This window comes from Spirochaeta thermophila DSM 6578 (assembly GCF_000184345.1).
Lineage (GTDB): Bacteria > Spirochaetota > Spirochaetia > Winmispirales > Winmispiraceae > Winmispira > Winmispira thermophila.
Genome location: NC_017583.1, coordinates 919692 through 977362, shown reverse-complemented (window position 1 = coordinate 977362; position 57671 = coordinate 919692). Strand labels below are relative to the sequence as shown.

Genomic DNA, 57671 nt, shown 5'->3' with positions numbered 1-57671 from the left:
CCCAACAAGAGCATCGCAGGATTCATAGGCGGATTTCTTACCTCCCCACTCGTCCTCCTCGTCTCCCGCGCGCTCGTTCCCGACGTATTCCCCGGACCAGCGTGGAAGGCCCTCCTCTTCGGAAGCCTCGTCGGCATCGCCGCCATCCTGGGGGATCTCGCCGAGTCGGCCATCAAACGGGCGTGCAGGACCAAGGACTCCGGCGCCATCATCCCCGGACGTGGGGGCATCCTGGACTCGGTGGACTCCCCCGTGTTCGCAGCACCGGTCTTCTATTACCTCTACCTCATCCTCTTCACCTAGGTCGAGGGACGCTGCCTATGAAGAAACGGATCATCGTCCTCGGATGCACGGGAAGCATCGGAAGGAACGCCCTGGAAGTGGTGCGGGCCTATCCCGAGCGCCTCGAGGTGGTGGGTCTCTCGGCGCATACCAGGGATCGGGAGCTCCTCGCGGCCGCCCGGGAGTTCGGCGTGGAACGCCTGGCGCTCACAGGAAAACGAGGCGGAGGGGTCCCTTACGAGGGCGAGGAAGGTCTCCTCCACCTCATAGAGGAGACCGAAGCCGACATCGTGGTGAACGGTATCGCGGGGACGAGAGGCTTGCTCCCCTCCCTCAAGGCCCTCGAGACCGGCAAGGATCTCGCCCTCGCCAACAAAGAGAGCCTCGTGGTGGCGGGAGAACTCCTCCTCGAGACAGCCACCAGGAACGGGCGGCACATCCTTCCCGTGGATTCCGAACACGCAGCCATCTTCTCTCTGCTCCGGAATGTTCCTCCGGATGCAGTGAAGGCCCTCTATCTCACTGCCTCCGGGGGAGCACTGCGGGACATCCCCCTCTCACGACTCGAGGAGATCACCCCCGAAGAGGCGCTCAGACATCCCACCTGGGAGATGGGCCCCAAGATCACCATCGACTCGGCCACCCTCGCGAACAAAGGACTCGAGGTGATCGAGGCCGCGGTCCTCTTCGGTGTGCCTCCCGAATCCGTACGGGTGGTCATCCACCCCCAGAGCGTGGTACACGGTCTCATCCTGCTCCGTGACGGGTCGTGGCACGCTCAGATGAGCACCCCGGACATGCGGCTCCCCATCCAGCAGGCCCTGTTCCATCCCGAGGTCCCACCCCAGGCCCCCGCTCCGCTTCTCCTGGAGGAGGGACTCGACCTCAGCTTCAGGCCGGTGGACGGGCGGCGGTACCCCATGCTCGGGCTCGCCTACCAGGCTCTCGCTTCACAGGGGAAGCGCATCGCCTTCAATGCGGCGAACGAAGAGGCCGTCCGGGCCTTCCTCGAGCGCAGGATCTCCTTCCCCCGGATCGCCGAGGTGGTGGAATCCGTACTCGCCAGGGAATGGCCTTCCCCTCGGGGAGGGATCTCCCCTATACTGGCACTGGATGCCGAAGTGCGCAGGGTTACGGAAGGTATCCTGAAAGAGAGGAGTGATCATGCTTCTTAAGATAGCCCTGGGACTCGTGGGACTCGGCGTCGTGGTCTTCTTCCACGAACTGGGCCACTACCTCGCGGCCAGGATCGTGGGGATCCACGTCGAGGCCTTTTCCATAGGATTCGGCCGCCCCCTGCTCCGATTCAGCAGGAAAGACACCGTCTATCAACTGGGATGGATCCCCTTCGGAGGCTTCTGTCGTCTCAAGGGCGAACACGCCCTCCAAGAAGCCCTCGCCAAGGGACTCCCCGAGATCCCCAAGGAACCTCATTCATTCTTCGCGGCCCCGCCTCTCGCACGCATCTTCGTGAGCCTGGCGGGTCCACTCGGAAACCTGGTCTTCGCCATCCTGGTGGTGGGGATGCTCTGGACCGTGGGCTTCCCGGTCCGCTCTCCAGGCACCACCATCGTCCTGGAATCCGACTATCCCCTCGTCACCGCTGAGGACTACGCCTATCCCGCCACCGAAGCCGGCCTCAGGACAGGGGACACGATCCTCGCCGTCAACGGCTCCCGGATCCGCACCTTCAGCGAGCTCTCCGAGCTCATCCTCCTGGAGGGGAACGAACCCCTCGTCGTGGAAGTGGACCGGAACGGGACGAGACTCACCTTTACCGTCACTCCCGCGATCAACCCCGAGACGGGACTTCCCCGCATCGGAGTGTACGCATGGATCGACCCGGTAGTGGAACGCGTACAGGAAGGGAGCAGCGCCGCGATCGCCGGCATCAGGCCCGGAGACAGGATACTCGCCGTCGACGGCGTCCCCGTTCCCCACACCATCGCCCTCCACACCTACCTCTCATCCCGTAATCCCCGGAAGGTCTCCCTCTCGGTGATGAGGGGAGGCGCTCCCATCTCCGTGGACCTCATCCCCCACTACGAGAACGGGGCACCGGTCCTCGGGATCCAGTTCGCGGTCCCGATGGTCACCCTCAAGGCCCCCCCTCTCGAGGCTCTCGTCCGCTCGTGGAACCAGATCACCCTGGTGGTGAGGGAGACTCTCCGGGGGCTCGCCGACATGGTGAGAGGGAGAACCGCAGGGGAGGTGATGGGGCCCTTGCGGATCAGCTACGCCGTAGGTGACGTGATCACCCAGGGCGTCTCCTCGGGAGGTGCGGCAGGCATCGTCCCTGCCGTCCAGTTCCTCGCCTTCATCAGCATCGCGCTCGCGGTCTTCAACCTCCTCCCCCTTCCCGTACTCGACGGCGGACACATCCTCATCTACTCGATAGAGTTCCTGAGCAGGAGGGCGCTCCCACCTCGAGTCCTCTACCGCTACCAGATGATAGGAGGGATGATCATCATGGCCCTCGCCGTGGTGATCCTCTTCATGGACATATTCTCGCTCGCCGGCTGGCACTAGAGACACGCTTCGAGGAGTAAGGATATGAAACGCATCATGTGCATCTTCTTCATCCTCGGATTCTGTGGACTCACACTCCCCGGTTTCCACTCTTCGGTGGTGGTCCAGACGCCCCACAGTGATACCATCCTCGACATCGACGGCCATCCTTCGATGCCCCTCCTCTTTTCCGCCGGTGCAGACGGCTGCGTCCTGGTCTACGACACCGAGCGGAATCTCGTCATCCGCCGGCTCCAGGTCTCACCCTACTCACTGGAAAGGATCGCCGTCCATCCCGACGGGGAGGAAATCGCGGTGCTCGTCCACACCGGAGACGACGCCTATCTGCTCGAGGGGTACGAGTGGCGTTCCGGCAAGCGATTGTTCTCCCGACGCCTCCAGGAGAGACCCCTCTCCCTCTCGTACTCCCCGAAAGGTACCTACATAGGACTCACCTTCCCGACCTGGCGGAGCTTCTCCCCCTACTCCTCGAAAGGCACTCCCATCTCCTTCTTCAGCCAGGGATTCGGTATCGTCTCGTTCTTCTTTTTCTCATCCACCGAGTCCACCCTGGTCACCTACACCCCCGCATCCTCCCTCCTCATCTACTGGGACACGAAGACGAGAAGGGAAAAAGCCCGCGTGAGCCTCCAGGAGAAGGTCGAAGATCCCGTGCTCTACAGTCCCCGTCTCCTCGTGGGGAAGACCCAGGAGCGGCTCGTGGTGCTCGATATGGTGACCGGGAAGGTGTTCGCGGACGTCCCCCTCAGGGAGATCAGGGACATCCTGGTCGACCCGGAGAAAGAGATCGTGGTGGTCCAGGGCTCCTCGTTCCCCTCCCTCATCCGGTACAGGCTCCAGGGACAGAGCCTCGTGGAGGAGGAGAGGATACCCCTCGCAGGCATCCTCTCCTCGGCGGTCTCCCTCGCACTGAAGGACGGTACGCTCTACGCCGGTATGAACGACGGAAGCGTACGAAGCTTCTCGATGACGACGAAGTCCGAGACCGCGATCACCACCCACCTCGAGACATCGATCACCGATCTCGCGGTCCATGCGGATCGGATCTTCTGCAGCACCAGGGATTTCGTGGTCGAGTGGGACGCCGCTTCCATAGGGAGTCGTACCGAACAGCTCGTGACCTCCCGACGGCTGGCCCTCCCCTTCCAGAGGAACACCGCCCTCTCCATAGCGGGAGACACCCTCGCCGTGTGGACCACCGCCCCCCCCGATCCGCCCGTGGTCATGTTCTACGACCTCTCCTCCCGGTCGCTCAAGGGCCAGTACCGGGCCCTCTCCACCTACCCCTCCGGGGTGCTCCTCGACGAGGAACGCATCATCATACTCGAACGCAACACCTCCATCCGCGTCCTCGACCCCTTCACCCTCGGCGAGACCCTCCGGATACCCGGCAACGGCATACTCGACATGGCCATCTCGGACGAACTCCTCTTCGCAGGGAGGACCCAGACGTCCCTCACCCCCTACTCCCTTCTCAAGATCGATCTGCTCTTCGGGGAGACCCTCCCGCTCGAGAACCGGATGTCGGTGATCTACCGGCTCGTACTGGATCCTTCCCGGAACGTGCTCTACGGGCTCGGCCTCACCCAGGATCACGTCACGGCCATCGAGCGCTTCCGCATCTCGGGGGAACGGATCTCCTCGTCCCGGGTGTACACGAGCACGATCTTCGATCCGGAAGGGGACATCACCTTCGATCCCGACACGGGCTCCCTCTACACCACCGCAGGATACACCACCCCCCTCCTCCTGTCGGGATCGAGGCGGCTCCTGTTCGAAGCCACCAGTCACCTTCCCCGAAGGCTCTTCCTCTCGAGGGGAATCCTCTACGCCATCAACAGGGACGGGAGCGTCTCCATCTGGGACGCGAACACCCGCTCGCACCTCTACGACGTGCTGCTCTTCACCGACGGGGAGTGGCTCATCGAGGGGAGAGACGGCCTGCTCCTCTCCTCGTCGGAGCGGGTGAAGGAGAGGTTCCTTCCCCTCAGTGACTCACGAGTGACGCGTGAGGGATTCGAAACGGGTGTATTGAGGAAGGAAGGCCAGCTTCACCGTGCCGATCGGACCGTTACGCTGCTTCGCCACGATGAGCTCGGTCTCTATCTCGTGCGGATGCTCCTCGTCCGCACTCCTGTCCGTGGGTCGCTCCCTGTGGATGAAGATCACCACGTCGGCGTCCTGCTCGATTGAACCCGACTCTCGAATGTCCGCGAGCGTCGGACGCTTCCCCTCGGTCTCCCGCCTGAGCTGGGAGAGGGCCACCACCGGGATGTCGAGCTCGCGGGCCAGTGCCTTGAGCGAGCGGCTGATCTCGGCGATCTGTTCGTGCCGCGCGAGGGCCTGATTCTCGGCCGTGATGAGGGTGAGGTAGTCGATGAAGATGATCTCCACCCCGAACTGAAGCCTCATCCGTCTGGCCTGCGCCCGGAGATCGAGGAGCCGCAGGTTGGGTACGTCCACGATGTAGAGGGGGGCCTCGTAGATCTCGCCCGCAGCCTCCATGATCTTCTGGAAATCCGCGGGCTTGAGGAGCCCGGTCCGGATATGATGGAAATTGATCCTCGCCTCGCTCGCCACGAGCCTGAGCATGAGGGCCATGTCCGCCATCTCCAGGGTGAAAAAGCCGACCGGAACCTTCTTGCGGATGGCGATGTTGGCGGCCATGGAGAGGGCCAGGGCGGTCTTTCCGACCGAGGGCCGTGCGCCGATCACGATGAACTCAGAACGCTGGAATCCGGTGAGGAGGTTGTCGAGATCGGAGAATCCGGTGGGAATGCCGGTGTAGGTGTCCTTCGTCTTGTACCAGCGCTCGATGATATTGATGGTCTCGGTGAGGAGCTCCCTCGTGTGCTTCACCGTGGAGGTGGTACCCAGCTCGGTGAGCTCGAAGATCTGGCGCTCCGCCTCCTCTATGGTGAGCCGGATCTCCTTCCCCTCGTCGTAGGCGTCTGCGACCGCCTGCTGAGCCACCGTGATGAGCCGCCTGCGGATGCTCCTGTCCTGGACGATCCGGGCGTAGTACTCCACGTTTGCAGTGGTGGGCACCTCCGAGGTGAGAGAGGCGATGTACGCAGCCCCGCCGCTCTCCTTGAGGAGGTCCCTCGCCTTGAGTTCCTCGGTCACGGTGAGGATGTCGATGGCCTCGCCTCGATCGAAGAGGTCCAGCACGGCCTGATAGATGTTTCTGTGGGCGCGCCGGTAGAAGTCCTCCGGCCGGAGATAAGGGAGCACCACCGGGAGCGCCTCGGGATTGAGGAGGAGCGCCCCCAGCGTGGCCTTTTCCGCCGTCTCGTCATGAGGAGGCACGAACCCCTTCCCCACGGAGGGAAGGGCGCGATCTATGACAGGGTCACTGCTCATTCTGCCTGGGTGGAGACGGCTTCGCTCGAAGCCTCGGACGTCTCCTCTTCGGCGGCTTCCCCGCTCCCGCTCCCCTGCGCTTTTACCAGCACGGTGAGTGTGGCACGCTGGTCCTCGTAGATGTGCACCGGGACCTTGTAGGTACCCACCATCTTGATCCCGTGACCGGGGACCTCGACCCTCTTCCGCTCGATCTGTATACCCTTCTTCTGGAGGGCCTCCACGATCACCGCAGCCGTCACCGATCCGAAGAGCTTGCCCTTCTCACCGGCGGGCATCTCGAGTTCGAGGGGCTCGCTCTCGAGGAGCGCCTTCAGATCCATGGCCTTCTTCCGTTTCTCTTCCTTCCGCTTCTGGATCTGGTGTCGTCGGCTCTCGATGAGGGCGACGTTCGCCCTGTTCCAGAGAAGGGCGAGGCCCCGAGGAATGAGATAGTTCCGTGCATATCCAGGAGCGACGAGTTTCACGTCTCCTTCTTCTCCAAGGTTAGGCACGTCCTGAACGAGGATCACCTTCGTTGCTTTCATACTCACGACTCCTTCCGAGGTCTTAAGACTAACCAGTATTCGGCGATTCCAAGCCCGGGGAGCAGAACGCCCACCAGAAGGTTCATCCCGGGGATGAACAATGATACCACACAGAGGCCTATGAGGGCAACACTCCCCCCACGGGGGAAGAGACGGCGCAGGTGGAAAGAGAGCACTCCCACGCCCTGCACCCCGTAGATCACGAGGCCCATGGCGAACGCGTTCCGCACTGCGAACGCGAGCCCCAACGGAAGATCGACGAACCGCTCCAGGAGGAACCCTGCGAAGGACAGGAGGAACCACCAGAGGAACCATGCGGGTGCCCTGAAGCCTGCGAGGAGCGACATGCCCGGATGCGAGAGGAGCCAGCCGAAGTACCAGTTGCCGGCCAGGATCACCATGTACCACACGAAGAGGGAAGACCCAAGCGCCTGGACGAGAACGCTGAACGTCTCCATCCTCTCCTGTGAGGAGAGATCCTCCACGAAGACATCCCCACCCAGGAGGGTGAGCACCCTGTCCCACATCGTATAGGCGAGCTCGGCCAGGTTCCCCCATGCGAGCCCCACGGCCACCACGAGACCCGTGACGACCGCGGCCACAGCGGTGATCACGATGAGTCGGGTGAATCGAGGAAACGGAAGGACATCCTCCACGAGGAACACGAGGCCTCCCATCCAGAGGAAGAGAAGAAGGAGGTTCATCCCGACCAGGACTCCCCACGCCGGGTCCCACCCTTCCAGCCCCCAGAGCAAGAGGTGAAGGGCGAGCAAGCCTCCTCCCGCCGTCCCCAAGGCCGCATACCAGGATACACGTCTCGCTCGATAGAAGAGATAGACGAGAGGAACGAGGAAAAAGGGAAGGAGGAGTCCCGAAAGGTACGACACCATCGCGAGGACTCCTCCTCCCACGCCCATGAGCCAAAGACGCGATCTATTCTCCAGAGACTCCATCATCAACCCATGGGAAGGAGCGCCAGGATCCTGGCCTTCTTGATCTCCCGTACCAGCCTCCTCTGGTTCTTCGCAGACGTCCCGGTGATCCTCCTCGGGAGGATCTTGCCGTTCTCCGTGAGGAACTGGCGAAGCACCTCCGGCTTCTTGTAATCGATCTCGAGCTTGTAGAGAGCTATCTTGTCGACCTTTTTCCGGAAATAGGGGCGCCGCGGCTGGTCCTGAGGACCTCTCTGCGGCCGCTGTTCCCTTCGCTCCTCCCTGGAGCCATTCTCATTCTTCTCTTCGGTTCTCACATCGTCGGACATCATTCCTCTCCTCAGTCTTTTAGAACGGTATATCGTCTTCGAAATCAGGCTCACCAGAAGCTGGTGGGGTGGACGCCCCACCGCCGGACGGTGCAGGCCTGTCCTGCCCTCCACCCGTTCCTCCGCCTCCCAGGAGGCGGAGGTTGTTGGCCACGATCTCCACCCTGCTCACCGTCTGGCCTTCGCGCTCCCAGCGATCCTGTCTGAGCTCCCCCTGTACGGCGACCTGCTTCCCCTTCACCAGATACCGCGCCACCGCCTCACCGAGGCGTCCAAAGAGCACGATATCGAAGAAGTTGACCTCTTCCGACCAGGAATCGCCTTCCCGCTTGTCACGATTGACAGCGAGGGAGAACTTACACACAGGGGTCCCTGAGGGAGAGTATCTGAGCTCCGCATCTCTCACGACCCTTCCCACCAGGACCACACTGTTGATGTCTGCCATGGGAACACCTCACTTGGTGTCGACCCTGGTCACCAGGAAGCGCAACACCTCAGGGATGTACTTGAGATCATGTTCGAGTTTCGAGATGATCTCCGGCTTTGCATTGAACACCCACACATAGTAGTGACCGCGGGTCTGTTTTTTGATTTGATAGGCGAGCTGGCGCTCACCCATGTCCTCTTCTTTTTGAATCTGCGTCTCGTGCTTGTTCAGGACCTCTACCGTCTTCTGTTTCCCTTGGGTATAGAGCTCCTGCTCGCTACGAAACACACACACGAGTTCATACGTCCGCACCGTCTTCCTCCTCTTCTCGGCCTGGCGAACCATCTTCAACGAGATGGCTAAAGAGGTCATAAGAATCTATCACAAGGGAAAGAGAATGGTCAAGAGCAACACGGACGATTCCGATAGGTAAGTGATGGCTCGGATCACCACCTATGCCGAACACCTCTTCGCTCTCGAGACCCTCATGCAGGCCCTGAGGGACATCCTCCGCCTCCCCCTCGAACCCGAAGTCTTTCTCGATCACCTCATCGAAGAAGTCTTTTTTTTCGACAGGAGCCTCAACCTCCTCCAGCGCCAGATAGAACGTCATACCGAGCTCGCCGACTACAAATCCCTTCTCCACAGCGCAGGAAGGGCTCGTATCCACTTCGCTCGCCTCATAGAAGACATCCTCAAGAAGGGATCCGCCCTCAATCTGAAGGGCACCTCGGCGGAGAAGCGTCTCCGCGTGCTCCAGGAAGCCCAGGAACGCGAGGTGGAACGGCTGAAGAGTCTCATCTCCTCCCAGGAAGGAGAACGGGACGTGGTCTCACCCGAGGAAATAAGTAAACTCCTCTCCCCAGGGGAAGAGGATTGACCCCCCCTTGGAGTTCTCCCTCTCCATCGATACAATAAGATCGATATGGAACGGCAACTCGCTCTCCTAGAGAAAAAGGTGGGTGAGCTCTCACTCCTTTTCGAGGTGAGCCAGCTCCTCGCCCAGACCATTGACGTACGGGAAGTCCTCCAACCGGTACTCAGACTCATCGCCGAACAGTTGGGCATGAACCGGGGGACCATCACCCTCCTCAACCGTAACACAGGGGAGATCGTGATCGAGGAGGCCTACGGACTCTCCGAATCCCAGAAGCTGAGGGGGCGCTACCGGATAGGAGAGGGGGTGACGGGAAAAGTGGTGCAGAGCGGCAGACCCATCGTGATACCACGAATCTCGGAGAGCAGGGAGTTCCTGAACCGGACGGGATCACGCCAGAAGCCGCAGAGCGGGGACCTCTCCTTCTTCTGCGTTCCCATAAAGGTGGGAAACGAAGTGGTGGGGACATTGAGTGCGGACAGGGATTACGATCCCGACCTCAACCTCGACGACGAGGCACGCCTCCTCACCATCCTCGCCTCCCTCATCGCCCAGGCGGTGAAGCTCAAACAGGAGCTCGTGGAGGAACGGGAACGCCTCATGGAGGAGAACGCGCGGCTGCACGAGGAACTCAAGGAACACTTCCGTCCTGCGAACATCATCGGCACATCGAAGGCCATGCAGGACGTCTTCGACATGATCGCGCGGGTCTCGAGGAGTGAAGCGACCGTGCTCATCCGAGGGGAAAGCGGCACGGGCAAGGAACTCATCGCCCAGGCCATTCACTACAACAGCCTGCGGGCGGACAAGCCATTCATACGGGTCAACTGCGCGGCCCTGCCCGAGACCCTCATAGAGAGCGAGCTCTTCGGACACGAGAAAGGGGCCTTCACCGGGGCCCTCACGAGAAGGAAGGGACGGTTCGAACTCGCCCATGAAGGGACCATCTTCCTGGACGAGATAGGAGACCTCTCCCCCCAGGTACAGGTGAAACTCCTCCGGGTGCTCCAGGAGAAGGAGTTCGAGCGGGTGGGGGGAAGCGAGACAATCCGGGTGAACGTACGCGTGCTCGCCGCCACCAACAGGAACCTGGAAGAGCTCATGGCCCAGGGGAAGTTCAGGGAAGACCTCTACTACCGGCTCAACGTCTTCCCGATCCACGTTCCCCCGCTCAGGGAGAGACGGAGCGACATCCTCCTCCTCGCCGATCATTTCATAGAGAAATACGCGAAGCAGAACAACAAGCATATACATCGCATCTCGACGCCGGCCATCAATCTGCTCATGAGTTACCACTGGCCCGGGAACGTCAGGGAACTCGAGAACTGCATAGAACGTGCCGTCCTTCTCAGCACCGACGGAGTGATCCACAGCTACCACCTCCCCCCCACCCTCCAGAGCGCCGAATCCACGCAGACCGAGTTCAAGGGGACCCTCAAGGAGGCCTTGGAGAATCTGGAACGTGAACTCATCATCGACGCCCTCAAGACGTGCAGAGGGAACATGTCGAAAGCCGCCGAGATGCTGGGGATCACCGAGCGCATCATGGGACTCAGGGTGAGGAAGTACAGGATAAACCCCAAGGCCTTCAGGCCACGAACGAAGGTTTCCACAAAAATGTAGGTTATAGCGAATTTCTCTACAGAAATGTGAAATGTTTCGCCCCTCTCGACGAGACCGTAAGACAGACGGCCTGCTCAACACCAGGCTTAGCTCCTCATCCTCAATGAGTTAGCGCCTTCCGCCCCTGCGATCGTCACTCCTTGGCATGTTAGTTGCTTTCTCTTCTGCAACATCGCTTCACAGGAGGAACGTATGAGAAGAGCAGGCGTATTGATGCTGGTCCTCCTCCTCGCAGGAGGAACGCTGTGGGCCCAGGAGGGGGTGGAGGAGACCCTCACACTCCACGGGGCGGCCCTCGACATGATCTGGCTGGTGCTCACCGCAGCACTCGTCTTCCTCATGCAGGCCGGATTCGCCATGGTGGAGACGGGCCTCACCAGGGCGAAGAATGCGGCGAACATCCTCATGAAGAACCTCATGGACTTCTCGGTGGGGGCCCTCGCCTTCTGGGCCATAGGATGGGCCCTCATGTACGGCGCCCCTTCGCTGGGCGGTCTCATCGGGGGCAACGGGTTCTTCCTCTCCTATTCCCCCGAGGCGCTGGAGGCATACGGGGCCTCGTCCATGTACGATATCTTCCGTGACTGGATGTTCCAGGTGGTCTTCGCCGCCACCGCCGCCACCATCGTCTCCGGGGCCATGGCCGAGCGCACCAAGTTCACGGCCTACCTGACCTACTCGGTCTTCGTGAGCGCCCTCATCTATCCCACCTTCGGACACTGGGTCTGGGGCGGCGGGTGGCTCTCGGAACTCGGGTTCCACGATTTCGCGGGGAGTACGGTGGTCCACTCCATAGGCGGGTGGCTCGGACTCGCAGGGGCCATCGTCCTCGGCGCGAGGAAGGGCAAGTACGTCCGTGTGGGCAACGAGGTCACGGTAAAGGCCATCCCCGGTCACAACCTTCCACTCGCCGCACTGGGGGTATTCCTCCTCTGGTTCGGGTGGTACGGCTTCAACCCCGGATCGACGCTCTCGGGGAGCGATCTTTCCATAGGCCACGTGGCGGTCACCACCACCCTGGCCGCCGCCGCAGGGGCGGTCCTCTCCATGATCACGTCCTGGCTCCTCTACGGCAAGCCTGATCCTTCCATGTCGCTCAACGGAGCCCTCGCAGGATTGGTGGGCATCACCGCAGGCACCTGGGTGATCGGCCCTACAGGATCGGTCATCGTGGGTGCGATCGCGGGAATCATCGTGGTCTTCAGCGTGGAGTTCCTCGACAAGGTGCTCCACATCGACGATCCCGTGGGTGCGGTATCGGTCCACGGCACCTGCGGCGCCTGGGGGACCCTCGCGGTGGGGCTCTTCGCCAATGGGGTGAACGATCCCGGTATCGTGGGGCTCTTCTACGGCGGAGGATGGCACCAGCTCGGCGTACAGGCGGTGGGCGTGCTCGCAGGGTTCGCCTGGGCCTTTGTGACGGGACTCATCCTGTTCAACCTCATCAAGGCCACCATCGGCCTCAGGGTGAGCGAAGAGGAAGAACTCAAGGGTCTCGACCTGAGCGAACACGCAGTGGAGTCCTACAGCGGATTCCAGATCTTCAGCAACATGTGAGGAGGAACCGATGAAACTCATCATCGCCTACATACAGCCACACAGGCTGAACGCAGTAAAAGAAGAGCTCTACAAGAGGGAGATCTACAAGATGTCGGTCACCAATGCCCTGGGAGCCGGTCAGCAGAAGGGCTTCACCGAGCAGTACCGGGGGGTGATCACCGAGGTCAACCTTCTCAAGAAGGTGCGGCTCGAGATCGCGGTGAACGACGAGTACGTGGAGCCCACGATAGAGGGGATCATCGCCGGCGCACGGAGCGGGAAGATAGGAGATGGGAAAATATTCGTCTTGCCCTTGGAGGAGTGCATCAGGATACGGACCGGGGAACGGGGAAACACGGCGATAGGATAAGACCTTTACTGTTGAAGAGAGGGGAGGGAGGCTCCCTCCCCCTTTCTCCTTCTTTTTCTTTCTCTTTCGGAAGGAGATCTTTTCTCACATGGATCCAAGAGAACCCACCACAGAAAGCCCAAAGATGAGGGAAACCAGAAGTGCAAGAATGGCTTCGGCAATGAGCGTGAAAAACCACGCAACAAGCGTAGTACCAAGGGATTTGCCGTAAGTGGTTTTATACACTGCCCGTACCACCAACGCCTGAACCAGAACCCCTATTATGAAGCCGAGCACAGATCCCACAAAGTGAAGGGAGAAAAACACGAGCGAGAACACGAGCAACACTACCCATCCCACCAGAGTAGCAAGGATGGCCTTCACGTAGTTTTGCTGTTCAACGTCGATAGCCTTTGCACCCCAATTGAGAAACAGAGCACCGAGAAGAAGACCAATAAGGAACAAGATAATAATGGCTGCTACCATGCTTCACCTCCTTGTTAAGGTAGAATACAGTCCTGCGCACCCTCCACAGGACAGTTGTATTATATATCACTCCATGGCATAAGTCAAATTTTGACTATAATTTTTCTTTACAAGACTATTGGGACTGTAACATCGAGTGTTGAAAAAGGCGGGGAAAAAAGATAAGGGGTATCTCCCACCAACACACACTTACAGCTAAGGAGGAGATACCCCATGACACATGTACCTGCGACACACTCTACCCTTTCTCGCCTGATGAGGCAAGTGGAAGACCAGGTACGGGAGCACGTCCTCCAGACGTACAAGAGCTACCTGGAGCGCCTCCTTGAGGCACTCAGAGATGCGGTAGTGGGAAGAGACCGATATGCCAGAGGAGGTCCTGAGGACGTCTCCTACTACCGGTACGGCTACAGGAAGTGGAAGACCGTGCAGGTCCCATGGGGAACCCTTACTGAGGTACGCGTGCCGCGTATCCGTACCAGCTGCGGGAAAGAGGTGAGGCTGGTGACCTATGAGCACAGGCTCAAGGCCCTCACCGAGGAACTTCTGCTTGGGTATGTGGGAGGGATGAGTGCGCGGACGTGGACCATTCTCTTACGGGAGCTGGGGATAGGAGAGGCTCACCCGCAGACCCTGCTGAGGCTCATCAGACGTCTTCGCGAAGAGAAAGAGCGGTGGCGGAAGCGGCCCCTCAGCGGGGTGAAGGCCCTTGTGCTGGATGGGGTATGGGCCAAGAGGCGGGGGAGCGATCAGAAGAAGCTGGTGGTCTTAAGTGCCGTGGGGGTGAAGGAGGACGGGACACACGAGCTGCTTGACTGGATCGTTGCAGCGCGTGAGGACCGAGCGAGCTACGAGCGACTCCTTACCGGGCTCTACGAGCGGGGGCTTGAGGAGGTGGAGCTGGTGGTGGCCGATGAGGCAGAAGGCATCTGGCAGGCGGTGGAGACCGTGTATCCCGAGGCGAAAAAGCAGATATGTCTGTGGCACCTGCAGCGGACGCTTGAACAGAAGCTCCTGCAGGATATGGGGGAACGGAAGGGGAAGAACGCAGACCTCCAGAAGGAGAGGCGAGCTTTTCGAGCGGAGTACTGGAAGCTCTTTGAGGCAGGAGGGAAGGAGGAGGCAGAGGGTGCGTGTGAGGCATTCGTGAAGAAGTGGGCGCCGAAGGCTCCCCGGATGACGGCCGCCCTCCTGTGGCGGAAGGAGCGGCTCTTCTCCTATCTGGAGTTACCCTATGCGTGGAAGAAGAAGGTGAGGACGAGCAACCTTGCGGAGAACCTGGTTCGGCACATGAGGAGCTTTCTGCGACGGTATCCCGGGTATATGAGTCTTGCCCATGCGGATGAGGTGGTAGGCCTCTACGTGGTGGGCATGCAGGTGATACAAGAGGTGGGGAGACGCACCCCTTATCAGCTCCAGCGTAATTTCAACACTCCCCCTTGACAGTGCCAGACTATTTTTAGACTTGCATATTCTTGCTTTTTGTGTTAACCATATTTTCCATGATGTTAACCAAAGGTGAAGACCATCTGAAGCATACGCATCTCCTAGCAATCGATCGCGCCCACATTTGGCATCCCTATACCCAAATGAAGGACTACTCTCAGGAAGATCACCTTCTTATAGTACAAGGAGAAGGTCCCTATCTTTTTGATCATGAAGGCAACCGGTACTATGATATGACAGGGTCGTGGTGGACCACAGTGTGGGGGCACAACCATCCCTCTCTTATTGAGGCCATACATCACCAGCTCCACGAGCTCGACCATGTACTCTTCGCAGGATGTACCCATCCCCCTGCTACCCGCCTGGTCGAGAGTCTCACAAAAGTTCTCCATCCGTCACTCTCTCGATTCTTTTTCTCTGATGACGGCTCCACTGCAGTAGAAGTAGCCCTCAAGATGGCATACCAGTATCACAAAAATCGTGGTGATCGAGAGCGCGAACTGTTCATCCATCTCAAAGATTCGTACCACGGGGATACCAGTGGGTGTATGAGTGTAGGAGGAATAGACATCTATTTTTCCCACTACAGAGGCCTCATGGTAAAAACTATTGAAGTACTCCCACCGATCAGGAAGTACACTTCACAACCTCCCCCATTCACTGAGAGTGGAGGCGATGAGAGAGTCCTCACACAAGGACTGATCCGAATAGAGGAGACTATCCATGCCTTGTGGAAGAACCTAGCGGGAGTAATAGTGGAACCTCTCCTGATGGGCGCAGCGGGGATGCAGGTTTACTCACGCAAGTACCTCACTCGCCTCAGGGAACTCACGAAAGAGTACGGTATCCTTCTCATCTTCGATGAAGTGGTTACGGGATGCGGGAGAACAGGGCGCATGTGGGCATACGAGCATGCGGATATCGTTCCCGACATCCTTATAGCCGCAAAAGGAATTACTGGTGGCATGCTCCCTCTCGCTCTCACGATTACTACGGATGAGATCTACTATGCCTTCTATGATGATTATGCGAAAGGCAAGACCTTTTTCCATGGTCATAGTTATACAGCAAACCCCATAGCCTGCGCAGTGGCCCACGCAAACATTGAATTGCTCCTCCAGACACGCATTCTCGAAACCGCCCAAAAGACATGGGAAGCGTTTCATCAAGAACTCCTCTCCTGGGAAGGGATCCCCTGGGTAGGAGATGTACGTTTCATAGGATGCGTGGGAGCTGTGGATGTGGTGAGAGAAAAAAGAGATGAAGGAGAAGTCCTCTTCTCTCCTGAACTCAGGATAGGGCGTCGCATTGCCAAGAAGGCACGCCAGTATGGGCTTCTTCTCCGCCCTCTTGGAGACACGATTTACTGGCTCTTCCGACTGAATGCTACAGAGAAAGAGGTACGGGAAGTAGTCCACAAGACATTCCGCGCGATAGAAGAGACAGTGTGGGAGGTGCAACACACCGATGCTCTCTGATAAGTGGGAATCGATTCGAAGAGAACTCATTTCCTCCTCCCGATTCCGTACATGTGAATCCCTTCGGCAAGAGGGGAAATATGTGTTCTGGAATGGACAGAAGCTCCTTCATCTCTCTTCGAACGACTATCTGGGCATCGGTACAGATCTCGCCCTTCAACACCAGTTCCTCTCTGAACAGCTTAACAACGCAGAGAGTGCAGGACGATGTCTAGGGGAAGGGGGAAGCCGGCTCTTATGTGGGAATACTGCGTCAATCGAAAAAGCAGAGAAGACCTGGTGTGGATGGCTGGGCAAAGAGAAGGCACTCCTCTTCTCAAGTGGATACCACGCAAACGTGGCACTTTTCTCTGTATTAGGAGAGCTCAATGCCACCGTATTTCTCGACGAGGAGTGCCATGCGAGCATGTTCGATGGACTCAGGATAGGGCGGACACGATTTTATAGATTCAGACATAATGACCCTCATCATCTTGAGAACCTCCTCTCCCGCTACGGTCATAAAGGAGAACAGGCGGTCATCGCCACAGAGGGAATCTTCTCTATGGAAGGTGATACCCCTCCGCTCCCGGCCCTGTGTGAACTTAAGAATCGCTTTGGCGCCTTGCTGGTGGTGGACGAGGCTCACGCTCTGGGGGTTATAGGACCACAGGGAAGAGGCGCTGCTGCAGAAGAGAAACTGGATACATGGGTGGATGTGGTGATCGGGACAGGAGGAAAGGCTCTTGGAGCATCAGGGGGAGTGGTAGGTGGTCCTCAATGGCTCATTGAGGCCCTCATCAATCGGGGTCGTTCGTTGATATACACCACCGGTATCCCTCCTCTTCTCGCAGAATGGCACGCATGGATTATCCCCAAAATTCAAGCGATGGAAGAGCAACGGATACACGCAACACGGCTCACCTCATTACTACAAAGTGCTCTTCAGAGAAAAGGCATCCCGGTGAGAGGGGGCAAGGGATGTCTCCTCGCTGCGATAGCAGGCCCAGACCCAAAAGCTGTAGAATGGGCAAAGCACCTTCGAGCTTCTGGCTTCTTTGTCCATCCCATACGACCCCCCACTGTCCCTCCGGGAACCTCGCGAATCAGGTTTTCGATAACTGCTTTGATGTCCCAAAAAGATATCCTTCATTTAGCTGATGTCTGCGGAACACTTATGGAATTATAAAAGGCGGGACGCTTATGAAAGTCTATGCCATTAACCCTCATCGAGAGGAGATAATTGTGTGCTTTCTTGGGTGTGGGATGAATGAACAGGCAGTAGCTCCTCTAGGAGAAAGCACCTCTAAAGGAATTATAGTTCTTTACGACTACACCACACTCTCATTCCCCCCCGACCTAGAAGAGGATCTGAGAGGGAAAAAGGTATGGCTTATCGCGTGGTCGATGGGAGTATGGGCAGCGATTCACACCTGGTATCACACGGGTATCACACCCTTACAGGCAATAGCCTTAATGGGAACACCATTTGGTATTCATAAAAATTACGGTATCCCTCCTTCGTGGTTTCTCGCCACGCTTCGCACCTGTTCCGATCCGGTGAGGGAGGAGTTTCTCGTCCGAGCGGGGATAACAAACTCTGAAGCAATGCGTCCTACCGAAGAATGGAAACAGGAGTTAAAGGCCCTGTGGAACTACAGGGAGAAACCAAAACCTGAACTCGCCCTCTTCACACATGCAGTGATAGGTAAAAACGACATAATCTTCCCCCCAGAAGCTCAGGATCGGGCATGGTCTAAAGAGGGGATACCCTATGTGGTATGGGACCTTCCCCACTATCCTTTCAATTTTTTTACCTCATGGGAGGATATTCTCGATGTACCACATGAAAGGTAACGTTCCCCCTTCCGCCCTCATACGTCGACGCTTTCAAGATTCTTTTTCATCATATGAACAGCATGCAATAGTGCAAAAGAAAGTTGCCCATATGCTCTGCGAGCGGGTTGTCTCTTTTGCCCCTCCAGCACCTTATATCATGGAAATAGGATGCGGTACAGGATTCCTTACCCGTCTCCTTCTCAATAGATGTGCTCCTGCGCGCCTTATCACCAATGATCTCGTTCCAGAGGCACAGACCTATCTTCCTCCTCATCCTGCTGTTTATTTCATCGCTGGAGATGCGGAGAAGATCGACTACCCTGCTCCCCTTGACATCGTGATAGGAGGGGGAGTGCTGCAATGGATTCGTCATCCGGAACATGTATTCCAGAAAGCCTTGAAGGCATTACGAAAAGGTGGTCTGGTAGCTTTTTCTATCTTTGGTCCCCTTACTATGATCGAGGTCACGGTGTTAACTCATTGCAGGCTCCCTTTTCGCTCACTCTCGTGGTATGTACATACCCTGCGGAAAACAGGCTTCCTTCCTCTCATTGCAGAAGAATGCTTCTATACACTCTTCTTTTCATCTGCTCTCGAGGCGCTCTATCACATTAAACACACAGGAACTCATGCTCCAGGACATGGGTGGAAAGGCTCTATCTGTGAGATTGTGGCAACCTACGAGAAGACCTGGAAGCAGGGAAACACAGTTCCACTCACCTATCAGGTATTCTTGCTCATAGGGAGGAAACCATCCAATGGGACGGATAATAGGGATTACCGGGATTGATACAGGGATAGGTAAAACGTATGTGACTGGACTCCTTGCTCGTGTTCTGAACAACCGAGGAATCCGGGTGATCACGGCAAAGGCAGTACAGACAGGATCTTCTACACAAATCGCAGAGGATATACTCCAGCATAGAAGACTTATGGGAATCCCCCTTCAGAAAGAAGATGAAGCAGGCCTTACATGTCCATATTCCTACCGATTACCTGCATCACCTCAACTTGCAGCCAGAGAAGAAGGTGAGACGATAGATCCTTCAAAGATTGCCTCATGCCTCACTACTCTTGCTCACGCATGGGATATTGTACTGGTAGAAGGAGCAGGAGGGCTTCTCGTACCTCTCACTGATCGATACACCTTCCTCTCTTTTTTTCAGGAGTACCGGATCCCTGTGTGTCTCGTCACTTCCGCAAGGTTAGGAAGTATCAATCATACCTGGCTCACCATGGAAATGCTCCTTCAACACGATATAGAGGTACTGAGTATTTTTTATAACCTCTTTCCTCCTGCTTATCCCCCTATTACTGAAGATTCATACAACCTCTTTTCCTCTCTGTGGCCCACTATCCCTATCGTTCGGATACCGTATGGAGACGATCCCCGCCCCATTGAGGAGACACGTTTTGCCCCTGTGCTCCGTGCGATCACCTAGCTCTTCATGTACTTTCTGTACCCTCTCCCTCTGGTGTGATGAGGACAGGTTGTACTATACTCCTGAAGGAAATCCGCCATGGAAGAGAGAATTTCTCTTACTATAGACGAACTCATGCCTCCTCGATACAAGGAGAGCTTTACCCGAAAAGACAGGGAAGACCACCAGAAGGCCCTGGAAGTGCTCTCTGAGAAACGGCCCTACGTACTCCGCCTCTATCCTGTTTCAGAACGAATTGGGGAGGTTTGTATCATCAGTGTGGACATCCCCGGCATCTTCTCCCTCTACAGTGGGATTCTCGGTACCACGGGCTTCAACATCAGGGCGGGGTCGGTGTTCACCGGGACGAGACCGATGGAATCACCGCCTCCACTCAGGAGGAAGGGTTACGCCATCCACCGCCGGGACAGGATACGGTCTCGACGTCTGATCATCGACCGATTCACCGGGGTGCTCGAAGAGGGGAAGGACTTCTCATCCTGGAAGGCGGAATTCGAGACCAGGCTCTCCCGCGCCTATCGCTTCATCATGGAAGCCTCCACCCTGGAAGAGGGTCTGGAACGGGCACGCGAGGAACTCGCCCTGGAAGTGGCCCGCTACCTGCACACCCACAGGGAGATCCTCCCCCCGTACATGTATCCCGTCCTGGTGGTGCACGATCTCTCGATCGAGGAGTACACCCGTATCCGTGTCGCATCCATAGACACACCGTTCTTTCTCTACGCCCTCGGGACCGCACTCCACCTCAACAGGGCCTCCGTGGAAAACGTACAGATCGCCACGCTGGGCAACCAGGTGGAGGACACCTTCGACTTCGTCGACGTCTCTGGACATCCGATCACCGATCCCGATGCACTGAACAGACTCAAGCTCTCTCTCATGCTCACGAAGCACTTCACCTATTTCATCGCAGGAGCCCCCGACCCCTCACGGGCGCTCAAGCGGTTCGAACACCTCCTCGGAGAGGTGCTCTCCCGTCAGGAAGACGCTCCCGACGAGTTGCTCGCCGATCCGCATCTCCTCGACGAGCTCGCCGTGGTCCTGGGGGCGAGCGATTTCCTGTGGGAGGAATTCGTCCGACTCCAGTACGATCAGATACTCCCCCTCCTCAAGGCCCCCTCAACGAAGGGGTTCAGCACCCCACCGGAAGATCTCGAGCGATCCCTCGGAGAAGCCCTCGCACGAGCCCATACCCTGGAGGAAAAGAGACAGATCCTCAACGACTGGAAGAACCGGGAACTCTACCTCATCGACCTCGACCACCTGCTCGTGTGGAACCAGGACTTCCGCATGCTCAGCGAGCGGCTCACGATACTCGCCGAGGTGGTGGTGGGAAAGGCCATGGAGATCGCCTGGGAGGAACTGACACGACGACATGGTCTTCCCCGCACCGTGGCGGGCATGGAGGCCGAGTGGGCGGTCTTCGGACTGGGGAAACTGGGAGGGGCGGCCCTCGGCTACGCGTCGGATCTCGAACTCCTGTGTGTGTTCAGCGACCAGGGACGGACGGACGGGCCCGAAGCGATCGGTAACGCCGAATTCTTCGAACGCTTCTTCAGACAAGGAACTTCGCTCATCGAGGCGAAGAAGGAGGGGATCTTCCAGGTCGATCTGCGGCTCAGACCCCACGGCGACGCCGGACCACTCGCATGCAGTCTGGAATCCTTCGTGCGTTACTACGGAAAGGGAGGTGGGGCACACAGCGCGGAGCGCCTCGCCCTGGTGCGGATGAGACGGGTGGCGGGGAGCCCTGTCCTGGGAGATCGGGTGGAACGGCTCAGGGACGAGCTCGTCTACGAGGCCCGGAGCATCGACATGGAGGAGATCCGCTCCCTCCGGGCGAAGCAGATCGCACACAAGACCCGGCCGGGCACCTACAACGTGAAGTTCAGCCCCGGAGGGCTCGTGGACATAGAGTATGCGGTCCAGATCCTCCAGATCCGGTACGGCGCCGAGATTCCGGAGGTACGGACACCGAGGATACACGTAGCCCTGGAGGTACTGCACAGGAGAGGGATACTGAAGGCGGAGGAAGCGGACCATATCGTCGAGGCTTACTACTTCCTCCGGAAGGTCATCAACGGACTCAGGATGTTACGCGGCAACGCCCTCGATCTCGAACTCCCCGAGCGAGGGTCCCTGGAGTACGAACACCTCGCACGCAGGATCGGCTACCGTATGAAGGACCAGATATCCGCGGCCGACCAGCTCCGCTACGATATCGAAGCACACACCGCCTACGTACGCACGTTCGTGGAACGCCATCTGGGGGACGAGGCCCTCCCTCCCACCCCTTCCGCGAGCATCGCAGACCTGGTGCTGGGTGCACACCTCGCCCCCTCACGGGTCGAGGCCATCCTCTCCAGAGCGCATCTTGCCGACTCCGGGCGGGCCCTTCGGAACATCCACACACTCACCTCAGAGCACCCCACTCATGCGGCCTACGCCCTCCTCGTGGCATGGGACGTGCTCCGGGCACTCCCCGATCCCGACATGGCCCTCAACAACTGGGACCGATTCTACACGACCCTCCCTTCGGAGACATCCGAAGGCCTCTCCCGGCAGTCTCACTTCACCCAGATCCTCTCCCAGCCCGGACGTATCGACATCCTCCTCAAGACCTTCTCGGCGAGCCAATACCTCGCCGACACCCTCATAGGATCGCCGCAGCTCTTCGAGTGGCTCACGGATCCCAAGACGGTCCACACCACCCTCTCGGCGGATTCCCTCCTCTCGGATCTCCACGGGAGAGCCCCCCTCTCCCTCGAAGAGGAGGACTTCTCCGAGGCCCTCAGGCGTTTCAAACAACAACACCTCCTCCGGATAGGGGTGCGGGACATCTGTTTCCACTACCCTCTCGAGACGATCACCCGGGAACTCTCCCTCCTCGCCGAGTCCATCCTCACCCATACCCTCTCCTATGCACTCTCACGTACCGCCCCATCCCTGGAAGGGAGATCCCCTCTCGCATTCCTCGCCTTCGGCAAGCTGGGAGGAGGAGAACTCAACTACAGCTCAGACCTCGACCTGCTTCCGGTCGCTCCCCCCGAAGCACACGCACACAGGGAGGCCCTCAACGAGGCCCTCATCCTGTTCACCCGGATTATTACCGCCCACACCGACCGGGGCTTCCTCTACCGGGTGGACTACCGACTCCGGCCCTTTGGAGAGAAGGGGCTCCTCCTCTACGACACCGAGATGCTTAAGACCTACTACAGGGAGAGCGCCTCGCCATGGGAATACCAGGCCGCCCTCAAACTCAGAGGCGTGGCGGGCGACGAGCGCCTTTCCGAGGAGTTCGTCTCCTGGGTGAAGGCATACGTGCAATCCCGGATCCGATGGGACGAGGTGAAGGAGTGGAATCTCAGGCTCCGACACTCCGCACTCCAGCAGTACGGCAGGGGGCTGAAAAAGGGCATCAACATCAAGCAGCACGAGGGAGGGTTGCGCGACATCGAGTTCGGAGTCCAGGCACTCCAGCTCAAACACCTCCCTGACTCTCCCGAGCTTTGGTGCGGCAACACGCTCACCGCCCTCGACCTTCTCGTCCGTCACGGCATCCTCGATGAGGAAGAAGGTCGTACCCTGAGCCGGAACTACCGCACCCTCAGGGCCCTCGAACACGTACTCCAGCTCATGGAAAACCGGCAGACCCATACGCTTCCCTCGTCCGGCATCCTCCCCATCGTGAAGAGGCTCGATCCCTCGCTCGACGAGGAACGCTTCAAGACCATGCTCGATGAGATCATGCACTACAACCGGGACTTCTTCCGCCGCACCCTGGAGACCACCGCCTAGAGCACCCGCCGCACCCGCTCCCACTCCTCCCCGTAGCGCCTCCCCGCCTCCTCCCACCACGCCCGCCACCGCTCGTCCGGCACCACCTCCGCCTCGTACCGCACGAGCCCCTTCGCCGCCTCGGCCAGAGACCCGAACATCCCCGCCCCCTTCCACGCGCAGCACGCATCCCCCACCAGCTCCGCATCCCTCACCGCCGGCACCACCACCCGCACCCCCAGCATATCCGCCCGCACCTGCACCCACACCCCGTTCTTCGCCTGTCCCCCACACATCACCACCCGATCCGCCCCACACCCATACCTCCTCAACACCCCCCACGCATCCTGCACCGCCATCCCCAGGGCCTCCACCACCGCCGCCGCCATCTCCACCCGCCCATGCTCCACCCCGAACCCCCAGAACACCCCGTGCGTGAAGTCCCACACCTCACCCCGATGCCCGGCAGGAAAGAAGAACGGCCCCCTCCTTCCGAGCCACCCCTCCCCCTCACGCTCCCAGAACCCCCTGATCTCCTCCATCATCTCCACGTACCCCCTCCCCCCCTGCCCCGAGAGCCCCCTGAACCACTCGAACATCCTTCCGGAAAAACCGAAGACCACCCCCACGTTCCAGAGCCCCTCCACCACATGCGGAAGACACCGCACCCCCTCCCCCGCCACCGGCTCCCTCACCGCCCAATTGAGCCCCTCCGACGTCCCCGCCCTGTCGCAGACCTCCCCCTCCGTCACCACCCCGCACCCCAGCAACGCCATGAAGAAATCCGTCCCCCCTGCGTACACCGGCACCCCCGAAGGAAGCCCCCACCGCGCCGCCACCTCCCCCCGCACCACCCCCCACCGCTCACCCGACCTCACGAACGGCGGGCACTTCTCCCACACGAGCCCCGCCCCACGCACCTCCTCCTCCGACCACACCACCCCATCGAACGCGGCCGAAGGAGAGATCATCCCCACCCGGCCGGTGAGACACGCGCACAGGAACTCGGGCGCGCCCATGACCCACCGCGCCCTCCTGTACACCCCGGGGAACTCACGGGCCAGGTACGCCATCCTCGAGACGTAGTAGCTCCCCTCGCCCCGCCCGGTCCGCGCCGACCACATGAGCGCAGGACCAAGCGGCGCGCACTCCTCGTCCACCAGGACCAGCGTCGGCCCATGCCCGCTCACCGCGATCCCCTCGATCGCATACCGCCCCGGCATCACCCGACCGACCCCCTCCTCCAGCGCCCTCACCCACACCCCCGGCTCCTGCCACTCCGCCCCCCCATCGAGCCCCACCCTCGCATAGGCCAAGAGATCCCCGCCCTCCCCCACCACCCCCACCTTGAGGGACGAGGTCCCGAGATCAACCGAGAGGACCGCCCTAGGCTTCCTCACCCTCCTCCCTCGCTTTCTTGCGCTCCTGCTTCTTGAGGAGCCACTGGATGATACTGCTGTTATCCAGGAGCGGACTCAGACTCTGACGGTGGTGGAGACGCGAAATCGTACGGGCGAAGAGATTGGACACGTTTGCAGAGATGTACCACTCCCTCGAGAGCAGATCATCCTCGTGATACACGGCATTGGTACCGATCACCCGGTGGAAGAGCCCCTCGCGATACGCCTGCTCGAAGTGCTCCACCGCATCCCCCGTGAAAAGGGGAAGACTCACCGCACAGATGATCCGCTCCGCCCCCTCCTCCTTGAGGAGCCGCATGGCCTTGATGAGCGTACCACCCGTACCCAACATATCGTCGGCCATGAACACCGTCTTGCCCTGCACATTACCCAGGAGCTTGAGGGAGGAGATGTTGCTGTTGGAGGCATCGGTCGAGACCTTCGAATAGTCCCGCTCCTTGTAGATCACCGCGAGCGGCTTCTTGAGCGACCCCGCATAGAACTTGTTCCTGCTCACCGAGCCCGTGTCCGGCGCCACCACCACCAGATCCTCGTGCTGAAGATCCACCAGGTCCGAGAGCTTGAGCAGGATCTGATACGAGGCATGCAGGTTCTCCAACCGCAAGGTGTTGAAACTGTTCTGGATCTCTGTGGAGTGGATGTCGAGCGTGATGATCCTGCTCACACCCAGGAATTCGAAGATCTGTCCCACCCGGGCGGCGGTGAGCCCCTCCCTCCCCTTCTTCTTGTGCTGCCTCGCATACGGATACGAAGGAAGCACCAGGCTCACGCTCTTGGGACTCGACTGCAACACCGCATCGATCGTCACCAGGAGCATGATGAAGTTGTCGTTCACCGAGAGGGTGTACTCCTTACCGTCGGAGAAACGCTGGGGATACCGGTTCTCCACATCCTGGACGATGTAGACTTCCTTGTCCCTCACCGAGGAGAGGAGCTCGGTCTTGAGTTCCCCGTTCGCGAAACGCACGAACGCGGCGGGTATGTGGAACTGCGGGGGGACATAGGCCTCGGTGTTCTTCCCGTTGACCGAGGGGTGGACCAGATCCGAGAAAAGGGATATCTCGCGTATCGCATCCTCCCGGGAGATACCGTACTTTTCCGAAAGTCGTGCCACCCGCTTCTCGAAGCGCCGCTTATAGATCTGCCTCAGGTGGGCCACGATCTCACGGGCGAACACCTCACCACCCGGACACGCCACAATTCCCAACGAGGAAGGATCATGCACTGTCATACGCCCTTACTGCTCCGATCGTCATGAGGTGGGATGACACACATTACCACACCGCGGAAATCAGGGTCAAGGGAACGACGATCGCGGGACTGTCAAGGGGGAGTGTTGAAATTGAGCTGGAGCCCGTAGGGGTGCGTCTCCCCACCTCTTGTATCACCTGCATGCCCACCACGTAGAGGCCTACCACCTCATCCGCATGGGCACGACTCATATACCCAGGATACCTCCGCAGAAAGCTTCTCATGTGCCGAAACATGTTCTCCGCAAGGTTGCTCGTCCTCACCTTCTCCTTCCACTCATAGGGTAACTCCAGATAGGAGAAAAGCCGGTCCTTCCGCCACAGGAGGGAGGCCGTCATCCGGGGAGCCTTCGCCGCCCACTTCTTCACGAATGCCTCCAACGCACGTGCTGCGTCCTCCTTCCCTCCTGCCTCAAAGAGCTTCCAGTACTCCGCTCGAAAAGCTCGCCTCTCCTTCTGGAGGTCTGCGTTCTTCCCCTTCCGTTCCCCCATGTCCTGCAGGAGCTTCTGCTCAAGCGTACCCTGCAGGTGCCAGAGGCATACCTGCTTCTTCGCCTCAGGATACACCGTCTCCACGGCCTGCCGGATCCCCTCAGCCTCATCGGCCACCACCAGCTCCACCTCATGAAGCCCTCGCTCATAGAGCCTGGTAAGGAGTCGCTCGTAGCTCGCCTGGTCCTCCTGCTCCGCAACGACCCAGTCGAGGAGCTCATGAGATCCGTCCTCCTTCACCCCCACGGCACTCAGGACAACCAGCTTCTTCTGACCCCTCCCACGCCTCTTTGCCCACACTCCATCCAGCACAAGGGCCTTCACTCCTCTAAGGGACCTCCTCCGCCACTGCTCCTTCTCCTCACGAAGACGCTTTATGAGCCGCAGGAGTGTCTGCGGATGTGCCTCGCCTATCCCCAGCTCCCGTAACAGGATGGCCCACGTCCGCGCGCTCATCCCTCCCACATACCCAAGCAGAAGTTCCTCGGTGAGGGCCTTGAGCCTGTGCTCATAGGTCACCAGCCTCACCTCTTTCCCGCAGCTGGTACGGATACGCGGCACGCGTACCTCAGTAAGGGTTCCCCATGGGACCTGCACGGTCTTCCACTTCCTGTAGCCGTACCGGTAGTAGGAGACGTCCTCAGGACCTCCTCTGGCATATCGGTCTCTTCCCACTACCGCATCTCTGAGTGCCTCAAGGAGGCGCTCCAGGTAGCTCTTGTACGTCTGGAGGACGTGCTCCCGTACCTGGTCTTCCACTTGCCTCATCAGGCGAGAAAGGGTAGAGTGTGTCGCAGGTACATGTGTCATGGGGTATCTCCTCCTTAGCTGTAAGTGTGTGTTGGTGGGAGATACCCCTTATCTTTTTTCCCCGCCTTTTTCAACACTCGATGTTACAGTCCCACGATCGCGCAGGCCCGCCCCCCCTGTTCATGCGGTCTCGTATTCCCTCTCTACAAAGCTGCGGCCCTCCCACCGACGTGAGACCCAACGTCCTATCATCACGAACCCCCGAAACCACTCGTCGAGCAACTTACCGAGCCAGATGCCGCCCATTCCCCACGACAGAAACACCCCGAAGAACCATGCTCCGGTCACCGAGATCCCCCACATCATGAGGATCCCCATGATCACCGGAAACACCGCATCCCCCGCCCCCTTGAGGGCCGAGATCACCACGAGGTTGATGGGTCTCCCGAACTCCAGGATCACCGCCCAGACGAGGAGCCCGGAGGTGATCCGGATGATCTCGGGATCATCAGTGAGAAGACGAATCACAGGGCCGCGGAAGAGAGCAATCGTCCCCATCACCACCAGACTGCTTAACATCGCCACCACAGTGGTACGCAGCACCTCCTGAAAGGCCCTGTCGTTCTCGCCTGCGCCGATCCTATGTCCCACCAGTATTTGAGAGGCGCGCCCCAACGAGAGCGAGATGATGAAGCTGAACCGGGAGATGTTCACGGTGTAGGTGTAGCTCGCGATGGCCGCCGTACCCATGGGGGTGATGAAGTAGAGAAGGGCCATCTGCGCGAGGTTGTAGGAGAGGTTCTCCCCGGCCGAGGGTCCCCCGATACGGAGGATGTTCCTCACATGCTTCCATCTTACAGGAATGAACGACCCTTCCTGGAAGAAGTTGAGATCCCGCCGCCTCAAGACGGTGAGGAGCATCACCATCATGCCCGCCGCCTGGGAGATCACGGTGGAAAGGGCCACCCCCTTCACCCCCAGAACAGGGAACCCTCCCGGGCCGAAGAGCACCAGGTAATTGCCCACCACATTGAGCAGGTTGGCACCGAAGTTCACATACATCGGGAGACTGCTGTAGCCATGGCTCCTCACGATGCTCGCGAGCAGGAGGCTCACGGCCTGAAACACCGAACAACTGAAGTACACATACAGGTACTCCTTTGCATACTCCCCCACCACCGGATCCACCCGAAGGGAAGTGATGAGGGGGTCTACAGTCAATCTGAGGCCAAGGCTGAGGATGAGCCCCACCACCACATTGAAGAGAAGGGCGGTCCGGCCGATCTCCGCCGCAGTCCTCTCATCCCCCGCACCCAGGTGTTGGGAGATGAGGATGCTCGCCCCCGTGCCACCCATCATGTAGATGAGCATCACGAAGAAGACGAACTGCTGCACCATCCCCACCGCAGCGGCCGCCTCGTCGGCGTAGTGCGCGAGCATGAAGGTATCCACCGACGAGAGGGTCGTCCTGAGCGCCGTCTCTATCATGATGGGCCAGGCGAGGCCCGCGAGCGTGATGCTTCTCTTTACCGCAGTGCTTGTCATGGAACCCCTACCCTACCATGAACCCCGAATCCGTATAAAGACCTCCAGCCCAGGAAGTGTGTGGCATCTTCCCGGTGGAATGGGATATACTCTCCGAAAGGGAGGTGGTATGAGGAAAAAGCGCACTCGAAAACAGCCGGGGAGTCCTCCGGGGACCCTCGTCTACACCGGTAAGCCCGAAGGCGAGTTCGAGCTCACCCTCATCCAGTACAACGAACACACCTACAGGGAACTCACCCTGGAACGCATCGAAGACATAGCGGCACACCTCGACCCCGCCCTCACCACCTGGATAAACGTGGTAGGGCTCCACCGCGTCTCTCAGATCGAGACCCTGGGGAAGATGCTTGGCCTTCACCCTCTCACCGTGGAAGACGTACTCAACGTGACCCAACGGCCCAAGGTTGAGGACTACGAGCACTACCTCTTTGTCGTGCTCCACATGCTCACCTTCAACGATGAGGCCCGGACGGTCGAATCGGAGCAGGTGAGCATGGTGCTGAAGGACCACCTCCTCGTCACCTTCCAGGAACGGAAAGGAGATGTCTTCGATCCGGTGAGAGAGCGACTGCGGCGCAACAGGGGCATCATCCGACGGCACGGCGCAGACTACCTCCTCTACGCCCTGGTGGACGTGATCGTAGACCACTACTTCCTCATTCTCGAACACCTCGAAGAAGAAACCGAACGGCTCGAGGAAGAGGTGGTCGAACATCCCACTCCCCACCTCATCAGGGCCCTTCACGCGGTGAAGCGTAACCTCATCACCCTCCGGAAATCGGTCTGGCCCCTAAGAGAGCTCCTCTCCACCCTCTCGCGGGGGGAATCGCCGCTCATCTCCCAGATGACCCTCTACCTGAGGGACGTCTACGACCACACCATCCAGGTAATCGACACGGTGGAGACCCTCCGCGATGTGGCGAGCGGCCTCCTCGACGTGTACCTCTCCAGCGTGAGCAACCGCATGAACGAGATCATGAAAGTGCTCACCATCATCGCCACGATCTTCATGCCCCTCACCTTCATCGCGGGCATCTACGGGATGAACTTCAGGTACATGCCGGAACTCGAGTGGAAGTGGGGCTATCCCGCGGTGCTGGGCCTCATGTGCTTCCTGGGAATAGGGATGCTCCTCTACTTCAAAAAGAAGAAGTGGCTCTAGCGAGGCGTTTCCAGCTGTGCCAGCGCCTCCCTGAACCTGCGCCTCGCCTCTTCGGCCTTTGCCGCCAGGGACTCGAGCCGCTCCTTCGCAGGCCCGAGGTTGAGATTGCCCGGAGTTCCGGGATAGGTTCGCGCCCTGAGCGCCGCATCGGGATCGCCTTCCGGGAGCGAATCCAGCCGGGAGGCCACCTCCCTGTAGGCATCCCTGAAGCTCTTTCCCTCCTGCACAAGGCGGTACACCTCATCGGTGGCGAATATCTCCTTAGAGAACCCCGCCCTCATACGCTCAGGGAAGAGCACAAGCCCCTCTACCACGCGGGTGCACATCACCACCGAGTCGATCGTGGTCTCCACCGCACGCATGAAGGGCCCTTTAGTCTCCTGGAAATCGCGGTTGTAGCCCGAAGGGAGGCTCCTGATGATCCCCTTGATCTGCACGCCCCAGGCACCCACCGAGGCCGCCTTGGCCCTGAGAAGCTCGAGACTGTCGGGATTCTGCTTCTGCGGCATGATGCTCGAACCGGTACACAGCTCGGGAGGAAGCTTCATGTAGCCGAACTCGGGGAGCGAAAAGAGGATCACATCCTGGGCCAGCTTGCTCAAGGTGAGCATCACCTGCTCGCAGGCGTCCACCACCATGGCCTCACACTTGCCGCGGGAGTTGTTCGCGTACAGGACATTGTTCTGTACGCGGGAAAAGCCCAGGAGTCTGGTGGTGTACGCCCTGTCGAGGGGAAGCGGTACCCCATAGCTCGCCGCAGCACCCAGGGGGTTCTGATCGACCACCTCGTGCACGCTCAAAAGAAGCGAGAGCACGTCCACGAGCTCCTCGGCGAACGCGGCAAACCACAGGCCGCAGGAGGAGGGCATGGCGATCTGCATGTGGGTCCTTCCGGGCATGGGAACGTCCGCCGTCTCCTCTGCCCGGCGCAGGAGAAGGCCGATGAGCCCGGCGAGGGCCTCGGCAAGGAGGTGTATCCTGTCCTTCATGTAGAGGCGCAGGGCCACGAGCACCTGATCGTTGCGGGACCTTCCGGTGTGGACCTTCTTCCCTATCTCGCCAAGCCGGGCCACGAGCCAGTTCTCGATCGCCGTGTGACCGTCCTCGTCTTCGGGCCTGATTTCAAACTTCCCTGCCCTCACCAGGGAGAGGAGCTCCCTGAGGGCCTCCTCCAGGGCCCTGCCCTCCTCGTCGGAGATGATCCCCACGTGCGCAAGCATCCTCACGTGGGCGATACTCGCAAGACAGTCGAAGGGAAGGAGGCTTCGGTCCAGCACATAGTCCTCTCCCACGGTATAGCGCTCGATCACCTTGTCGGTCTCGTAGCCCTTGTCCCAGAGCTTGCCCATGGACCCTCCTCATGCCAGCGTGTGAGCCATTATAGGGAGGGCGACAGGAGGGTGCAAGATGGGCACTGTCAAGGGGGAGTGTTGAAATTGAGCTGGAGTTGATAAGGGGTGCATCTCCCCACCTCTTGTATCACCTGCATGCCCACCACGTAGAGGCCTACCACCTCATCCGCATGGGCACGGCTCATATACCCAGGATACCTCCGCAGAAAGCTCCTCATGTGTCGAAACATGTTCTCCGCAAGGTTGCTCGTCCTCACCTTCTCCTTCCACTCATAGGGTAACTCCAGATAGGAGAAAAGCCGGTCCTTCCGCCACAGGAGGGAGGCCGTCATCCGGGGAGCCTTCGCCGCCCACTTCTTCACGAATGCCTCCAACGCACGTGCTGCGTCCTCCTTCCCTCCTGCCTCAAAGAGCTTCCAGTACTCCGCTCGAAAAGCTCGCCTCTCCTTCTGGAGGTCTGCGTTCTTCCCCTTCCGTTCCCCCATGTCCTGCAGGAGCTTCTGCTCAAGCGTACCCTGCAGGTGCCAGAGGCATACCTGCTTCTTCGCCTCAGGATACACCGTCTCCACGGCCTGCCGGATCCCCTCAGCCTCATCGGCCACCACCAGCTCCACCTCATGAAGCCCTCGCTCATAGAGCCTGGTAAGGAGTCGCTCGTAGCTCGCCTGGTCCTCCTGCTCCGCAACGACCCAGTCGAGGAGCTCATGAGATCCGTCCTCCTTCACCCCCACGGCACTCAGGACAACCAGCTTCTTCTGACCCCTCCCACGCCTCTTTGCCCACACTCCATCCAGCACAAGGGCCTTCACTCCTCTAAGGGACCTCCTCCGCCACTGCTCCTTCTCCTCACGAAGACGCTTTATGAGCCGCAGGAGTGTCTGCGGGTGAGCCTCGCCTATCCCCAGCTCCCGTAACAGGATGGCCCACGTCCGCGCGCTCATCCCTCCCACATACCCGAGAAGGAGCTGCTCGGCGAGGGCCACGAGCCTCTGCTCATAGGCGACCAGCTTCACCTCCTTCCCCCCGCCGGTGCGGATGCGGGGCACGCGTACATCCTCGATCGGCCCCCAGGGGGTCTGCACGCTCTTCCATTTCCTGTAGCCGTACCGGTAGTACGGTGCCTTCTCAGCCTCCCCTCGTGCATATCGTGGTCGTCCTACTGCCTCCTCTCTCAGCGTCTCAAGGAGGTGTTCCAGGTACGTCTTGTAGGTGTGGCGCACCTCCTCCCGTAGCTGGTCTTCCACTTGTTTCATCAGATCAGAGAGGGTATACTGTGTCTCAATCAGTGTGCGTGTGTTACCACGCTTCATGGGGTATCTCCTCCTTGAAAAAAGGATTAGTGTGGTGGGAGATACCCCTTATCTTTTTTCCCCGCCTTTTTCAACACTCGATGTTACAGTCCCGGAAAACGTTCTACACTCACCCCGTGATGCTGGAGCAGCCGCCCTTTCGCATAACTCCAAAACCCCTCTATCCCATTGATGTACACTTTCCCATTCGCAAATCGCTTCCCGTGATCAATCCGCTTGTGCCTGAATCCATAGCTCACAAGCCCATCATAGCTCTTGAACCGGTCGGTATACACAAGCGATCCCCGCTTCACTTTGGCCACTGCCAGTCGTACAAGCTCCTCCGCACTTACCTGCTCCACCACTTCCACCTGCACTTTTCCCCCTCGCTCGAGAATCCCAAACACAGGAATCTTCCCTGCCGCCCCTCTCCCCCTCTTCCCCTTTCTCTTTCCTCCAAAATAACTTTCGTCCATCTCTACTTCACCTTCGAGCAGGCTCTTCCCCTCCTTCTGGGTGTGGACCCATATCGCCTTCCGAAACAATGTGTAGAGCCTCAGCGTCACCTCATAGGAGAGCCGTAACTGCAAAGCCGCCTTGTGGGCGGTAACTTCCATCTCAAAGAGCTTCATTGCCCACAGGATCTTCTCCCAGGAGAGCTTCATCCCCTCGAAGATGCTCCCTCGTCGTATGCTCCACTCTTTCCTGCACTGGTAGCACTTGTACTTCTCTCGTCTCACCTCGCCTATATGCTCACTTCCACAGAAGGGACACCGGGTGTACGTGACGAGGAGACCTTTCTCTCTCAGATAGGAGACCGTTTTCTCTCTATCGCTTGCAAGTGTTGAAAGACTTACGACGTCCATATCCGTGCCACCTCTCTCTTCGGTATTATACCACAGGTGGCTCAAAAATGGTAATCACCTTATTTTTTTTAGAGATCTTTGAGGTTTTATAGATTTTTGGAAAGGTCGGGCTACCTCAAGGCGATGAGAATCCGTTCGAGGACCTTCTCTCTGTTGAGTGGTTTCACGATGAAGTTCTTCGCTCCCTCGAGGAGGGCCGTCTTCACGAGATCATCACGCCCGAGGGCGCTTATGATCACCACACGTGCATCGGCGTCGAATTCCATGATCTTCTTCAAAGCAGTGATCCCGTCCATTCTCGGCATGGTAATGTCGAGTGTCACCAGGTCCACATCGGGATGGAGGCTCTTGTAGAGTTCCACCGCCTCCTCCCCGGTGTTGGCCTCGCCGATCACCTCGAACCCCGCCGAGGAGAGGATCTGCCTCAGTTGTTTCGTCACGAAGATGGAATCGTCCGCGATCAATATCTTATAAGGGGTGCCATCCGGTTTACGCCCTTCGAACTTTCCGGCTTGATCCCCGACGGGGAGATCACCTTTCAGTTTCATGCTCCGCTCCTCATGTACACTCGTCTGTTCCCACGATCCTATCGAAAAACACCACGACAGGCAAGCGTGTCAGAATCTCTCACCGTACTTTCTCTGGTAGTACGCAACCCTCTCCTCGAGAGACTTCCCCCTGAGAGGAGGTCGGGAGGAGACGATCTCTTCCCTCCTCACCTGTCTCTCCCCTCCCCTGCTCTGTCCTCCTTCCGGATGTCTTCCCCCAGGAGGACGACGTCTCCTTTCTCTCTTCCTGCCGGATCCGCTTCTCCGCCGCCTCTCCCCGGCCCTCAGGGAGCCCTCCAGGAGTTCCCCCAGAGGGAAGGAGGGGAGGTGCCTTTCCATGTCGAGTTCCGTCTCCAGGTAGTCGTAGGCGTCCGCCTCCGAGACCAGAGAAATGCAGAGGGGGCCGACCCCCTCCTCGAGAAATCGAATCCGGTAAAGATAGGAGTCGCCGGAGACAGGCATCTGATAGTTCACCACCATCGAGAAGGCGGGCACGTGAAGGTTCCGGGAAGTGGACTCGGACGTCACGACCACTACCCGGCCGGAAGCCCCGAGAGGTTCACCGAGAAGGAATCCCTTGTGCCGGGGCATATCGCCGGTGACGCAGTAGTTCTTGATGCCGCCGATGAGGAGGGCCCCAGCGACCTGCTGGCTCACCTCGTCGCCGCCGGTGAAGACGATGGTGTCGTGGGAGGGGAAGCGCCTGAGGAGGGCCTCGAGGGCTTTCAGTTTCCTGTGCCCTGCGAGATGGTAGACCCTCTCCTCCACGCCCGAAAGGATGGAGATGGAGGGCCTCGGCCTCACCTCCTCGGGATGATCGGCGTACTTCCACGCGAGATTCCGCATCTCCAGAGAAACGACAGAAGAGAAGAAATAGGAGAGACGCTCCGATCGGTGAGGCCGAAGGAGATCGAGGACTTCGTAGAGGCTGTCGTCGAGGAGCATCCTGTGCGCCTCATCGACTACGAGGCAGGTGAGGGAAGCGGGATCGATCTGCCCCCGCTCCATCATGGAGCGCACGGTCCGTGGAACACCCACCAGGAGCTGATACCGCTCTGGAGCCCGTGTCACCTCGCTCCGTCCGGCGATTCCGCACCTGTACTCCAGGTAACGACCGATCACCTCCGCCTCATGATGGACCAGGTTCTCGAGTTCATGGATGGGCACCAGAATGAGCGCCTTCTTCTCCGCATGCTCTGCATCGAGGAGGCTCTGATAGGCCATGCTCACATAGGCCGCCACCCGGGCGTGGAGATACTGGGCGTCGAAGAGGGCATCCCGCCTTTCACGATACCGCTCCATGAGATGGATGAAGGCCGGCCAAGGCTCGAGATACCCGGATTGAGAGAGCGGTCGCGCGATGTACTGATGTAGTCCCAGTTCCTCGTACTGCATACCTGCTCCTTCTCTACTAAAGGTGTACAGCGAGCACTCAGAACGTCCTGATCACGGTAGATATAGTATCGCAAAAAAGCAAAAGGGGAAAGAAGAATGCGCTTCCACTCTAGGAGTGCTGGGGGGAGAGGCTGCGTTCCACGTACTCCTTCGTCCGTACGAAGCCCTGTTTGAGACGGGGAAAAAGCTGCTTGCACCGGGAGATATCCCCCTCCTTCGCCGCCGTCTCCATCTCGGCCGCAAGGTCGCCCAACAACTTCATGGAGAGATTCCAACTCCCCCCCTTGATCCCATGGGCCTCGGTACGCACCGTCTCGGCATCCTGCCTCGAGAGGGCTTCCTCTATCCGGCCGAACTGCTGGGGAAGTCGCTCGAAAAACCGATCGATCACGTTCGAGAGCACGTCCATGTCATCCATGAAGGCCTCTCTCGCCCCGGTGAGGTCGAAGAGATCCTCTTCTCCCACTTTCTCGACGGGGACGGTCTCGGTCGAAGCCGACTCAGGAGCGGGTCCATCCCTCTTGGTATCCGACAGCCACTTCTGGAGCACAGGGAGCAGATCCTTCTTCTTGAATGGTTTGGGAAGGAAATCGCTCATACCGGCCGCGAGGGCCCGTTCCCTGTCCTCCCTGAAGGCGCTCGCCGTCACCGCGATCACCGGCCCCTCATATCCGTGCTCCCTCAGGACCCGGGCGGCGTCGTAGCCGTTCATCTCGGGCATCTGTACGTCCATGAAGATGAGGTCGGGTTTGAGCGCGAGCCCCTTCTCCACCGCCTCTTTCCCGTTGCCCGCAAGCTCGACCCTGTAACCGAGTCGAGAGAGGATGGTGAAAAAGAGCTCCTGGTTCACTATGTGATCCTCCGCCACGAGGATGAGATAGTTACCTGCATCCGCGGGCCTTTCCTCTCCTCCTTCAGGCCCTTCCGCTTCCACCCCTTCGAGTTCCATCTCCTCGTTCACCACCCTGGCGACGGTTCGATAGAGGTCGTCTTTCCTCACCGGCTTGGCGAGGTAGGCGTCGAACCACTTGAGGAGCTTCATCTTCGCCTCTGCACCCTCCCCCATGGGGCTCATGAGGACCATCCGCGTGTCGTTGATGCTCCTGTCGGCGTTCACCTCGCTCGCGAACTGCCATCCGTCCATGCCGGGAAGGGTGAGATCGACCAGCACGAGGTCGTATATCTCCCCTCGTTCGGCCCGTTCTCTCATCTTCCTGAGCGCCTCCGCTCCTGTGGAGGCATCGTCGATATGGGGGAAATAACGCTGTAAGTATCGGTGGAGCACCCTCCTGGTGAGGGGGTAGTCCTCCACGAGGAGGAGGCTTCCCACCTCTCCAAGCGATACGGGTGGTTCGTAGGATTCCACGATCGGCAGGGGGAGCAGGAACCAGAAAGAGCTCCCCTCCCCTTCCCTGCTTCTCACCCCTATCTCACCCTTCATCATCTCCACGAGACTCTTCGAAATCGCGAGTCCGAGCCCCGTACCGCCGAAACGCCTGGTGGTGGATTCGTCGATCTGGCTGAAGACCCGGAAGAGTCTATGCTTCTTGTTCTCGGGTATGCCTATACCGGTATCCTCCACCGTGAACGCCACCCACGCCACTCCCTTCCTCTGCTGCACGAGCTGTACACGGCAGAAGACATGCCCCTTCTCCGTGAACTTCACCGCATTGTTGGCCAGATTGACCAGGATCTGGCGTATGCGGAGGGGATCGCCTTTCACCCTGCGGGGCACCTCCTCACCGATATCCACCACCACTTCGAGGTGTTTCTTGTGCGCCTGGAGTGAGACCATACCCACGGCCTGCTCCACCACCTCGTAGAGGTCGAAGTCGATGATCTCCATGGGGAGCTTTCCGGCCTCTATCTTCGAGTAATCCAGGATATCGTTGATGAGGGCGAGAAGGGCCTCTCCCGAGAACCTGATCTGCTGCACGTAGTCCCGCTGCTCCTCGTCGAGACGTGTGTCTTCGAGCAGTTCCGTCATACCGAGGATCGTGTGAAGCGGGGTGCGTATCTCGTGACTCATGTTGGCGAGGAACCGGGACTTGGACTGCACCGACCTTATCGCCTCCTCCCGCTCCTTCCGAAGGTGTTCCTCGGTGACCTTCTGATCCGTGATGTCGAAGACCCCGAGGAGGACCTCTGCTCCCCTCGAGAATCCCCAGAGTCGCCACCAGGCAATGCTCCCATCCTTACGGGCCGCCCGTACCAGGAGGCCGGCCTGATGCGCCTCTCCGCGGGCGAGGCGATCGATGAACGAACTCACCACAGGTTCGTCCGATGAATAGATGATCTGGGGGAACCTCACCCCGTCCAGCTCCTCCTCGCTCCAGTCCACCATATCGAGGAATCGGCCGTTCGCAGCCAGGATGTCCCCCTCGGGGGAGAGCAGGATCATCCCCACCGGCACGTGTTCCAGAACCTCGAGGAGCATGGGCGAAGAAAAGCTGGACATCCGCTGCAACGGGAGCCTCCTAGAGTGAGATGAGGACCTCCACCGCCTTTCTGCGGAGGAGCTCCGGCTTGAGGGGTTTCACGACATAGCTCTTCACCCCGTATTCTACCGCTTTGAGGACGGTCTCGCGCTTTGAGAGGGCGGAGAGCACGATGATGGGAAACGAGGCACCCATGGACTTGAGGGCCTGCATGGTGGCGAATCCATCCATCTGGGGCATGAGGAGGTCGAGGAAGAGGAGCGTGCACCGGGAAACGCCCTCCTCGTCCATGACGAATTCACGTCCATTGTTGTAGGCCTTCACCGTGATCCCCACATCGGAGAAGGCCTTCTTCACCAGCTCCTGGATCACGAGATCGTCGTCGACCACACAGAAGAGTGCACCGCGGGGAAGGGCCCCAAGGAGGGCGCCGGAGGAGGGTCGTGCCGATCTCTCTTCCACCTTCTCCGCATCGAACCGCAGATGGAATTTCTCCTCCCGCGCCGTGTCGGGCCTCTGGGAGGAGAGGATGTGTTCCGCGGGCTGCCCTCCCACTTCGGCCTTCTCTCCCAGGAGGGCGTCCATCACCTTCTCGAGGGAATCGGCCACCTCTATCTTCTGGAAGTCGTCGTGGTGGGCGAGGTACTCCCTCACGAACTCGCTGGTGGTGAGCACCTTGACGAAACGGGGTCGCGTCTTCGTCTCCTCGAGCACGATGTGGAAGAGGGCGGCGAGCTTGAGGGAATCGTCCTTGGTGATCTCGAGGCTGCTCATGATCACCAGCACCCGCGGGACCTTGAGCTTGTAGAGTTCCATGAGCTCCGCGAGCTTGTAGCGGAGGAGCTCGATCTTCTCCTTGTTGAGGCCCTGCGCTACTTCTATGAAGACGATCTCCTCGTTCACATGGGCCTCGATGATGCACGGCGTATCATCGAGCGTGACGGGGACACCCAGCAGTTCAGAGATCCCTTTGAGGAGTACATCGATCTTGAGGGGCTTGGTGAGGATCTTCCGAATCCCCTTCTGGGCGAGTCTGAGGAGGGTCTGTTTGTCCATCGCGCCGGCGGTGAGGATGAGGGGGATCCCCTTCGTGTTGGGGTGACTCGACTTCTCGTCGAGCACCTCCTCCACGCTTCCTCTCGAGAGAAAGGAGTCCAGGATCACGAGATCGGGGACCTCGTTACGCATCTTCACCAGTCCGTCGAGGGCATTGGGACTCGAGATCACCTCGAATCCGTATTCCGGGAGCTTCTGTGTGAGGTATTCCCTCAGATGCGAGGATTCATCGATGACGAGGATCTTTTTCATGTGTCCCCTTCCATGAGCGGATCTTACCTTCTCTCAATATAATGGATAGACGTGCGGCTTGTCAAAATACTCCCGGATGCCCGAAAAACCCGTGGGTGATTCTCATGTTTCACGGAGGAGGAGCCCCCATTGCCGGTGAGAAGGAATGAGAGTATATTCATATCTGACTGATAGTCATCTAATATATATCAGTCATATACAAACGATCGGTCGGAGTTTTCATGGGTACGGCGGAACGAAGGGCACGGGAAAAGGAGGCCCGACGCAAGGCCATTCTGAAGGCCGCACGAAAACTCTTCCTCTCCCGAGGCTTTCTCGAGACGAGCATGGACCAGATCGCCGAAGAGTGCGAACTCAGCAAGGGCACCCTCTATCTCTACTTCAAGAACAAGGAGGAACTCGCCCTCGCCATCGTCAATCAGACCTTCGACGAGCTTCTCGCACGGATCAAAGAGGCCACAGAGAAAGCCCGCACCGGCCTGGAGGCCCTCAAGAAGGTGGTGGAGGCCTACCGGCGGTTCTACGAGGACCACGTGAAGGAGTTCTCCTTCGCCGCCTCGCTCGAGTTCCTCGCCCAGAAGATCGGTGTGAAGAAGGAGAGCATCAAGGCTTCCTATACCCGGGTGGACGCCATACTCGCCCTCATCATCGATATTCTCAAAAAGGGTATACACGACGGGTCCATCCGCAAGGACATAGAGCCGGAGAAGGCCGCCTTCGCCGTGGCGAACGTGATCAAGAGCTTCCTCCAGCGCATGGCCGTCGGCGCAAACCTCCTCCTGCTGGGGACGAACTTCTCCGAGCAGGAGATCATCGACTACACCCTCTCGCTCTTCCTCGACGCACTCTCACCGGAAAGGAGCAGCACATGAAGGTACGCGTCTCCCTTCTCTATCGGTATCCCTGGCTCACCATAGGCGTCATCTTGGCCATCACCCTGTTCTTCGCCTTCCAGATCCCGCGTATAGAACTCGACAACGATCCCTTCCATTTCATTCCCGAGGAACATCCGGAACGGCTCGCCTTCAAGGAGACCGAGGACCAGTTCGGGGAGGCGCTGGGGATCGTGGTGGGGATCGAGACCGAGGTGGGTACCATCTTCTCGCCCGAGGTCCTCTCGTTCGTCGACGCCCTCACGAGGGAAATAGAGTCCCTGGAAGAGGTGGAAGAGGTGACATCCCTCACCAACACCGACTACATCGCCCCCACGACCGAGGGCATGGAGGTGGTGCCGATCATCGAGGATCCCACCGATCCGGTCCAGATCGCCCGCCTGAAGGAGCGACTCCTCTCATGGGAGATGTACGAAGGGGTGCTCTACTCCCCCGACTTCAGGGGTACGCAGATCATCGTTCCCATCAAGAGTTCCACCACCGAGGATGAGCGCCAACACGTCTATTTCGCGATAAAGGACTTCATCGCACGCACCCCGCACCCCCACATGCGCACCTACATCGCCGGTACCCCGGCGGTCACGGTGCTCATATCGACCAACATGCAGAAGGACCTGGTGCTCCTCATCCCCCTGGTGATCGGGGTCCTGGTGCTGGTGCTCGCCCTCTCCTTCCGCAAACCCGGGGGGGTGATCCTCCCCCTCACCACGGTGATCATCAGCACCATCTGGACCGTGGGACTCATGGCCCTGCTCGGGATCAAGCTCTCTCTCATAGGAACGGTCCTCCCCGTGGTGATGATGGCGGTGGGGAGCGCGTACGGCATCCACATCATAAGCCACTATTACGACCTCATCAGAGAGCGGGGCGGTCGGGTGAACGAGGAGGAGCACGACGCCATCGTGGCCTCCATCGTGCAACACATAGGGAAGTCGATCTTTCTCGCCGCGCTCACCACCATGGTGGGATTCGGTTCGCTCGCCTCGAGTCAGGTGCGGCCCATCCAGGAGTTCGGGATCTTCAGCGCCTTCGGCGTCCTGGTGGCCCTCGTGGTGGCCGTGACCTTCATACCCGCGCTCCTCATAGCCCGTCACCGTGCCCTTCAGGTCCGGCTCAACAACAGGAAGGTGGAGAAGGAAGACCTCGCCGACAGGTTCATGCTCTTCCTCTACACCCTCTTCTCGCAGAAAAAGGGGAGCATCCTCCTCTTCGCCCTGGTGGTGGTGATCGTCGGTATCTACGGCACCACGCTGCTCGACAAGGACAACGTACTCATCGACTACTTCCGACCCGGCACCGAGATACGCGAGGCGGACAGGTTCTTCAGGGAGCGGTTCGTAGGGACCAAGACATTCGAGATCGTGGTCGAGGGCACGGAGAGGGGGGCGCTCACCAATCCGGAGGTGCTCAAGGCCATGGAGGATCTCACCCTGTACCTCAAGGACAAGTTCCCCGAGGTGAAGAAGGTGGTCTCCTTCACCGACTTCCTCAAGCGGATCAACCAAGTGCTCAACGCACCGCCTGAACATGAGACTCCCGTTACCGCCGAGCCTGCCCCCGCCGCCTCGAGCGCTCCGGAGGAGTCTCCCGGCCTGCCCTTCAGCTTCTTCGAGGAGGAGGGAACCGAGGATGGGCTCTTCTTCTTCGAGGAAGAGGGGACCGCCAAAGGGGCTGCTGCGTCCGAGCGAGCCGCCCCACCTTCTGCCGAGAGGGCTCCTGCGCCCCAGGGGGTGACCACCCTCACACGGGAGGAGTTCCTCACCATCCTCAACCAGGCGTACGCCCTCGCCCCCAGGGCCGACATCTCGGCGGCCGAGCTCGTGCGGCTCATCGATCGAGCCCTCAACTGGCGAGGCGCCTCCTACTACGAGATACCGTACGATCCTGCGAAGTACCCGGTTGAGACCAGGGAGGAACTCGCCAACCTCATCTCCCAGTACCTCCTCCTCTACTCGGGAAGCCTCTCGGCCTGGATAGACGATGCCATAGAGCCATCCAAGGCCAAGATGACCGTACAGCTCGCCACGTCAAGCTCCATACGGGCCTACGAGATCGCGCGCGAGGCCGAGGAGTATGCACGTGCCCACTTTCCGGAGGGCTACACCATACGGACGAGCGGACAGGCGAAGGTGGAGTACGCCCTCACCGAGCTCATCGTCAAGTCCCAGACCATAAGTATCGCGGTCTCGCTTGGGCTCGTGTTCCTCATACTGGTGGTCACCTTCAGGTCCATCGCCGCCGGGATCTACGGGCTCATCCCCCTGGGGATCACGGTGCTCATCAACTTCGGGGTGATGGGGCTCACAGGTATCAGACTCGACATCCCCACCTCCATGGTGGCCTCGCTCGCCATCGGTATCGGGATCGACTACGCCATCCACTTCATGAACTACTACCACCGCGAACGGATCAGCACGGGGGACAGGGAGAAGGCCACGCGCAACAGCATGAAGGGCGTGGGCAAGGCCATCCTCTTCAATGCGGTATCGGTGGCTGCAGGATTCCTGGTGCTCCTGCTCTCGCAGTTCGTCCCCATCGCCTACATGGGCCTACTCATCGCCCTCACCATGGCCACCTCGAGCGCGGCCTCCATCACCCTGTTGCCTGCGATCTTCGCCATAAAGGAAGCGGCCTTCCTGAGAAGGGCCGACACCACACACCACACGGGAGGAACCCCATGAGACGAGTGTTCACCGCATTGCTCTTTCTGCCACTTCTCGTCAGCGGGATCTTTGCCCTGGACGGAAGGGAGATCATGGAAAAGGCCCGCGACGCCGTGAAGGTGGACGCGAGCCACGCCCTGGTGCGTATGCTCCTCATAGAAAAGAATGGGAGCACCTCGGAGCGTATCCTCGAGATGTTCGGTAAGAAGGGGAGCGACGATCTTACGCGATCGCTCATCGTCTTTCACAGGCCCGCCTCGGTGAAGGACACCAGGTTCCTCGTCCTCGAGCAGAAGGGGAGGCCAGACGACAAGTTCATCTACCTTCCGACACTGCGTCGGGTACGGAGGATCGCGGCCGAAGAGGGGGGCCAGTCGTTCATGGGCTCGGACTTCACCTACGACGATATGTCGAGCAGAGACATAGATGATGATGTCCACACTCTCCTGCGCGAAGAGAACCTCGATGGTGTTCCCTGTTATGTGGTGAAGTCGGTACCAAAGGATGCAAAGAACAGCCAGTACCACCACAGGGTGAGCTGGGTGAGGAAGGACAACTTCATTCCCATTCGGGTGGAGATGTACGAGGACGAGAAGACGATCCTCAAGGTGCTCACCATCGAGAAGCTCGAGAAGGTCGAGGGTGTCTGGACGCCCATGGTCACGCTGATGAAGAACGTGAAGACAGGCCATGCCACCAGGCTGGAGATCCAGAAGATCAAGTACAATGAGGAACTGCCGGATGCACTTTTCAGCCAGAAGTTCCTCGAAACAGGAAGGCTGTGAGGGAGGTGACCTATGAAGATACGATGGATGTGTGTGGTGTTAGGCGTTTGTGCCCTGACGCTCGGTTCCCAGGAGCTCTCGTTCTTCGAGGAAGGAGCGGCCGGCCTTGTGGAGGTCTCAGGGAAGGTGGAGAGCCAGGTGCGTCTCTTCACCGATCCTGACGAGGACGCGGGTGACCAGGCGGTATCGCCCTTCGCCACGGTGGAGCTCGGCCTCACCTACGAGGGCGAGCGGTCTCGGGCAACGGCCCGGCTGCACTACAGCCAGTGGTACGACTACACCACCCAGGAGGGGGTGTACCGCTCGCTCGAAGACCTCATCGACGAGGCCTATGTGCAGATCTTCCTGCCCTGGGCCACGCTCGATGTGGGGTACCTCAAGCTCGTGTGGGGCAAGGGAGACAAGGTGCACGTCTTCGACACCATCAACCCTACCGACTACTCGGACTTCATCAACCCCGACTACCTGGACCGGAAGAAGGCCGAGAAAATGGTGAGACTCAGCGTGCCGGTGGGCACGCTGGGGAGCTGGGAGCTGGTGTACGTGCCGGTCTTCACGCCCGATGTGTTCCCCATGGAGGGGATGTGGGTGCAGCGGGAGCTGAGCGAGCTCGAGCGTGCGGTGGAGGGGGTGATCGAGGAGGCGGCCGCACAGATGGCACAGAATCTCACCACACAGTATATCACAGGAGGGATGAACCCGACAGCCGCTCAGGACCTGGCCTCACTCAAGGCCGCCGCCTGGGCGGAGGAAACGAGCTCCTCGGCCATCCGGTACGACCTCCCCGACTCGTTGGAGGACTTCATCGCCGCCACCAGGTTCACCTACTCTGCCGGTGGGGTGGACCTGGGGCTCTCCTACCAGTACACCTTCGACCGGCTCCCGGTGATCGATACCTCGCGGCTCGCCACCGACTACCGGGTGACGATCTCCTACGACAGGGTGCACCTCTTCGGTCTCGAGGCAGGGGCTGCGCCGGGAGGGTTCAACCTCAAGGGTGAGCTCGCCTACTTCCTCACCGAGGATACCGCGGGCGACGACCCCGTCGTCCGGAACAACCGCATCGCCTACCTCGCGGGGATGGACAAGGACCTGCCGTTCGGTAACCTCAACGTGAACCTCCAGGTGGTGGGTACGGTGATCCTCGGTACCTCGGGGATCGAGGCGGGAGACACCGAGTACGACGAGGATGGGACCTACACCACCACGCTCGTGAACGCGGGGATCACCGAGCGGCTCCTGCACGACACGCTCACGATCGAGCTCGCAGGAGCCTACGCAGTGGAAGACGGCGACTATATGATCCGCCCGAAGCTCGAGTACAACGTGGCAGACGACATCTTCCTCACCGCCTCCTACACCTGGTTCGGAGGAGACGAGGCGGGCTACTTCGGTCAGTTCAACGGGAACAGCTTCTTCCAGGTGGGGGCACGGATGGCGTTCTGAGGCTGTGGTGCTACGAGAGGAGGCGCCGCATACGCGGCGCCTTTTTTTGGCTCACCCAGGTCTTGTCTCTTTTCCGTTTTTTGTCTTAGATGGGCTTTTGTGAAGGGGGTCCCCCTTCGTGAACGAGAGAATGTCGCAAAGAGGAAGGGCGATGGCGGTAGATCGGCTGCACCTGATGAGCGCGCTCAAGGGGTACATCCTCTCGGTCTCCGGATGGCGGAAGGTGTTCGCCGCCTCAGGAGAGGAGCAGGATACGTCGCCTGAAATCAGCGAAGCCGACAGGGTCCTGGCAGTCTGTGCAGGAAAGGTGATCGGGGAGTTTTTCAGAGGGCAAAAGCAGGGGACTTCGCTGCTCCTCGCCCGGGATTCGCGGCCCACAGGGAAGGCGCTGTGCAGGGCGCTCGCCGCAGGGTTGTGCATGGAGGGTGTGGGGGTGCACTACGCGGGGATCGCGGCGGCGCCTGAGGTGATGGCCCTCTCTGCGGCGGACCCCGATCTGGCCGGGTTCGTGTACGTGTCCGCGAGCCACAACCCGGTGGGGCACAACGGGATCAAGGTGGGGGCAAGGGGAGGGGTGCTCTCTGCAGATGAGGCGAACGAGCTCATACGCAGGTTCAGGGAGGAGGTGGAGAGGCTCGGCGAGGCGGAGGCAGAGGGGCTCCTCGAGGGGGAGGCGCCTTCGGATCTGTGGGAGGAGGAAGCCAGGTGGAAGGACCGGGCGCTCAGGGCGTACGGGGGGTTCGTGCGGCGGGTGATCACGGGGGGGGAGGCCGAGGAGGAAGTGGCCCGAAGGTGGAGGGAGCTGGGAGAGGGGGTGCGCAGGAGAGGGCTGGTGGTGGTGGGGGAGCTCAACGGGAGCGCCCGGGGGGCGAGCGTGGACAGGGAGGTGCTGGAGGACCTTGGATGCGAGGTGCGCCTTTACAATGCCGAACCCGGACGATTCGTCCACGAGATCCTGCCCGAGGGGGAGTCGCTGGAGATGTGCGCGGACCTGGTGAGGAGCGTGGTGGAGGAACGGGAGTGCGAGGTGCTGGGGTACGTGCCGGACTGCGACGGCGATCGGGGGAACCTGGTGTACGGCGCGCCCGGGGTGGGGGTGAGGGCGCTGGGGGCACAGGAGGTGTTCGCGCTCGCGGTGCTCGGCGAGCTGGCGTGGCTGGATGCGCTGCTTCCCGGCGGGGTACAGGCGCACAGGGTGGCGGTGGTGTGCAACGGGCCGACGTCGCTGCGGGTGGAGGAGGTGGCGGGGGCGTTCGGGGCGCACGTGGTGCGCACGGAGGTGGGGGAGGCGCATGTGGTGGGGAAGGCGGAGGCGCTGCGGCAAGAGGGGTGGGTGGTGCGGGTGCTGGGGGAAGGGTCCAACGGGGGGAGCATCGTGCATCCGGCACGGGTACGCGATCCCCTCGCCACGCTCGGGTCGGTGCTCAAGATCCTCGCCCTGCGAGAACCTCCCTATGCCCTCTTTGCGAGATGGTGCGCCCGGAAGGGCCTCTCCTATCATCCCCACTTCACCCTCACAGACGTACTCTCCTCTCTCCCCGCCTACCTCACCACCGGCACAGGTGCCCCTGAGGCACGTCTCACCATCCGATCAGAGGACCGGGCCGCCTTCAAATCCACCTACGAACGCCTTTTCCTGTCGGACTGGGAACTCCGCGCGAACGAACTCCACGAGCGCTTCGGCATCACCGGCTTCGAAGAACACCACCACGAAGGCCTCGAGACACACGTGGGCTTCGGCCCCTCCTTCCGCACCGGCACACAGAAAGGAGGCCTCAGGATCCTCTTCAAAGACGAAAAGGGCGAGCCATGCGCCTTCATGTGGATGCGGAAATCAGGGACCGAACCCGTCTTCCGTGTGATGGTGGATGCACGCGCACATCTCCCCGGCCTCTACGACTACCTCCTCGAGTGGCAGCACAGCCTCATCCGACGTGCCGACGAGGAGGCTTCACGAGGTCGTACACGCTCCTAAGTGCGGTTCAACACGAAAATGCTCGCATTGAGCACAGTGGCAAAGCTCACCCACAATAGATACGGAATGAGGAGGTATCCTGCCCAACGCTCTATCCGGACAAAGACCAGAATAAGTGCGAGAATGGCGACCCAGAGGATCACGATATCCACCAGCGCGAGACCGGGACTTCGGCGCGCGAAGAAGAAAAACGACCAGAGCACGTTGAGGATCAATTGTACCACAAAGAGGAGTACCGCAAGGCCCACCTGGGAAGAGAACCCTTTCCGAATCACGAGGTAGAGAGAAATCCCCATCAGCACAAAGAGAACGGTCCACACAGGGGCGAATATCCAGTTGGGAGGATTGAAAGAGGGCTTCTCGATGGTGCTGTACCAGCCTTCGATGGCAGGCATGGTGAAAGACGAGCCAAGAAAACCAACACCAAGACAGATACCCACCGCAACAACGAAGAGCATGATCTCTTTCACTATCATTATCTCCTCCTTAGAAAGCCAACGTACTACTCAGAATAGTAGTACTCTTATGACGAAAATGCAAATCGCATTCTACGGCACATACACCCTTCCCCCCTCCCTCACCACCAACCCCTCCCGCTCCAACGCCCCTACCACCCCCTCCACTTCCTCCCTCCCCCTCCCCAGCCGTTCCGCCAGCTCCCCCACCTCACACCCACCCCGCTTCACCAGCACCCGCAGCACCGCCCCTCGAACCTGCCGCACCGACCCCTCGAACCTCCCCTGACGCCGGTAGTGCGCGCTCCTGCGCCCTGCATTCCCCCTCCGCGCCTTGATCGCCGCCCCCACATCCATCAGGGCATAGTACCACGTACGCACATCATCCCGATAGAGCGTCTCCTCCACCAATGGGAGAATCTCCGCATCCCGCACCCCCTCCCTCCCCGGGAAAAACCGATCGAGGAACACCGTGCGGATATTCGTCTCTATGAACACGCACGGCTTCCCGTAAGCGAACGTCGCCACTGCCCGCGCGGTGTACGGCCCCACCATGGGAAGCACCTCCAGCAGCTCCGGTTCCTTCGGCAGCCGCCCGCCCCACCACTCCACCACCATCCGGGCGCTCTCCCACACCCCCCTCGCCCGCCTGTTGTATCCCAACCCCTGCCACACCTCCAGCACCTCCCCCAGCCTCGCCCCGGCGAGCACCTCCCACGAGGGAAACCGCGCCAGGAACTCCCCGTACTTCCCCACCACCCGCGACGTCTGCGTCTGCTGGAGCATCATCTCCGAGACGAAGATCGCGTACGGATCACGCGTGCGCCGCCACGGAAAATCCCGCCCCTCGCGCCGGTGGAACCCCAGCACCTCCTCCTGGAACCCCCTCACCACCGCCGACCCCAGTCCCATCCTACCTCCTCACCCCCACCCCACACCCCAGCCACTCCCACACCCGCTCCGCGCAAAACTCCCCCATCCCCCCTTCGAACAACACATCCGCCTGGTAGAACACCTCCGGGTAGCGATCCTTCACCAACGTGGGGATCGCCACGCACACCATCCCCGCATCCAACGCCGCCTGCACCCCCGGCTCCGAGTCCTCGAAGACCACACACCCACCCGGCTCCACCCCAAGCCTCCCCGCCGCCTCGAGGAACACATCCGGCGCCGGCTTGGGACGCGCCACCTCGTCCGCCGACACCACCACCCGGAAGAACCCCACGAGCCCCGTCTCTTCGAGCAGCACCTCGATGACCCGTCGGGGAGACCCCGACGCCAGGGCACACGACATCCCCGCCTCCTCAAAGAGCCCCAACAACCTCCGCATCTCGGGAAACACCTGCACCCTGCCCCTGGCGTGCTCGAGGAAGAGCCCGATCTTCTCCCTTGCCAGCTCCTCATCGGACCTGGGGATCTCTTTCTGCGTACGCATCCACTCGATGAACCCCTTCGTCCCCCTCCCGATCATGTACTCGCGCAGGGCATCATCGTGAGGAATCCCGTACCGATCGAGAAAGGCGCAGTCCGCATCCCAATACACATCCTCCGAATTGACGAGCGTACCATCCATATCGAAGATCGCCGCCCGGATACCGGGCGGCGCGCACTCACGCCTCATCCGCATCCGTACCCCCCTTCTCCTGCTTCTTTCTCCGCCGCTCCGCCCCTCTGCTTATCCTGTTCCACACCCCGGCGAGCCCCATCGCCTTCCTCACCTCGATGAGGGTCTTCCTCCCCTCCTCCCTCATCCGCATGGTCCCCTCGTAGAGGATCTCGTCCACCAGACCCGTCTGCCGGCGGAAGTACTCACGCCGCTCTCGGATGGGATCCAGGAAGGCATTGAGCGCCCTCGCGAGCTTCTCCTTCACCTCCACGTCCCCCACCTTCCCCTCCCGGTACCGACGCTTCAAATCCTCAACCTCTTCCTTGTTGGGATTAAAAATATCGTGATAGATGAACACCGGATTACCCTCGACCCTTCCAGGCACATCTGCACGCACCCGGTTCGGATCCGTGTACATCTTGAAGACCTTCTTCTCCACGGTCTTAGGATCGTCGGAGAGGAGGATGGCGTTCCCGAGCGACTTGGACATCTTCGCCGCACCATCGATCCCCACCAGTGTGGGAACCTCACCCACCAGCGGGTCGGGAACGGGAAAGACCTCGCCGTAGAGGAAATTGAACCTGCGCGCGATCTCCCGGGTCAGCTCCACGTGCGGCACATTGTCCTTCCCCACCGGCACCACGTGGGCTCGGGGGAGGAGGATATCGGCCGCCTGGAGCACCGGATACCCGAGGAGCCCCAGAGGCATCTCCTCCAGGTGCGCAGCCTGGGCCATCTCCTTGAGAGTCGGGATGCGCTGAAGACGGGGGACCGTCACGAGCATCTCGAAAAAGAGATTGAGCTCGTACACCTCGGGAACGGCGGACTGCAGGTAGATCACCGACTTCTCCGGGTCGATCCCACACGCCAGGTAGTCGAGCACCATCTCCCTCGCATTCTCCGCGATCGCCTCCACGTCCTTCTTCTCCGGCTTCGTGGTGAGCATGTGCAGGTCGGCGATGATGAAGAAACACTCGTAGTCGTCCTGGAGCTTCACCCTGTTGGCGAGAGAACCCACATAGTGTCCCAGGTGCAGCTTCCCCGTCGGTCTGTCACCCGTGAGAATGCGCTTTCGTTCCATGCCCCCTCTCCTTACCCTGAGATACGGGCATACTATAGACAGGAACCCCTCTCCTTGCAAGGGAGCTGGCATGATCCAGGAAACGTGATATACTGGGACCACGATGCGGACCCGTCTCATGCATGCAGCATTTCTCCTGCTCATCTCCTCTCTCCTGCCGGCCCACCCCCTCTCGGGCCTCTACACCTACCAGACCACGGCAGGCGATCGCTCGTGGGAGGACCGTTACCGGGTCGTAGCGGACGGCGGGCGCCTCGACATCGAGGTGGAGAGCACCGAAGCCCGGTGGGAAGCCGTGCATGCGGGCACCTCCACCCTCCTGTGGAAGTACGAGGCCGGAAATCTCCGCATCACCACCCGATGGGCCCCGGACAGGCGCGTCCTCCAGTACACCAAGGAACAGGAAGACAAGAAAGAAAAGAAGACCCACGAGTTGAAGAAAGACCTCCCCTTCATCCAGGTCTTCGAATTCGGCCTCATCCCCTTCATCACCGAATCCTCGAAGGAGAAGCTCACCTTCTATGCCCTGCGCCCCGCCACCGGCGAGGTCTACGAGATGGAAGCCCGGAAACAAGGGGAGGAGACGCTCACCGTGATGGGAAGAGAGGTCCGCGCGGTGAAGGTCACCATCCGACTCGCCGGGTTGCTCTCCGCCTTCTGGAAGAGCACCTACTGGTTCGACCCTGCAACCGGGGTGATGCTACGATTCGAAGGAACCCTGAGCGCAGGCGGGGCCTTCCTCACACGACATCTCACCGGAATAGGACCTGTCTCCCCCACTCCCGAACGATAGAATGCGTGCACTCTTTCATGACCCCGCTTCCGATACCTGGCTCCTCTTCCGTCGGCCTCTCAGAGTCCTGGTGGTGGGCCCCGAAGCCCTCGCCTCGATCCCTCAGGTGCTCGAAGAGGTCGACCACGAGATACAACGCTCACATCGGTATGCTGCGGGCTGGCTCGCGTATGAGGCCGCCCCGGCCTTCGACCCCGTACTTCCGGTGTATCGCCCTTCCGGACCGCTCCTCTGCCTGGGGGTATTCCACCCTCCGGAGCATGTCTCGCTTCCCCCTCCGCGACGGATCGAGCCCCCCTCCCTCACCCCGGAACTCGACGAGGAGACCTATCTCTTCCACCTTTCGAGAATAAGAGAGGCCCTCGAGGCAGGCATCACGTACCAGGTGAACTACACCTTCAGGCTGGAAGGCCGCTCTCACGCAGATCCCCTCCCCCTCTTTCTTTCCCTGCTGGACAGAACCGGCCCTTCTTACAGCGCCTATGTGGAGGCCGGGGATCACGCGGTACTCTCGTTCTCGCCCGAGCTCTTCTTCCGCACACACGGGGATATCGTCGAATGCGAGCCCATGAAAGGGACAGCTCCTCGTGGAGCCACCCCAGAAGAGGACACCCACCAGGCCCACCTCCTCTTCTCAAGTGAAAAAAATCGAGCCGAGAATCTCATGATCGTGGACATGATCCGTAACGATCTCGGGAAGATCGCCACCATCGGCACGGTGGAGGTTCCGCACCTCTTCGTCATCCGGAGCATCCCCTACGCCCACCAGATGGTGAGCACCGTGAGGGCGCGGACATCCGCCTCGATCCCCCGGCTCCTCGAGGCCCTCTTCCCCTGCGCCTCCATCACCGGAGCCCCCAAGGTGAGCACCATGGGTATCATCGCACACGAGGAACATTCCCCACGAGGAGTGTACACCGGCACGGTGGGATTCTGGAGCAGGAAGACTGCGCTGTTCAACGTGGCGATCCGTACCCTCGTGAAGGAGGGGCCGCGCTGGTACTACGGGACCGGGGGAGGCATCGTGTGGGACTCGGATCCGGGCGAAGAATACCTCGAGGCCCTCCTGAAGGTGGGAGCCCTGGGGAGGCCTCTCGCCCCCCCTGCAGGCCCCCTCCATGCCCCCAAGGAGGAACCACCTACCGTATTTTCGTCACCTTGAAGTCGTCGATCTCCACCGCCAGACTGTTGGTCCTGAAACTCACATAGCTTCCCTTGAGGAGCGAGGGATCGAGGTGGAAATAGTAGTAATACGAGGTCTCCACCGGATGGTAGACGCGGATTTCCCCTGTGGAGGTATCCACCCGGATCTTCACCGGAAGGGGATACTGAAGGTAATCGAGGTTCTCGAGCACCACTTCCCGAGGATAGATCTCCACATTGTATTCCGGCATGAGCTCCATCTCGCTATTCGAGAAACTCCGATACACCTGCCCACGGAAGCCGTAATGAACAGAGGTGGGAGGCACGACATCGTCATAGTTCAACCAGAGGAGATAGGACCTTCCGTTCCCCCACGCCTTTCCCGGTGCAGGCTTGTCCACACCGATATGGATCCCGAAACCGCCATGATAGGGACCCGTGACACGGCCTCGATCCCCCTTGTAGCCCCCATCCACGTACTTCACCACGAACTCGATGAGGAACACCCCCGTCTGGGGAAGGGGCCTGTCGATCCGGGCCATTCCCGCCTTCACATCGGATTGGAGCAGGGAACCGGAGGCAGTCCATATCCCATAAGCAGGTCTCCACTGCCCCATGGAGAAAAAGTCGTCCTGGGCGATCACCGTCTGGGCGACGATCGATCCGCTCAGCACGAGGCCCACGAGGATCGCAAAAAGATAAGAGTGCTTCATCTTCTCCTCCTCGACACAGTGTAGAGGTTTCCCCGCAACCGTGGATGCCCACCAGTCTGTATGCCTGTGGAATATGGTACCACTGTTTCCGGAATTCCGCAAATTCCACGTGTACTAAACCAATATCGATTCCCCGGCGATCCTCACGGCACCACGCGTAGCACACCGCTGCCTGCGTCCTTCACCCCTGGTGCAACACGCCCGCCGGTGCTACGATACCCCGTACCGGAGTAGCCCATGCCGACTCATCCAGAGGGACACACGCCCCCGTCGGAGGAATGGTCGTCTCTCCAGGAGCATCCTCCCCTCCTCGAGAGCCTGAGATGGACCCCGCACGGCGGACTCTGGCTCCTCGAAGAGCACCTCGCACGGCTCGAACGGAGCGCCCGGATCCTCCGATACCCCTTCTGCCTCTCCGCGACACGAAAGGCCCTCGAGGACTACACCTCCACGCTCGCGCACCCTGCAAAGGTGCGCCTCCTCCTCCACCCCGACGGCAGGCTCGAGACCGCTCATGAGCCGCTTTCCGCCAGCGCTCCCCCACTCCCTGTGCCCCTCCTCCTCTCGCCCGAGCCCGTGGATCCCTCCTGGTGGTGGCTCCGGCACAAGACCACGTTCCGTCCTTTCTACACCCGCATGGCGGAACACGAGGGGACCTCGTATTTCCTCTACTGGAACACCCGAGGCTGCGTCACCGAGACCGGCTTCGCGAACATCCTTCTGGAGGTGGGAGGCGTGCTCTTCACCCCTCCCGAGGAGGACGGTCTCCTCCCCGGTGTCTACCGTGCGCACCTCCTCGCAAGGGGAAAGATCAGGGTGCGCCCGCTCAGAGTGGAAGACCTTGCGCAAGGGAGGATCCATCTGATCAACAGCGTCCGCGGATTCATGCCCGCCCGTCTCGTGAACGGTCCCGTCTCGAGGCCGTCCCCATGAGGATGCTCACGGCCTTCAGCTGGGGGATGTTCTCACACACGATCTTCACGATCACGGTGAGGGGTACGGCGATGAACATCCCCGCCACCCCCCAGAGCCAGCCCCAGAAGAGGAGCGAGAAGAGGACCACCACCGGACTCAAGTTGAGCTGCTCACCCGCGAGCTTCGGTTCGAGGAGGTTCCCCATCACCATCTGGATGAGAATCATGCTCCCTGAGACGAGGAGAGGGTGCTGCCAGTCCGGATAGAACTGGATCACGGCGAAGAGCGAGGAGAGGCCCCAGACGACCGCCGACCCGATATTGGGGATGAAGTTGAAGAGAAAGGCGAGGAGCCCCCATATGAAGGCGAAGTCGAGACCGATGAGCGAATAGGCCGCCCAGACCAGCAATCCGGTGGCGAGACTGATCAAGAATTTCACCGCGAGGTAACGGGAGATCTGCTCCGAGATGTGCTCAAGGATACGGGCGATCCGGGCGGTGAGCCCCCTCCTGAGGGCCCTCAGCATCTTCCGGGGGAGGTGACGCCACTCCAGGAGGAGGAAAAGGAGGAAGAGGAGCACCAGGACGGTGTAGCTCACCAATTCCACCAGGCGGCCGGAAAGGCCTACGAGGTAACTCCCTATGGTCCGCACCCACGAGAGGTCGTTGAAGAGCCACTCCCTCAGGTGGAAACGATCCACCAGGGTGTTGTAGAGGCCGATGAACCTCGTCTGGTAGCGGGGATACTCACGTATGAGGGAGTAGAGGCTGGACGACAGCAGCGTGCCGAGCCCTGCGATGATGAGCACGAGGAGGAGCATCACCACCGTGATCCCGAGGAAATAGGGGATACGCGCACGATGCATGCGTACGACGAGCGGTGCAAGGATGAACGAGAGCAGAGCCGCGATCACGAGGGGGAGCACCACCTGCTGGGTGATGTGGAGCACCCCCCCTATCGCAACGAGAGAGAGGAGGGCAAGGAAGATGACCTGCAGGCGTACCAGGCGTTCCACGACGCCAGGGTACCAGAAAAGCCCCTCACATAGAAGAGGCCGTCGTCTCCGGAGAAGGCTCGGGAGAAGGCGTCTCCTCTGCCTCTTCGGCGAGCTCCTGCGCGAGTTCGTCGAGTTTCACCTGGAGCGAATCCACGAGATCCGCCGAGACCGGCTCGGCCTGGGATTCCTGAGCGAGCTCCAGGAGCTTCTGATACCGTTCTTCGGGCGGGAGGTCCTCATCGCGCAGGATGAGGAAGTAGCGTGCCGTGAGCCTGAGGTCCACGTCCCTGTCCGAGAACCCCTCCATGACCCACGCCTCCCTCACCACATTGCGGGAATTTTCGAAGAAGTAGATCTGCTGTCTTCCCTCCTCCTTCTTTTCACCGATTCCGATGAGGGTGAAGGGCTCGAGTTGCCCCGAGGGTAGAAGGGTGGTGGGTCTCTGGTAGTAGTCCACCTTCTTGGTGATCACCCCCAATGTCGCCCTGAGTGCGAGGTATCCGGTGTACGCCCAACCCTGGGTACCGTCGGAGAGGCGTACGAGGGCGTACTCCAGCTTGTTGCCGCTGGAGGAAACTCCCTCCTTGATCTCCCCAAGGAAGGTGACCCGTTCACCCACGGTCGCCGTGGCGAGGGATTTCTTGCCCTTGTCGAGACTGTCCCAGATACTCACGGCCTCCAGCACCACGGCGGGCGCTTCCTCCCGGGGGATGTTCCTCGAGGACACGCCTTCCTCCTGGGCGCTCGCCACGGGCTCTCCACCGGTGGGCGCAGTCTCCACGCTCTTCCGCTCGAGCCTCTCGCATCCAGAGAGAAGAAGAAGCACGAGCAGCCCTCCTGCCAGCATGGAACGTCTCATCTCGTCACCTCCTCGTACCATATCACTCTCTGCATTAAACATGGAAGCCGGAACGCATGTCAACACCGAAAGCCCGAACGGGGCCTTGCTGTTCGAACAAAACATGATTATTTTAGTAATAAATACGGAATCAGGAGGAATCCTATGAGCTTCACACTCCCCTCACTTCCCTATCCCTACGATGCACTCGAGCCTCACATAGACGCCCGGACCATGGAGATACATCACACCAAGCACCATGCCGGGTACGTGAATAACCTCAATGCCGCGCTCGAAAAAGCGCCTGCTGCAAAGGACAAAGACCTGGTCTTCCTTCTCAGGAATCTCAAAAGCCTTCCCGAGGAGGTGCAGACCGCGGTACGCAACAACGGCGGCGGGCATGCGAACCACAGCCTCTTCTGGACCGTGCTCTCGCCCAAAGGTGGCGGGACGCCCCGGGATGCGGTCGGCAAGGCCATTGCCTCCACGTTCGGTTCCTTCGATGCCTTCAAGGAGGCCTTCTCCAAGGCGGCCGCCACCAGGTTCGGGAGCGGCTGGGCCTGGCTCGTGGTGAACGCGTATGGGGAGCTCCAGGTCTACTCCACCCCCAACCAGGACAGCCCCTACATGGACGGCTTCATACCTATCCTGGGCCTGGACGTCTGGGAACACGCCTACTATCTGTCGTATCAGAACAGGAGACCCGACTACATCGCCGCGTTCTGGAACGTGGTGAACTGGGAGGAAGTCGAACGACGCTACAAAGAGGCCCTCGCCTCGCTGTGATCCACCCACCGATATCGAACAGGGGAACGTGAGGCGTTCCCCTGTTTTTTGTATAGAAAATTATTCAGTCTTTTCTTTTTCTCGTGTTTATCATATAATAAAAGTCATAAATTTCATTCGACCCGTGTGGAGGAAAGCGTGAAGCGACACAAGCTGCTCAATGTACCGAGTATCCGGAGGCTTCCATCGTACCTTCAAGTGGTGAAAGGAGCGGCGGAGGAAGGGAGGGAATACATCTCCGGAACCTACATCGCACAGGAACTCGAGCTCGAGGCCATACAGGTGCGGAAGGACCTCGCCCTCACGGGTATCATGGGGAAACCCAGGCTCGGGTACCCTGTCCAGGAACTCATCCACGCCATAGAGCGATTCCTCCGATGGGACATCGATCAGTTCGCCTGTCTCGTGGGAGCGGGTAACCTGGGACAGGCCCTCCTGGGATACCAGGAGCTCAAGAGACACAAGTTGCACATCGCCGCGGCCTTCGACGTGGATCCTTCGAAGATCGGCAAGATGGTGCACGGCACGAGGATCCACTCCCTCTCGGAGTTCGCGGCGGTAAAGGAACAGGAGGGCTTCGAGATGGCCATCCTCACCGTGCCGCCCGAGGTGGCGCAGGAAGTGGCCGAAATCATCGTGGACCATGGCATCAAGGGGATCTGGAACTTCACCAACGTGAAGCTCAAATTGCCCTCCCACGTGGTGGTTCAACAGGAGGACCTCTCCTCGGGGTACGCGGTACTCTCGCTCAAGATGGCGAAGTTCGCCCGCTAGTACGAGGCTCCTCGATCGAGGCGAGGGCCTGTCGTATCCCGTGCTCGAGGGGAAGGAGGCGCGGATCCGTCATGTCTTCCACCCCATGGGGCACTGGATGCTCGAAGAAAGCTACAGGCCGGGTCGGAGCTCCTCCGAGGACCACCACGTGGTCCGCGAGGAGGAGGGGCTCCTCGAGTCTGTGACTCACCAGCACGGTGGTACGGGGCTGTTCCTTCCACAGGCGGTGGAAGACCCGTAGTGTCTTCGAGAGGAGCACGAGGTCCAGCGAGAGGAAGGGTTCGTCCATGAGGAGTAGCGGTGAGGGAAAGGCGAGGGCGCGGGCGAGGCCCACGCGTTGCTTGAGTCCTCCGCTGAGCTGGTGGGGATAGGCGCCCGCATAGGGGGCAAGGCCCAGTTCCTCCATGAGATGCTCGACCATCGTTCTCTCCCCCTCGTGTGGTGGCAGCACGAGGGCGATGTTCTCCCTCACCGTGGCCCAGGGGAGGAGCCTCGGCTCCTGGAAGACCATGCTCACAGGGCCGACGGGGAGTCCGGTACATCGACCCGCCTGGGGCGTGAGGAGTCCTGCGAGGACCCTGAGGAGGGTGGTCTTGCCGCAGGCCGATGGTCCCATGAGACAGGTGATCTTCCCCTCGGGAATGGTGAGGCTGAAGTCGTCGAACACGAGCCTTCCGGGAAAGGCCACGCGTATGCCATCGAGCCTGATCCCACTCACCGCATCCCTCCCCAGAAGACCCTCCTGGAGACGAGGCCGAGCAGCAGATG

50 protein-coding genes and 2 pseudogenes (2 of these 52 cut by a window edge) are annotated in these 57671 nt (G+C 59.9%); 25 read left to right on the top strand and 27 right to left on the bottom strand.

The features are described 5' to 3' along the window. The 3 genes in view from SPITH_RS04315 to rseP are tightly spaced (at most 17 nt apart) and all read left to right on the top strand, a layout consistent with a single transcriptional unit that may run on beyond the window. On the top strand, nt 1–303 hold the 3' end of the coding sequence (locus SPITH_RS04315; RefSeq protein ID WP_014624498.1) for a phosphatidate cytidylyltransferase. The gene continues 534 nt to the left of window position 1, outside the view; the window shows 303 of its 837 coding nt (coding positions 535–837); its start codon lies beyond the left edge, outside the window; the stop codon is at nt 301–303. Between the two features lie 17 nt (nt 304–320). Next, nucleotides 321–1457: a 1-deoxy-D-xylulose-5-phosphate reductoisomerase gene (gene dxr / locus SPITH_RS04310; RefSeq protein WP_014624497.1), complete on the top strand. Its 1137-nt coding sequence runs from the start codon at nt 321–323 to the stop codon at nt 1455–1457. Next, the gene (gene rseP / locus SPITH_RS04305; protein ID WP_014624496.1) at nt 1447–2811 is read left to right on the top strand and encodes an RIP metalloprotease RseP; all 1365 of its coding nucleotides are present in this window, start codon (nt 1447–1449) and stop codon (nt 2809–2811) included. Before dxr ends, rseP begins: the two co-directional genes overlap by 11 nt. 1995 nt (nt 2812–4806) lie before the next feature. Here the strand turns inward: rseP and dnaB are convergent. The 6 genes from dnaB to rpsF form a co-directional block, all read right to left on the bottom strand. Next, nucleotides 4807–6174 (bottom strand): replicative DNA helicase, encoded by a 1368-nt coding sequence (gene dnaB / locus SPITH_RS11935; protein ID WP_014624494.1) that lies wholly within the window; start codon nt 6172–6174, stop codon nt 4807–4809. Further along, on the bottom strand, nt 6171–6701 hold the full coding sequence (gene rplI / locus SPITH_RS04295) for a 50S ribosomal protein L9 (RefSeq protein ID WP_014624493.1): 531 nt from the start codon (nt 6699–6701) through the stop codon (nt 6171–6173). Before rplI ends, dnaB begins: the two co-directional genes overlap by 4 nt. A gap of 2 nt (nt 6702–6703) precedes the next feature. Further along, nucleotides 6704–7591, bottom strand: coding sequence for a hypothetical protein (locus SPITH_RS04290; protein WP_014624492.1), 888 nt, complete (start codon nt 7589–7591; stop codon nt 6704–6706). Nucleotides 7592–7656: 65 nt separating this feature from the next. Continuing rightward, complete coding sequence (rpsR, locus tag SPITH_RS04285) at nt 7657–7962, bottom strand: 30S ribosomal protein S18 (protein WP_014624491.1); 306 nt, start codon at nt 7960–7962, stop codon at nt 7657–7659. 19 nt (nt 7963–7981) lie between these two features. Next, the gene (gene ssb / locus SPITH_RS04280) at nt 7982–8407 is read right to left on the bottom strand and encodes a single-stranded DNA-binding protein (RefSeq protein WP_014624490.1); all 426 of its coding nucleotides are present in this window, start codon (nt 8405–8407) and stop codon (nt 7982–7984) included. A gap of 9 nt (nt 8408–8416) precedes the next feature. Then, nucleotides 8417–8701 carry a 30S ribosomal protein S6 gene (gene rpsF, locus SPITH_RS04275; protein WP_245523448.1) on the bottom strand — a complete coding sequence of 95 codons (285 nt, stop codon included), beginning with the start codon at nt 8699–8701 and terminating at the stop codon, nt 8417–8419. 124 nt (nt 8702–8825) lie between these two features. Between rpsF and SPITH_RS04270 the strand changes: the two genes are divergently transcribed. From SPITH_RS04270 to SPITH_RS04255, 4 genes are all read left to right on the top strand, one after another. Beyond that, the gene (locus tag SPITH_RS04270; RefSeq protein WP_014624488.1) at nt 8826–9269 is read left to right on the top strand and encodes a hypothetical protein; all 444 of its coding nucleotides are present in this window, start codon (nt 8826–8828) and stop codon (nt 9267–9269) included. 45 nt (nt 9270–9314) lie between these two features. Then, complete coding sequence (nifA, locus tag SPITH_RS04265; protein WP_014624487.1) at nt 9315–10889, top strand: nif-specific transcriptional activator NifA; 1575 nt, start codon at nt 9315–9317, stop codon at nt 10887–10889. Nucleotides 10890–11081: 192 nt separating this feature from the next. Continuing rightward, nucleotides 11082–12446 carry an ammonium transporter gene (locus SPITH_RS04260; protein WP_014624486.1) on the top strand — a complete coding sequence of 455 codons (1365 nt, stop codon included), beginning with the start codon at nt 11082–11084 and terminating at the stop codon, nt 12444–12446. A gap of 10 nt (nt 12447–12456) precedes the next feature. Further along, nucleotides 12457–12798, top strand: a complete 342-nt coding sequence (locus SPITH_RS04255) for a P-II family nitrogen regulator (RefSeq protein ID WP_014624485.1) — start codon at nt 12457–12459, stop codon at nt 12796–12798. A gap of 84 nt (nt 12799–12882) precedes the next feature. Here the strand turns inward: SPITH_RS04255 and SPITH_RS04250 are convergent, their stop codons facing one another. Then, nucleotides 12883–13263, bottom strand: coding sequence for a hypothetical protein (locus tag SPITH_RS04250; protein WP_014624484.1), 381 nt, complete (start codon nt 13261–13263; stop codon nt 12883–12885). 213 nt (nt 13264–13476) lie between these two features. On the opposite strand from SPITH_RS04250, the gene SPITH_RS04245 reads away from it, so the two are divergent. The 7 genes from SPITH_RS04245 (at nt 13477) to SPITH_RS04220 (ending at nt 23245) form a co-directional block, all read left to right on the top strand. After that, nucleotides 13477–14706, top strand: a complete 1230-nt coding sequence (locus SPITH_RS04245) for an IS256 family transposase (RefSeq protein WP_014624137.1) — start codon at nt 13477–13479, stop codon at nt 14704–14706. Between the two features lie 62 nt (nt 14707–14768). Then, nucleotides 14769–16187, top strand: coding sequence for an adenosylmethionine--8-amino-7-oxononanoate transaminase (gene bioA / locus SPITH_RS04240; RefSeq protein ID WP_245523447.1), 1419 nt, complete (start codon nt 14769–14771; stop codon nt 16185–16187). Continuing rightward, nucleotides 16177–17355 (top strand): aminotransferase class I/II-fold pyridoxal phosphate-dependent enzyme, encoded by a 1179-nt coding sequence (locus tag SPITH_RS11930; protein WP_014624482.1) that lies wholly within the window; start codon nt 16177–16179, stop codon nt 17353–17355. The genes bioA and SPITH_RS11930 overlap by 11 nt, the downstream gene beginning before the upstream one ends. A gap of 14 nt (nt 17356–17369) precedes the next feature. Continuing rightward, entirely contained in the window at nt 17370–18023 is a 654-nt protein-coding gene (locus SPITH_RS04230; protein ID WP_014624481.1) for a pimeloyl-ACP methyl esterase BioG family protein, read from the top strand. Further along, the gene (locus SPITH_RS11925) at nt 18013–18795 is read left to right on the top strand and encodes a methyltransferase domain-containing protein (protein ID WP_245523446.1); all 783 of its coding nucleotides are present in this window, start codon (nt 18013–18015) and stop codon (nt 18793–18795) included. The genes SPITH_RS04230 and SPITH_RS11925 overlap by 11 nt, the downstream gene beginning before the upstream one ends. Next, complete coding sequence (gene bioD / locus SPITH_RS11920; protein ID WP_014624479.1) at nt 18764–19447, top strand: dethiobiotin synthase; 684 nt, start codon at nt 18764–18766, stop codon at nt 19445–19447. The genes SPITH_RS11925 and bioD overlap by 32 nt, the downstream gene beginning before the upstream one ends. A gap of 78 nt (nt 19448–19525) precedes the next feature. Next, a complete protein-coding gene (locus SPITH_RS04220; protein WP_014624478.1) occupies nt 19526–23245 on the top strand; it encodes a [protein-PII] uridylyltransferase family protein in 3720 nt (1239 codons plus the stop codon). On the opposite strand, the gene SPITH_RS04215 is transcribed toward SPITH_RS04220, so the two are convergent. From SPITH_RS04215 to SPITH_RS04200, 4 genes and pseudogenes are all read right to left on the bottom strand, one after another. Continuing rightward, nucleotides 23242–24624, bottom strand: coding sequence for a xylulokinase (locus SPITH_RS04215; protein ID WP_014624477.1), 1383 nt, complete (start codon nt 24622–24624; stop codon nt 23242–23244). The two genes, SPITH_RS04220 and SPITH_RS04215, sit on opposite strands and share 4 nt — an antisense overlap. Continuing rightward, the gene (prs, locus tag SPITH_RS04210) at nt 24611–25876 is read right to left on the bottom strand and encodes a ribose-phosphate diphosphokinase (RefSeq protein ID WP_014624476.1); all 1266 of its coding nucleotides are present in this window, start codon (nt 25874–25876) and stop codon (nt 24611–24613) included. The genes SPITH_RS04215 and prs overlap by 14 nt, the downstream gene beginning before the upstream one ends. Before the next feature lie 92 nt (nt 25877–25968). After that, nucleotides 25969–27197: pseudogene (locus tag SPITH_RS04205) on the bottom strand (IS256 family transposase). A 120-nt stretch (nt 27198–27317) separates the two neighbouring features. After that, nucleotides 27318–28682: an MATE family efflux transporter gene (locus SPITH_RS04200; protein ID WP_014624474.1), complete on the bottom strand. Its 1365-nt coding sequence runs from the start codon at nt 28680–28682 to the stop codon at nt 27318–27320. Between the two features lie 109 nt (nt 28683–28791). Here SPITH_RS04200 and corA point away from each other — a divergent pair, with 109 nt between their 5' ends. Continuing rightward, nucleotides 28792–29844: a magnesium/cobalt transporter CorA gene (gene corA, locus SPITH_RS04195; RefSeq protein WP_014624473.1), complete on the top strand. Its 1053-nt coding sequence runs from the start codon at nt 28792–28794 to the stop codon at nt 29842–29844. Here corA and argH read toward each other — a convergent pair. From argH to SPITH_RS04160, 7 genes and pseudogenes are all read right to left on the bottom strand, one after another. Further along, complete coding sequence (gene argH, locus SPITH_RS04190; RefSeq protein WP_014624472.1) at nt 29841–31193, bottom strand: argininosuccinate lyase; 1353 nt, start codon at nt 31191–31193, stop codon at nt 29841–29843. The two genes, corA and argH, sit on opposite strands and share 4 nt — an antisense overlap. A gap of 68 nt (nt 31194–31261) precedes the next feature. Beyond that, nucleotides 31262–32506: an IS256 family transposase gene (locus SPITH_RS04185; RefSeq protein WP_014624471.1), complete on the bottom strand. Its 1245-nt coding sequence runs from the start codon at nt 32504–32506 to the stop codon at nt 31262–31264. Nucleotides 32507–32598: 92 nt separating this feature from the next. After that, a pseudogene (locus SPITH_RS04180) lies at nt 32599–33351 on the bottom strand (IS1595 family transposase); the annotation flags it as partial. 110 nt (nt 33352–33461) lie between these two features. Then, nucleotides 33462–33899 (bottom strand): response regulator, encoded by a 438-nt coding sequence (locus SPITH_RS04175; RefSeq protein WP_014624469.1) that lies wholly within the window; start codon nt 33897–33899, stop codon nt 33462–33464. 69 nt (nt 33900–33968) lie between these two features. Continuing rightward, nucleotides 33969–35294 carry a DEAD/DEAH box helicase gene (locus SPITH_RS04170; RefSeq protein WP_014624468.1) on the bottom strand — a complete coding sequence of 442 codons (1326 nt, stop codon included), beginning with the start codon at nt 35292–35294 and terminating at the stop codon, nt 33969–33971. Between the two features lie 109 nt (nt 35295–35403). Beyond that, nucleotides 35404–37752, bottom strand: a complete 2349-nt coding sequence (locus SPITH_RS04165; protein WP_245523482.1) for a response regulator — start codon at nt 37750–37752, stop codon at nt 35404–35406. Nucleotides 37753–37771: 19 nt separating this feature from the next. After that, nucleotides 37772–39040: a response regulator gene (locus SPITH_RS04160; protein ID WP_014624466.1), complete on the bottom strand. Its 1269-nt coding sequence runs from the start codon at nt 39038–39040 to the stop codon at nt 37772–37774. 221 nt (nt 39041–39261) lie between these two features. On the opposite strand from SPITH_RS04160, the gene SPITH_RS04155 reads away from it, so the two are divergent. From SPITH_RS04155 to SPITH_RS04135, 5 genes are all read left to right on the top strand, one after another. Further along, a complete protein-coding gene (locus SPITH_RS04155; RefSeq protein ID WP_014624465.1) occupies nt 39262–39912 on the top strand; it encodes a TetR/AcrR family transcriptional regulator in 651 nt (216 codons plus the stop codon). Continuing rightward, nucleotides 39909–42614 (top strand): efflux RND transporter permease subunit, encoded by a 2706-nt coding sequence (locus SPITH_RS04150; RefSeq protein ID WP_014624464.1) that lies wholly within the window; start codon nt 39909–39911, stop codon nt 42612–42614. Before SPITH_RS04155 ends, SPITH_RS04150 begins: the two co-directional genes overlap by 4 nt. After that, nucleotides 42611–43381 (top strand): outer membrane lipoprotein-sorting protein, encoded by a 771-nt coding sequence (locus tag SPITH_RS04145; protein ID WP_014624463.1) that lies wholly within the window; start codon nt 42611–42613, stop codon nt 43379–43381. Before SPITH_RS04150 ends, SPITH_RS04145 begins: the two co-directional genes overlap by 4 nt. Before the next feature lie 12 nt (nt 43382–43393). Continuing rightward, nucleotides 43394–44827 carry a DUF1302 family protein gene (locus tag SPITH_RS04140; RefSeq protein ID WP_014624462.1) on the top strand — a complete coding sequence of 478 codons (1434 nt, stop codon included), beginning with the start codon at nt 43394–43396 and terminating at the stop codon, nt 44825–44827. A 151-nt stretch (nt 44828–44978) separates the two neighbouring features. After that, complete coding sequence (locus tag SPITH_RS04135; RefSeq protein WP_014624461.1) at nt 44979–46802, top strand: phosphoglucomutase; 1824 nt, start codon at nt 44979–44981, stop codon at nt 46800–46802. On the opposite strand, the gene SPITH_RS04130 is transcribed toward SPITH_RS04135, so the two are convergent. The 4 genes from SPITH_RS04130 to trpS form a co-directional block, all read right to left on the bottom strand. After that, on the bottom strand, nt 46799–47278 hold the full coding sequence (locus SPITH_RS04130; protein WP_014624460.1) for a TspO/MBR family protein: 480 nt from the start codon (nt 47276–47278) through the stop codon (nt 46799–46801). The two genes, SPITH_RS04135 and SPITH_RS04130, sit on opposite strands and share 4 nt — an antisense overlap. Before the next feature lie 72 nt (nt 47279–47350). After that, on the bottom strand, nt 47351–48169 hold the full coding sequence (locus SPITH_RS04125) for a DNA repair protein (RefSeq protein ID WP_014624459.1): 819 nt from the start codon (nt 48167–48169) through the stop codon (nt 47351–47353). A 1-nt stretch (nt 48170) separates the two neighbouring features. Then, nucleotides 48171–48884, bottom strand: a complete 714-nt coding sequence (locus SPITH_RS04120; protein WP_014624458.1) for an HAD family hydrolase — start codon at nt 48882–48884, stop codon at nt 48171–48173. Further along, the gene (gene trpS, locus SPITH_RS04115; RefSeq protein ID WP_014624457.1) at nt 48868–49944 is read right to left on the bottom strand and encodes a tryptophan--tRNA ligase; all 1077 of its coding nucleotides are present in this window, start codon (nt 49942–49944) and stop codon (nt 48868–48870) included. The genes SPITH_RS04120 and trpS overlap by 17 nt, the downstream gene beginning before the upstream one ends. A 103-nt stretch (nt 49945–50047) precedes the next feature. Here trpS and SPITH_RS04110 point away from each other — a divergent pair, with 103 nt between their 5' ends. Continuing rightward, the gene (locus SPITH_RS04110; protein ID WP_014624456.1) at nt 50048–50737 is read left to right on the top strand and encodes a hypothetical protein; all 690 of its coding nucleotides are present in this window, start codon (nt 50048–50050) and stop codon (nt 50735–50737) included. 1 nt (nt 50738) lies between these two features. Then, nucleotides 50739–51899 carry a chorismate-binding protein gene (locus SPITH_RS04105; RefSeq protein WP_052296257.1) on the top strand — a complete coding sequence of 387 codons (1161 nt, stop codon included), beginning with the start codon at nt 50739–50741 and terminating at the stop codon, nt 51897–51899. On the opposite strand, the gene SPITH_RS04100 is transcribed toward SPITH_RS04105, so the two are convergent. Further along, the gene (locus tag SPITH_RS04100; RefSeq protein WP_014624455.1) at nt 51877–52593 is read right to left on the bottom strand and encodes a hypothetical protein; all 717 of its coding nucleotides are present in this window, start codon (nt 52591–52593) and stop codon (nt 51877–51879) included. The two genes, SPITH_RS04105 and SPITH_RS04100, sit on opposite strands and share 23 nt — an antisense overlap. 237 nt (nt 52594–52830) lie before the next feature. Here SPITH_RS04100 and SPITH_RS04095 point away from each other — a divergent pair, with 237 nt between their 5' ends. Further along, nucleotides 52831–53526, top strand: a complete 696-nt coding sequence (locus SPITH_RS04095; protein WP_052296256.1) for an aminotransferase class IV — start codon at nt 52831–52833, stop codon at nt 53524–53526. On the opposite strand, the gene SPITH_RS04090 is transcribed toward SPITH_RS04095, so the two are convergent. Beyond that, nucleotides 53477–54523 (bottom strand): AI-2E family transporter, encoded by a 1047-nt coding sequence (locus SPITH_RS04090; protein ID WP_014624454.1) that lies wholly within the window; start codon nt 54521–54523, stop codon nt 53477–53479. The genes SPITH_RS04095 and SPITH_RS04090 overlap by 50 nt on opposite strands. Before the next feature lie 25 nt (nt 54524–54548). Next, nucleotides 54549–55364, bottom strand: a complete 816-nt coding sequence (locus tag SPITH_RS04085; protein WP_014624453.1) for a hypothetical protein — start codon at nt 55362–55364, stop codon at nt 54549–54551. A gap of 144 nt (nt 55365–55508) precedes the next feature. On the opposite strand from SPITH_RS04085, the gene SPITH_RS04080 reads away from it, so the two are divergent. Beyond that, nucleotides 55509–56129, top strand: coding sequence for a superoxide dismutase (locus SPITH_RS04080; RefSeq protein ID WP_014624452.1), 621 nt, complete (start codon nt 55509–55511; stop codon nt 56127–56129). A gap of 138 nt (nt 56130–56267) precedes the next feature. Then, nucleotides 56268–56903, top strand: coding sequence for a redox-sensing transcriptional repressor Rex (locus SPITH_RS04075; protein WP_014624451.1), 636 nt, complete (start codon nt 56268–56270; stop codon nt 56901–56903). Here SPITH_RS04075 and SPITH_RS04070 read toward each other — a convergent pair. Together SPITH_RS04070 and SPITH_RS04065 are read right to left on the bottom strand one after the other, a co-directional pair. Continuing rightward, a complete protein-coding gene (locus tag SPITH_RS04070; protein ID WP_014624450.1) occupies nt 56878–57621 on the bottom strand; it encodes an ABC transporter ATP-binding protein in 744 nt (247 codons plus the stop codon). The two genes, SPITH_RS04075 and SPITH_RS04070, sit on opposite strands and share 26 nt — an antisense overlap. Then, nucleotides 57618–57671 carry the end of an ABC transporter permease gene (locus SPITH_RS04065; RefSeq protein ID WP_014624449.1) on the bottom strand. The gene runs 705 nt beyond the window's last position, so only the last 54 of its 759 coding nucleotides appear in the window; the start codon falls outside the window, past its right edge; it ends in the stop codon at nt 57618–57620. The genes SPITH_RS04070 and SPITH_RS04065 overlap by 4 nt, the downstream gene beginning before the upstream one ends.

Coding starts and splice junctions, on each gene's coding strand:
- SPITH_RS04130 (WP_014624460.1), bottom strand. CDS start 47,278: ATGATAGTGAAAGAGATCATGCTCTTCGTTGTTGCGGTGGGTATCTGT.
- rseP (WP_014624496.1), top strand. CDS start 1,447: ATGCTTCTTAAGATAGCCCTGGGACTCGTGGGACTCGGCGTCGTGGTC.
- SPITH_RS04150 (WP_014624464.1), top strand. CDS start 39,909: ATGAAGGTACGCGTCTCCCTTCTCTATCGGTATCCCTGGCTCACCATA.
- prs (WP_014624476.1), bottom strand. CDS start 25,876: ATGACAGTGCATGATCCTTCCTCGTTGGGAATTGTGGCGTGTCCGGGT.
- SPITH_RS04085 (WP_014624453.1), bottom strand. CDS start 55,364: ATGAGACGTTCCATGCTGGCAGGAGGGCTGCTCGTGCTTCTTCTTCTC.
- SPITH_RS04255 (WP_014624485.1), top strand. CDS start 12,457: ATGAAACTCATCATCGCCTACATACAGCCACACAGGCTGAACGCAGTA.
- SPITH_RS04110 (WP_014624456.1), top strand. CDS start 50,048: ATGCGGACCCGTCTCATGCATGCAGCATTTCTCCTGCTCATCTCCTCT.
- rplI (WP_014624493.1), bottom strand. CDS start 6,701: ATGAAAGCAACGAAGGTGATCCTCGTTCAGGACGTGCCTAACCTTGGA.
- bioD (WP_014624479.1), top strand. CDS start 18,764: ATGGGACGGATAATAGGGATTACCGGGATTGATACAGGGATAGGTAAA.
- SPITH_RS04095 (WP_052296256.1), top strand. CDS start 52,831: ATGCCGACTCATCCAGAGGGACACACGCCCCCGTCGGAGGAATGGTCG.
- SPITH_RS04230 (WP_014624481.1), top strand. CDS start 17,370: ATGAAAGTCTATGCCATTAACCCTCATCGAGAGGAGATAATTGTGTGC.
- SPITH_RS04165 (WP_245523482.1), bottom strand. CDS start 37,752: ATGTCCAGCTTTTCTTCGCCCATGCTCCTCGAGGTTCTGGAACACGTG.
- SPITH_RS04080 (WP_014624452.1), top strand. CDS start 55,509: ATGAGCTTCACACTCCCCTCACTTCCCTATCCCTACGATGCACTCGAG.
- corA (WP_014624473.1), top strand. CDS start 28,792: ATGAGGAAAAAGCGCACTCGAAAACAGCCGGGGAGTCCTCCGGGGACC.
- SPITH_RS04145 (WP_014624463.1), top strand. CDS start 42,611: ATGAGACGAGTGTTCACCGCATTGCTCTTTCTGCCACTTCTCGTCAGC.
- SPITH_RS04140 (WP_014624462.1), top strand. CDS start 43,394: ATGAAGATACGATGGATGTGTGTGGTGTTAGGCGTTTGTGCCCTGACG.
- trpS (WP_014624457.1), bottom strand. CDS start 49,944: ATGGAACGAAAGCGCATTCTCACGGGTGACAGACCGACGGGGAAGCTG.
- SPITH_RS11925 (WP_245523446.1), top strand. CDS start 18,013: ATGAAAGGTAACGTTCCCCCTTCCGCCCTCATACGTCGACGCTTTCAA.
- SPITH_RS04105 (WP_052296257.1), top strand. CDS start 50,739: ATGCGTGCACTCTTTCATGACCCCGCTTCCGATACCTGGCTCCTCTTC.
- SPITH_RS11930 (WP_014624482.1), top strand. CDS start 16,177: ATGCTCTCTGATAAGTGGGAATCGATTCGAAGAGAACTCATTTCCTCC.
- SPITH_RS04155 (WP_014624465.1), top strand. CDS start 39,262: ATGGGTACGGCGGAACGAAGGGCACGGGAAAAGGAGGCCCGACGCAAG.
- bioA (WP_245523447.1), top strand. CDS start 14,769: ATGTTAACCAAAGGTGAAGACCATCTGAAGCATACGCATCTCCTAGCA.
- SPITH_RS04245 (WP_014624137.1), top strand. CDS start 13,477: ATGACACATGTACCTGCGACACACTCTACCCTTTCTCGCCTGATGAGG.
- SPITH_RS04120 (WP_014624458.1), bottom strand. CDS start 48,884: ATGCGGATGAGGCGTGAGTGCGCGCCGCCCGGTATCCGGGCGGCGATC.
- SPITH_RS04175 (WP_014624469.1), bottom strand. CDS start 33,899: ATGAAACTGAAAGGTGATCTCCCCGTCGGGGATCAAGCCGGAAAGTTC.
- dnaB (WP_014624494.1), bottom strand. CDS start 6,174: ATGAGCAGTGACCCTGTCATAGATCGCGCCCTTCCCTCCGTGGGGAAG.
- nifA (WP_014624487.1), top strand. CDS start 9,315: ATGGAACGGCAACTCGCTCTCCTAGAGAAAAAGGTGGGTGAGCTCTCA.
- SPITH_RS04290 (WP_014624492.1), bottom strand. CDS start 7,591: ATGGTGTCGTACCTTTCGGGACTCCTCCTTCCCTTTTTCCTCGTTCCT.
- SPITH_RS04220 (WP_014624478.1), top strand. CDS start 19,526: ATGGAAGAGAGAATTTCTCTTACTATAGACGAACTCATGCCTCCTCGA.
- argH (WP_014624472.1), bottom strand. CDS start 31,193: ATGGGCAAGCTCTGGGACAAGGGCTACGAGACCGACAAGGTGATCGAG.
- dxr (WP_014624497.1), top strand. CDS start 321: ATGAAGAAACGGATCATCGTCCTCGGATGCACGGGAAGCATCGGAAGG.
- SPITH_RS04200 (WP_014624474.1), bottom strand. CDS start 28,682: ATGACAAGCACTGCGGTAAAGAGAAGCATCACGCTCGCGGGCCTCGCC.
- SPITH_RS04260 (WP_014624486.1), top strand. CDS start 11,082: ATGAGAAGAGCAGGCGTATTGATGCTGGTCCTCCTCCTCGCAGGAGGA.
- SPITH_RS04135 (WP_014624461.1), top strand. CDS start 44,979: ATGGCGGTAGATCGGCTGCACCTGATGAGCGCGCTCAAGGGGTACATC.
- SPITH_RS04100 (WP_014624455.1), bottom strand. CDS start 52,593: ATGAAGCACTCTTATCTTTTTGCGATCCTCGTGGGCCTCGTGCTGAGC.
- rpsR (WP_014624491.1), bottom strand. CDS start 7,962: ATGTCCGACGATGTGAGAACCGAAGAGAAGAATGAGAATGGCTCCAGG.
- SPITH_RS04170 (WP_014624468.1), bottom strand. CDS start 35,294: ATGCAGTACGAGGAACTGGGACTACATCAGTACATCGCGCGACCGCTC.
- SPITH_RS04250 (WP_014624484.1), bottom strand. CDS start 13,263: ATGGTAGCAGCCATTATTATCTTGTTCCTTATTGGTCTTCTTCTCGGT.
- SPITH_RS04185 (WP_014624471.1), bottom strand. CDS start 32,506: ATGAAGCGTGGTAACACACGCACACTGATTGAGACACAGTATACCCTC.
- ssb (WP_014624490.1), bottom strand. CDS start 8,407: ATGGCAGACATCAACAGTGTGGTCCTGGTGGGAAGGGTCGTGAGAGAT.
- SPITH_RS04160 (WP_014624466.1), bottom strand. CDS start 39,040: ATGAAAAAGATCCTCGTCATCGATGAATCCTCGCATCTGAGGGAATAC.
- SPITH_RS04125 (WP_014624459.1), bottom strand. CDS start 48,169: ATGGGACTGGGGTCGGCGGTGGTGAGGGGGTTCCAGGAGGAGGTGCTG.
- SPITH_RS04270 (WP_014624488.1), top strand. CDS start 8,826: ATGGCTCGGATCACCACCTATGCCGAACACCTCTTCGCTCTCGAGACC.